Annotated in this window: 50 protein-coding genes, 1 tRNA gene and 1 pseudogene (1 of these 52 running past the window's edge); 23 read left to right on the top strand and 29 right to left on the bottom strand. The window is 66.2% G+C overall.

The window, feature by feature from the left end:
* The 3 genes in view from G474_RS0106405 to G474_RS23260 are tightly spaced (at most 11 nt apart) and all read right to left on the bottom strand, a layout consistent with a single transcriptional unit that may run on beyond the window.
* Positions 1-367, bottom strand: partial view of a PhoH family protein gene (locus G474_RS0106405; RefSeq protein ID WP_245589316.1) — the beginning only. The gene continues 629 nt to the left of window position 1, outside the view; the window shows 367 of its 996 coding nt (coding positions 1-367); the start codon lies at positions 365-367; the stop codon falls past the left edge of the window.
* Positions 357-1,694, bottom strand: coding sequence for a tRNA (N6-isopentenyl adenosine(37)-C2)-methylthiotransferase MiaB (gene miaB, locus G474_RS0106400; protein ID WP_026686245.1), 1,338 nt, complete (start codon positions 1,692-1,694; stop codon positions 357-359). The genes G474_RS0106405 and miaB overlap by 11 nt, the downstream gene beginning before the upstream one ends.
* A gap of 11 nt (positions 1,695-1,705) precedes the next feature.
* Positions 1,706-2,056: a hypothetical protein gene (locus G474_RS23260; RefSeq protein WP_156919181.1), complete on the bottom strand. Its 351-nt coding sequence runs from the start codon at positions 2,054-2,056 to the stop codon at positions 1,706-1,708.
* Between the two features lie 73 nt (positions 2,057-2,129).
* On the opposite strand from G474_RS23260, the gene G474_RS0106390 reads away from it, so the two are divergent.
* Positions 2,130-2,206 (top strand) — tRNA-Met (locus tag G474_RS0106390).
* Positions 2,207-2,282: 76 nt separating this feature from the next.
* On the opposite strand, the gene ylqF is transcribed toward G474_RS0106390, so the two are convergent.
* Genes ylqF through G474_RS0106375 form a run of 3 tightly spaced genes read right to left on the bottom strand, consistent with a single transcriptional unit; the run spans position 2,283 to position 4,348 of the window.
* Positions 2,283-3,182, bottom strand: a complete 900-nt coding sequence (gene ylqF, locus G474_RS0106385; RefSeq protein WP_026686243.1) for a ribosome biogenesis GTPase YlqF — start codon at positions 3,180-3,182, stop codon at positions 2,283-2,285.
* Between the two features lie 60 nt (positions 3,183-3,242).
* The gene (locus tag G474_RS0106380; protein WP_026686242.1) at positions 3,243-3,446 is read right to left on the bottom strand and encodes a tautomerase family protein; all 204 of its coding nucleotides are present in this window, start codon (positions 3,444-3,446) and stop codon (positions 3,243-3,245) included.
* On the bottom strand, positions 3,434-4,348 hold the full coding sequence (locus tag G474_RS0106375) for a DMT family transporter (protein WP_026686241.1): 915 nt from the start codon (positions 4,346-4,348) through the stop codon (positions 3,434-3,436). Before G474_RS0106375 ends, G474_RS0106380 begins: the two co-directional genes overlap by 13 nt.
* A 97-nt stretch (positions 4,349-4,445) precedes the next feature.
* On the opposite strand from G474_RS0106375, the gene G474_RS0106370 reads away from it, so the two are divergent.
* Both G474_RS0106370 and G474_RS21925 read left to right on the top strand, forming a co-directional pair.
* A complete protein-coding gene (locus G474_RS0106370; RefSeq protein WP_026686240.1) occupies positions 4,446-5,354 on the top strand; it encodes a LysR family transcriptional regulator in 909 nt (302 codons plus the stop codon).
* Positions 5,355-5,441: 87 nt separating this feature from the next.
* Entirely contained in the window at positions 5,442-8,261 is a 2,820-nt protein-coding gene (locus G474_RS21925; RefSeq protein WP_051281993.1) for a bifunctional diguanylate cyclase/phosphodiesterase, read from the top strand.
* Between the two features lie 6 nt (positions 8,262-8,267).
* Here G474_RS21925 and G474_RS19830 read toward each other — a convergent pair whose 3' ends face one another.
* Positions 8,268-10,604, bottom strand: coding sequence for a sensor domain-containing protein (locus G474_RS19830; RefSeq protein WP_169729503.1), 2,337 nt, complete (start codon positions 10,602-10,604; stop codon positions 8,268-8,270).
* 311 nt (positions 10,605-10,915) lie between these two features.
* On the opposite strand from G474_RS19830, the gene G474_RS0106355 reads away from it, so the two are divergent.
* From G474_RS0106355 to G474_RS19825, 3 genes are all read left to right on the top strand, one after another.
* Positions 10,916-11,464, top strand: coding sequence for a YaeQ family protein (locus G474_RS0106355; RefSeq protein ID WP_026686239.1), 549 nt, complete (start codon positions 10,916-10,918; stop codon positions 11,462-11,464).
* A 109-nt stretch (positions 11,465-11,573) separates the two neighbouring features.
* Positions 11,574-12,119 carry a hypothetical protein gene (locus G474_RS0106350; protein ID WP_043463475.1) on the top strand — a complete coding sequence of 182 codons (546 nt, stop codon included), beginning with the start codon at positions 11,574-11,576 and terminating at the stop codon, positions 12,117-12,119.
* 54 nt (positions 12,120-12,173) lie between these two features.
* The gene (locus G474_RS19825) at positions 12,174-13,802 is read left to right on the top strand and encodes a methyl-accepting chemotaxis protein (RefSeq protein ID WP_043463472.1); all 1,629 of its coding nucleotides are present in this window, start codon (positions 12,174-12,176) and stop codon (positions 13,800-13,802) included.
* Positions 13,803-13,838: 36 nt separating this feature from the next.
* Here G474_RS19825 and modD read toward each other — a convergent pair whose 3' ends face one another.
* The 8 genes from modD to G474_RS0106305 all read right to left on the bottom strand — a co-directional run bounded on the left by modD (position 13,839) and on the right by G474_RS0106305 (position 19,797).
* Positions 13,839-14,693: a ModD protein gene (modD, locus tag G474_RS0106340; RefSeq protein WP_026686237.1), complete on the bottom strand. Its 855-nt coding sequence runs from the start codon at positions 14,691-14,693 to the stop codon at positions 13,839-13,841.
* Between the two features lie 11 nt (positions 14,694-14,704).
* Positions 14,705-15,103 (bottom strand): hypothetical protein, encoded by a 399-nt coding sequence (locus G474_RS0106335; protein ID WP_051281990.1) that lies wholly within the window; start codon positions 15,101-15,103, stop codon positions 14,705-14,707.
* 20 nt (positions 15,104-15,123) lie between these two features.
* Entirely contained in the window at positions 15,124-15,516 is a 393-nt protein-coding gene (locus G474_RS0106330) for a NifB/NifX family molybdenum-iron cluster-binding protein (RefSeq protein ID WP_026686235.1), read from the bottom strand.
* 81 nt (positions 15,517-15,597) lie between these two features.
* A complete protein-coding gene (gene modC, locus G474_RS0106325; protein WP_026686234.1) occupies positions 15,598-16,674 on the bottom strand; it encodes a molybdenum ABC transporter ATP-binding protein in 1,077 nt (358 codons plus the stop codon).
* 9 nt (positions 16,675-16,683) lie between these two features.
* Entirely contained in the window at positions 16,684-17,355 is a 672-nt protein-coding gene (gene modB / locus G474_RS0106320) for a molybdate ABC transporter permease subunit (protein ID WP_026686233.1), read from the bottom strand.
* A 15-nt stretch (positions 17,356-17,370) separates the two neighbouring features.
* The gene (locus tag G474_RS0106315; RefSeq protein ID WP_211228070.1) at positions 17,371-18,153 is read right to left on the bottom strand and encodes a TSUP family transporter; all 783 of its coding nucleotides are present in this window, start codon (positions 18,151-18,153) and stop codon (positions 17,371-17,373) included.
* Positions 18,154-18,195: 42 nt separating this feature from the next.
* Positions 18,196-18,954, bottom strand: coding sequence for a molybdate ABC transporter substrate-binding protein (gene modA, locus G474_RS0106310; protein WP_026686231.1), 759 nt, complete (start codon positions 18,952-18,954; stop codon positions 18,196-18,198).
* Between the two features lie 24 nt (positions 18,955-18,978).
* The gene (locus tag G474_RS0106305; protein ID WP_026686230.1) at positions 18,979-19,797 is read right to left on the bottom strand and encodes a TOBE domain-containing protein; all 819 of its coding nucleotides are present in this window, start codon (positions 19,795-19,797) and stop codon (positions 18,979-18,981) included.
* 231 nt (positions 19,798-20,028) lie between these two features.
* On the opposite strand from G474_RS0106305, the gene G474_RS0106300 reads away from it, so the two are divergent.
* Positions 20,029-20,457, top strand: a complete 429-nt coding sequence (locus G474_RS0106300) for a TOBE domain-containing protein (RefSeq protein WP_026686229.1) — start codon at positions 20,029-20,031, stop codon at positions 20,455-20,457.
* Positions 20,458-20,476: 19 nt separating this feature from the next.
* Here the strand turns inward: G474_RS0106300 and G474_RS0106295 are convergent, their stop codons facing one another.
* Entirely contained in the window at positions 20,477-23,758 is a 3,282-nt protein-coding gene (locus tag G474_RS0106295; RefSeq protein ID WP_051281988.1) for an EAL domain-containing protein, read from the bottom strand.
* Positions 23,759-23,847: 89 nt separating this feature from the next.
* Positions 23,848-25,281 (bottom strand): short-chain fatty acyl-CoA regulator family protein, encoded by a 1,434-nt coding sequence (locus G474_RS0106290; RefSeq protein WP_026686227.1) that lies wholly within the window; start codon positions 25,279-25,281, stop codon positions 23,848-23,850.
* Positions 25,282-25,466: 185 nt separating this feature from the next.
* Between G474_RS0106290 and prpC the strand changes: the two genes are divergently transcribed.
* The 7 genes from prpC (at position 25,467) to G474_RS21920 (ending at position 36,320) form a co-directional block, all read left to right on the top strand.
* Positions 25,467-26,621: a bifunctional 2-methylcitrate synthase/citrate synthase gene (prpC, locus tag G474_RS0106285; RefSeq protein ID WP_026686226.1), complete on the top strand. Its 1,155-nt coding sequence runs from the start codon at positions 25,467-25,469 to the stop codon at positions 26,619-26,621.
* Between the two features lie 13 nt (positions 26,622-26,634).
* On the top strand, positions 26,635-29,298 hold the full coding sequence (gene acnD / locus G474_RS0106280; protein ID WP_026686225.1) for a Fe/S-dependent 2-methylisocitrate dehydratase AcnD: 2,664 nt from the start codon (positions 26,635-26,637) through the stop codon (positions 29,296-29,298).
* Positions 29,298-30,503 (top strand): 2-methylaconitate cis-trans isomerase PrpF, encoded by a 1,206-nt coding sequence (prpF, locus tag G474_RS0106275; protein WP_026686224.1) that lies wholly within the window; start codon positions 29,298-29,300, stop codon positions 30,501-30,503. The genes acnD and prpF overlap by 1 nt, the downstream gene beginning before the upstream one ends.
* 17 nt (positions 30,504-30,520) lie before the next feature.
* Entirely contained in the window at positions 30,521-30,892 is a 372-nt protein-coding gene (locus G474_RS0106270; RefSeq protein ID WP_026686223.1) for an acyl-CoA thioesterase, read from the top strand.
* A 205-nt stretch (positions 30,893-31,097) separates the two neighbouring features.
* On the top strand, positions 31,098-31,958 hold the full coding sequence (locus G474_RS0106265; protein WP_026686222.1) for an isocitrate lyase/PEP mutase family protein: 861 nt from the start codon (positions 31,098-31,100) through the stop codon (positions 31,956-31,958).
* Positions 31,959-32,193: 235 nt separating this feature from the next.
* The gene (locus tag G474_RS0106260) at positions 32,194-35,631 is read left to right on the top strand and encodes a pyruvate carboxylase (protein ID WP_043463468.1); all 3,438 of its coding nucleotides are present in this window, start codon (positions 32,194-32,196) and stop codon (positions 35,629-35,631) included.
* Positions 35,628-36,320: a GntR family transcriptional regulator gene (locus tag G474_RS21920; protein WP_051281986.1), complete on the top strand. Its 693-nt coding sequence runs from the start codon at positions 35,628-35,630 to the stop codon at positions 36,318-36,320. The genes G474_RS0106260 and G474_RS21920 overlap by 4 nt, the downstream gene beginning before the upstream one ends.
* Positions 36,321-36,429: 109 nt before the next feature.
* Here G474_RS21920 and G474_RS23255 read toward each other — a convergent pair whose 3' ends face one another.
* The 5 genes and pseudogenes from G474_RS23255 to G474_RS23250 form a co-directional block, all read right to left on the bottom strand.
* Positions 36,430-36,942 carry a hypothetical protein gene (locus G474_RS23255; RefSeq protein WP_156919180.1) on the bottom strand — a complete coding sequence of 171 codons (513 nt, stop codon included), beginning with the start codon at positions 36,940-36,942 and terminating at the stop codon, positions 36,430-36,432.
* A gap of 85 nt (positions 36,943-37,027) precedes the next feature.
* On the bottom strand, positions 37,028-37,573 hold the full coding sequence (locus tag G474_RS0106245; RefSeq protein ID WP_026686219.1) for a riboflavin biosynthesis intermediates N-glycosidase: 546 nt from the start codon (positions 37,571-37,573) through the stop codon (positions 37,028-37,030).
* A 297-nt stretch (positions 37,574-37,870) separates the two neighbouring features.
* The gene (locus G474_RS0106240; RefSeq protein ID WP_026686218.1) at positions 37,871-38,311 is read right to left on the bottom strand and encodes a hypothetical protein; all 441 of its coding nucleotides are present in this window, start codon (positions 38,309-38,311) and stop codon (positions 37,871-37,873) included.
* 855 nt (positions 38,312-39,166) lie between these two features.
* Positions 39,167-39,385, bottom strand: a pseudogene (locus G474_RS22660) (T6SS effector amidase Tae4 family protein); the annotation flags it as partial.
* A gap of 47 nt (positions 39,386-39,432) precedes the next feature.
* Complete coding sequence (locus G474_RS23250) at positions 39,433-40,221, bottom strand: hypothetical protein (protein WP_156919179.1); 789 nt, start codon at positions 40,219-40,221, stop codon at positions 39,433-39,435.
* 682 nt (positions 40,222-40,903) lie between these two features.
* On the opposite strand from G474_RS23250, the gene G474_RS0106235 reads away from it, so the two are divergent.
* Positions 40,904-41,992: an IS5 family transposase gene (locus tag G474_RS0106235; RefSeq protein ID WP_026686217.1), complete on the top strand. Its 1,089-nt coding sequence runs from the start codon at positions 40,904-40,906 to the stop codon at positions 41,990-41,992.
* 640 nt (positions 41,993-42,632) lie between these two features.
* On the opposite strand, the gene G474_RS22655 is transcribed toward G474_RS0106235, so the two are convergent.
* Positions 42,633-43,055: a hypothetical protein gene (locus G474_RS22655; RefSeq protein WP_211228069.1), complete on the bottom strand. Its 423-nt coding sequence runs from the start codon at positions 43,053-43,055 to the stop codon at positions 42,633-42,635.
* A 148-nt stretch (positions 43,056-43,203) separates the two neighbouring features.
* Complete coding sequence (locus G474_RS0106225; RefSeq protein ID WP_026686215.1) at positions 43,204-44,154, bottom strand: LysR family transcriptional regulator; 951 nt, start codon at positions 44,152-44,154, stop codon at positions 43,204-43,206.
* A gap of 97 nt (positions 44,155-44,251) precedes the next feature.
* Here G474_RS0106225 and metE point away from each other — a divergent pair, with 97 nt between their 5' ends.
* From metE to G474_RS0106205, 4 genes are all read left to right on the top strand, one after another.
* Entirely contained in the window at positions 44,252-46,537 is a 2,286-nt protein-coding gene (gene metE / locus G474_RS0106220; protein WP_026686214.1) for a 5-methyltetrahydropteroyltriglutamate--homocysteine S-methyltransferase, read from the top strand.
* Positions 46,538-46,704: 167 nt separating this feature from the next.
* Positions 46,705-49,125: a VIT domain-containing protein gene (locus G474_RS0106215; RefSeq protein ID WP_026686213.1), complete on the top strand. Its 2,421-nt coding sequence runs from the start codon at positions 46,705-46,707 to the stop codon at positions 49,123-49,125.
* Positions 49,126-49,135: 10 nt separating this feature from the next.
* Positions 49,136-50,119 carry an archaeosortase/exosortase family protein gene (locus tag G474_RS19805; RefSeq protein WP_051281983.1) on the top strand — a complete coding sequence of 328 codons (984 nt, stop codon included), beginning with the start codon at positions 49,136-49,138 and terminating at the stop codon, positions 50,117-50,119.
* Complete coding sequence (locus G474_RS0106205) at positions 50,113-50,619, top strand: hypothetical protein (protein WP_026686212.1); 507 nt, start codon at positions 50,113-50,115, stop codon at positions 50,617-50,619. The genes G474_RS19805 and G474_RS0106205 overlap by 7 nt, the downstream gene beginning before the upstream one ends.
* Before the next feature lie 170 nt (positions 50,620-50,789).
* Here G474_RS0106205 and G474_RS0106195 read toward each other — a convergent pair whose 3' ends face one another.
* Entirely contained in the window at positions 50,790-51,410 is a 621-nt protein-coding gene (locus G474_RS0106195) for a LysE family translocator (protein ID WP_026686211.1), read from the bottom strand.
* A gap of 124 nt (positions 51,411-51,534) precedes the next feature.
* Here G474_RS0106195 and G474_RS0106190 point away from each other — a divergent pair, with 124 nt between their 5' ends.
* The 4 genes from G474_RS0106190 to G474_RS0106175 all read left to right on the top strand — a co-directional run bounded on the left by G474_RS0106190 (position 51,535) and on the right by G474_RS0106175 (position 53,701).
* On the top strand, positions 51,535-52,008 hold the full coding sequence (locus tag G474_RS0106190) for an Lrp/AsnC family transcriptional regulator (RefSeq protein ID WP_211228068.1): 474 nt from the start codon (positions 51,535-51,537) through the stop codon (positions 52,006-52,008).
* A gap of 38 nt (positions 52,009-52,046) precedes the next feature.
* A complete protein-coding gene (locus G474_RS0106185; RefSeq protein WP_026686209.1) occupies positions 52,047-52,445 on the top strand; it encodes a hypothetical protein in 399 nt (132 codons plus the stop codon).
* Positions 52,446-52,464: 19 nt separating this feature from the next.
* Entirely contained in the window at positions 52,465-52,647 is a 183-nt protein-coding gene (locus G474_RS0106180) for a hypothetical protein (RefSeq protein ID WP_169729502.1), read from the top strand.
* A gap of 178 nt (positions 52,648-52,825) precedes the next feature.
* Positions 52,826-53,701 carry an MBL fold metallo-hydrolase gene (locus tag G474_RS0106175; RefSeq protein WP_026686207.1) on the top strand — a complete coding sequence of 292 codons (876 nt, stop codon included), beginning with the start codon at positions 52,826-52,828 and terminating at the stop codon, positions 53,699-53,701.
* A gap of 119 nt (positions 53,702-53,820) precedes the next feature.
* On the opposite strand, the gene G474_RS0106170 is transcribed toward G474_RS0106175, so the two are convergent.
* The 4 genes from G474_RS0106170 to G474_RS24565 form a co-directional block, all read right to left on the bottom strand.
* Positions 53,821-54,780 carry a ribonuclease Z gene (locus tag G474_RS0106170; RefSeq protein ID WP_026686206.1) on the bottom strand — a complete coding sequence of 320 codons (960 nt, stop codon included), beginning with the start codon at positions 54,778-54,780 and terminating at the stop codon, positions 53,821-53,823.
* Complete coding sequence (locus G474_RS19800; RefSeq protein ID WP_051281981.1) at positions 54,777-55,589, bottom strand: alpha/beta hydrolase; 813 nt, start codon at positions 55,587-55,589, stop codon at positions 54,777-54,779. The genes G474_RS0106170 and G474_RS19800 overlap by 4 nt, the downstream gene beginning before the upstream one ends.
* Positions 55,590-55,639: 50 nt before the next feature.
* On the bottom strand, positions 55,640-56,647 hold the full coding sequence (locus tag G474_RS0106160; protein WP_084513607.1) for a M28 family peptidase: 1,008 nt from the start codon (positions 56,645-56,647) through the stop codon (positions 55,640-55,642).
* Between the two features lie 438 nt (positions 56,648-57,085).
* Positions 57,086-57,233 (bottom strand): CPCC family cysteine-rich protein (locus G474_RS24565; RefSeq protein WP_211228075.1); only part of this gene is annotated, 148 nt, incomplete at its 5' end.

Genomic DNA, 57,233 nt, shown 5'->3' with positions numbered 1-57,233 from the left:
TGCGGCCGTGCAGCTCGGCCTTGCGGGTCACCAGCTGGGGGCCATCCACCGGGCTATCCGGGGTGGAGATGCGGCGCAGGGGGGCGTTGCGGATCTCGATCAGACCCAGCTGGATGTCATCCACGCTCAGGCTAGCCTCTGCCCGGGCATAAAAATGTTCGAGAATCTGCACGGCCTGGGGCGCCGCCTCGCCGCGCACGGTGAAGCGCTCACCCCGGCGGGATACGGTCACATCCAACGCCGTTTCGATCTGGCGCAGGTTTTCGTCCAAGGGGCCGCACAGATTGGCCAGACGGAAGTTGTCCAGGGGCGAGAGCACCAGGTCCAGGGGACTGTTCTTCACCAGGGAGGCTGACTTAGTCTTCACGGATCACCACTTCCCCCCGCAGGGAATGGGGCAGGGCCTCGGTGATCTTCACTTCGACGAAGTGATGGATCTGGCGGGGATTGCCGACGAAATTGACGATGCGGTTGTTGTCGGTGCGACCGGCCAGTTCACCTGGATTCTTCTTGGAAAGGCTCTCCACCAGCACCCGCTGGATGCTGCCCACCATGGCTCGGGAAATAGTCTGGGCGTGTTCCTCGATGCGCTTTTGCAGGCGGGTGAGGCGGGCCGACTTGAGCTCGGCCGGGGTGTCGTCGGCCATCTCCGCCGCCGGGGTGCCGGGACGGGGACTGAAGAGGAAGGAGAAGGATGTGTCGAAGCCCACCTCGTCGATGAGCTTCATGGTCTTCTCGAAATCCTCCTCGGTCTCGCCGGGAAAGCCGACGATGAAGTCGGAGGAAATGGCGATGTCCGGCCGGGCAGCCCGGAGCTTACGGATCACCGACTTGTATTCGAGGGTGGTGTAGCCCCGCTTCATGGCCGCCAGCACCCGGTCGGAACCGGCCTGGACGGGCAGGTGCAGGTGGGAGACCAGCTTCGGCACCCGGGCATAGACATCGATCAGCCGCTGGGTCATCTCCCGGGGATGGGAAGTGGTGTAACGGATGCGCTCGATGCCGGGCACCTCGGCGATGTACTCGATCAGCATGGCCAGGTCGGCCGTTTCGCCACTATCGCCGATCACGCCCTGGTAGGCGTTCACATTCTGGCCCAGCAGGGTCACTTCCCGGACACCGGAATCGGCGAGACCCGCCACTTCCGCCAGCACGTCGTCGAAGGGCCGGGAAATCTCTCCGCCCCGGGTGTAGGGAATGATGCAGAAAGTGCAGAACTTGGAGCAGCCCTCCATGGCGGAGACGAAGGCGCTGGCGCCCTTGACCTCGGCCGGAGGCATGGCATCGAACTTCTCGATCTCGGGGAAGGAGATGTCCACCGCCGGCTTGCCCTTCTCGCGCCGCTCGGCGATCAGCTGGGGCAGCCGGTGCAGGGTCTGGGGACCGAACACCAGGTCCACATAGGGAGCCCGGGACACGATGGCCTCCCCCTCCTGGCTGGCGACACAGCCACCCACGCCGATCAGCAGGTCGGGATTCAGCTTCTTCAGGTGCTTGATACGCCCCAGGTCATGGAAGACCTTTTCCTGGGCTTTCTCGCGCACCGAGCAGGTGTTGAACAGGATGATGTCCGCTTCTTCGGGATTGTCGGTCTTGACGACCTCTTCCTGGGCGGCGAGCACGTCGGCCATCTTGTCCGAATCGTACTCGTTCATCTGGCACCCGAAGGTGCGGATGAACAATTTCTTGGGCATAGGGAAAACTACTATTGAGAATCGAGGGCAGCCACTTCGGCCGGAGTCAGCAACCAGATCCGCCAGACATTGCCCATTCCGTCCATCTGGTAACGGACCTGGACATCGGTCCCGACCATGGTCGGGATGACGATCATGTTCATTTCATTGCGGATCTGCAGCGCCGGTGCCACAGGCAGGGTCTTGCCATTGATGACCACCTGTCCCATGGAGGGAGGGCCCGCCAGCTTCCCCGTGGCCGTACCGGAGGGGAAGGGACGTATCAGCGCGGTCTGCACGGGCTCGGTCGGAGTCGTGGGAGACTCCAGGATGGCCGTGACGATGCTGCTGACGATGGCGGAGGCGATTGAGGACGCAGGCATGTGCGGGATTATAGCCCAATGATTTTCAATGTTGACCAGATTCTTCCTCCCCCCTATAATCCGCCGCCTCGTTGGTGATGTAGCTCAGACGGTTAGAGCGATGGATTCATAACCCATAGGTCGGCAGTTCGATTCTGCCCATCACCACCAAAGAACCCATGACAAAGGCCAGCTCCCCGGAGCTGGCCTTTGTCATTTCATCCCTAACCAGGAAGCCCGGTCTGCATCAGGCCTCAGGGTCTGCCTCGGGCACCTCGGTCCTGGCTTGAGCTGCGGCCAGCATGGCAGCCCGGGTGGCCGGGGTTTCCAGGCTGATGCGGCCGATGGCGCCACTGCGGTAATCGGTGAGCAGGATCAGGGCGGCCTTTTCCAGGTCCAGCCCGCCCCCCTTGACGCGGCAGCCCCGACGTTCGGCAATGGTCTCCACCAGGCCGGCGCCATCCAGGCCGGCCACCGGGCATTTGTAGCGCGCGGTGAGCAGGTCCCCATAGCGGGCCAGCAGCAGGTCGCCGAGGAAGGCGGCCACTTCCTCCTCGATCACGGCATTGGTGCCGATGGCGTGGCTGGCCGCCAGCATGTAACCGTCCGAGTCGTGTTCGATCTTGGGCCACATCAGGCCGGGCGTGTCGGTCAGCACCATGCCCGGCCCCAGGTCCAGGGTCTGCTGGGACTTGGTGACGGCGGGCTCATCCCCCACCTTGGCCACCTTCTTCTTGAGCAGGGCATTCATGAGGGTGGATTTGCCCACGTTGGGGATGCCCATGATCATCATGCGCAGAGGCTTGGTGAGATCGTTGCGGTGCGGCGCCAGCGTGCGGCACAGGCCGGGGATGCGGCCCGGCTCGGCGGGATTCTTGCAGGACAGGGCCACGGCCTTGACCCCGGGCTGGCTGTTGTAGAACTCCAGCCAGGCCGCAGTGGCTTTCGGATCAGCCAGATCGGACTTGTTCAGCACCTTGAGGCAGGGCCGCTGCCGGAAATCCCGCAACTGGCGGATCATGGGGTTGCAGCTGGCCTCGGGAATGCGGGCATCGAGAACCTCGATGACCACATCGGCCTTGGCCAGGGTCTCGGCGGCCTTCTTGCGGGCCGAGGTCATGTGGCCGGGGAACCATTGGATGGGCATGGTGGGTGCGAAGAGAAAGACAGCGGGCCATTATCGCATCCTCCCCGGACTTTCCCCCATTCAGTTGCCGCGCTGGCGGCGCAGGGTAACTGTTTCCCCGCCTATGCCCCAGTTGTCGGTCTCCACCTCGTCGATCACCACCACGGTGGTGGCGGGATTCTTGCCCAGCACCTCCTGCAGCAGCCGGGTGACGCCGGCGATCAATTCGGCTTTCTGGGTCGCGGTGGCGCCTTCACGGGTGATCTTGATATTCACGTAGGGCATGGAACACTCCTTTTCAGTCGGGAAACGGGTCGGGCCGCCAGGCAGGCACCGGTGGATACGAGGAGCAGCCCGGCCAGCAGCCAGGGCGTCATGGGCTCACCCAGCAGGGGCACAGCTGCCACGCCGGCCAGGACGGGGACCAGGGCGATCATGGCGCCGGTGCGCTCGGCCCCGAGGATGGCAACCGCCTTGAGAAAGAGCAGCATGGCGACGATGGTGGGACCTATGCCCTGATACAGCCCCTGCACCAGCAGCACTTCCAGAGGCACCGCATCCAGGGCCCGGGGCAGGAACAGGAAATAGACGGGCAGGTACAGCAGGGCCGAAGCCAGGGCCACGAAGCGGGTCAGGAGCCAGGGGCTGTAGCCCCAGTGCCGGGCCAGGACGCTGTACAGAGCCCAGACCAGGGAAGAAGCCAGGATCAGGCCATCACCCTGGAGCAGCGCCGGGGACCAGTCCTGCCGCCCCGAGAGCAGGGGCCAGACCACGCAGGCCAGGCCCAGGGCGATGGCCCCCAGCCCCAGCAGACGCTCCCGGGCCAGGCGGGTGCCGAACAGGGCCCCGGCCACCCCCGCCACCAGGAAAGGCTGCAAACCTGGCAGCAGGATGGCCCCATGGGCTGCCGGGGCCCCCGTGAAGCCGGCATAGACCAGCAAACCGTAGAGCAGCCCGGCCGAGAGGGCCAGGGCCCACAGGCGCGGGTCCCGCCAGTGGCTCCACCCCAACCCCCGGCAGAAGGGCAGCAGGAACAGGCTGGCGGTGGCCAGACGCAGGGCCAGGATGTCGTAGGGAGTCAGCCCGGTCTTGCCGCCCCAGCGGGAGAGCAGGATGAAACCGCTCCAGATCGCCACGGTCCCGGCTCCCGCCAGATAACCCGTGATGCTGCCCTGTTCTTTTTCCATGAATTGCGCCTCGCCAACATCGAAAGCCGTACCTTAAGCTGGCGCAAGAATCCCGTAAAATGAATAATAAAGATCAAATTCATCACGGAAAGAGAACATGGATCTGGAAGACCTGCACATATTCCGCACCGTGGTCCAGTGCGGCGGCATCACGGCGGCAGCCGCCCAGCTGCACCGGGTCCAGTCCAACGTGACCACCCGCATCCGGCAGCTGGAGGCGGATCTGGGGGTAAGCCTGTTCGTGCGCGAGCAACGCCGCCTGCACCTGGCCCCCACCGGCCGCCTCCTGCTCGACTACGCGGAACAGCTGCTGACCCTGGCCGCCGAGGCCAGGCAGGCAGTCACCGATGACGCGCCCCGGGGCCGCCTGCGCCTGGGTTCCATGGAAAGCACGGCAGCGGCCCGCCTGCCCGGGGTGATGGCCAGCCTGCATCAGGCCCATCCGGCCGTGGAGCTGGAGCTGCAGACTGGCCCCACGGCCCGGATGACCGCCGCCGTGCTGCAGGGCCGGCTCGACTGCGCCCTGGTCAGCGCGCCCATCCACGATGAACGACTGGCGGTGCATCCGGTATTCACCGAGGAACTGGTGCTGGTGGCCCCCTTGCAGCATCCCCTGGTGACCTGCCCCCGGGATCTGGCCCCCCGCACCCTGCTCACCTTCGAAGCGGGCTGTGCCTACCGGCTGATTCTGGAATCCTGGCTGGCCTCCCAGGGGGTGGTGGCGGAAAAGGTGGTGGAACTCTCCTCCTACCACACCATGCTGGGCTGTGCCGCCGCCGGCATGGGCATTGCCCTGATCCCCGCCAGCCTGCTGGAACGGCTGCCCGAAGCCCGGCACGTGAGCCGGCACCCGCTGCCGGCCCCCATCGGCCAGGTGGATACGGTGCTGATCCACAAACGCCAGGGCAGCAGCGCTGCAACCCGGGCCCTGCTGCAGGCCTTGCGCCAGTCCGGCCCTGAAGTCTCCAGCCTTGAAACAACAGGGGAAAAGCCCCGGCCCGCCTGACGGCACATATTACTTTCAGTCTAGATAAGCACCCCGTACAATGGGCCGGATTTCTCCATCCTGCATTCCTAGAGGCGGCCAATCCACTTGACTACTTCGATCCGAAAAAACTCCCGCAGCCTCAAGGTCAAGATCGCCCTGGTCGTCGGTCTGGTGGCCCTGCTGCTTCTGGGGCTGCAGGCCCTGGCCCAGATCCTCCTGCTGCGCCCCGAGCACCAGCTGCTGGTGGAGTCCCAGATCGACACCCTGGCCCAGCAGACCGCCGCCAGTCTGGACGAAAAGATTTCCACCCGCCTGCTGGCCCTGGAACGGACCGCCCAGCACTTTCCCCAGGCCGCCCTGGCGAGCGAGGCCGCCCTGGAAGGCTACCTGCAGGACCGGAACGCCCTGCTCTCCCTCCTGGACGATGTTTACATCTTCAGCCCCGACGGCCATCTGCTGGCCGACTGGCCCCGGATTCCCGGGCGCCGGGGGCTGGACATGTCGGAACGGGAGTACATCCGCAAGGTCATCGAGCAGCGCCGCTCCTTCATCTCCGAACCCATCCTGGGGCGCATCACCAAGCAGCCCCTGATCATCCTGTCCACCCCCATCCTGAACGACAAGGGCGAGCTCACCGGCATCCTGGCCGGGGTCATCAACCTGTTCAAGACCAACATCCTGGGCAAGCTGCGGGAGCTGCGCATCGGCACCAGCGGCTACATCCTGCTCACCCACGCCGATGGCCAGGTGATCATGCACCCGGACCCGGAACGCATCCTGCAACCCCTGCCCGCCAGCGACGCCACCCTGCTGCCGGCCCCTGGGGAGCCGGCCGGCGGCGTCACCCGGGTCAGCTTCCCGGACCGGCCCGATGCCCTGGTGGCGCACCGCACCATGGCCAGCACCGGCTGGCTGCTCACCGCCATCTACCCGGCCGACGAGGCTTTCCGCCCGGTCGAACGCATGTCCCGGGAAACCCTGGTGATCGCCCTGATCCTGGGGCTGCTTACCGTTCCCCTGGTATGGCTGCTGGTGCAGCAGCTGCTGCGCCCCCTGCAGGAGCTGACCGGACAGATCCGCCGCCTGGCCCAGCAACACAAGCCGGGCCGGGTGGAGGAAGACGGCAGCGAGGAAATCCGCGAACTGGCCCAGAGTTTCAACGACTTCATGGACCGCATCGAAAAAGCCGAGCACCACATCCGCGTCCATGAACAGCGTCTCTCCCTGGTGCTGGAAACCGCCAGTGACGGTATCTGGGACTGGGACCTGGCCCGGAACGACTTCCTCGGCAACCAGGCCCTGGCCCAGATGCTGGGCCTGGCCGAAGATGGCCCGGTCGCCACCACCCCCCGGCAGATTTCCACCCACCTGCTGGACGAGGAACGGGCCTCGGTGCGCCGGGCCATCATCGACTGTCTCAAGGGCAAGACCGAGATGTACCGTTCCGAACACCGGCTGCGGCGTACCGACGGGCGGGTGATCTGGATCCTGGAACGGGGCCGGGTGGTGGAGCGGGCCCCGGACGGCCGGGCCCTGCGCCTGGTGGGTTCCTTCTCCGACATCACGGTGCAGAAGGACAACGAAGAGCGGATCCGGGAAATGGCCTTCTACGACGCCCTCACCGGCCTGCCCAACCGTAGCCTGCTGGGGGAACGCACCGAAGCCGCCATGCAGCAGGTGCGCGAACACCGGACCCAGCTGGCCCTGCTGTTCGTGGACCTGGACCACTTCAAGAACATCAACGACTCCCTCGGCCACTTCACCGGCGACCTGGTGCTCCAGGCCGTGGCCCAGCGCCTCTCCCGGCTGGTGGGGGACAAGGGCCTGGTGAGCCGCCTGGGGGGCGACGAATTCGTGGTGGTGCTGCCCCATGCCAACCCGGAACAAGCCGCCGACCTGGCCCGGCGCATCCTGCGCGAGGGCGGCAAGGCCTACCAAGTGGAAGAGCGCCTGCTCACCATCACCCCCAGCATCGGCATCAGCATCTTCCCCGACGACGCCACCGATTTCGAAACCCTGCTGCGCCATGCGGACATCGCCATGTACCGGGCCAAGGAAGAGGGCCGCAACGGCTTCCGCTTCTTCACCCCGGAAATGAACGAGATGGTGTGCCAGCGCCTGGAGCTGGAAAGCGCCATGCGCGAGGGCTTGGCCCGGGGCGAATTCCTGCTCCACTACCAGCCCCAGGTCTCCATCAACACCGGCCGGGTGATCGGGCTGGAAGCCCTGGCCCGCTGGAACAACCCGCTCCTGGGCCAGGTGCCCCCCGGGGTGTTCATCCCGGTGGCGGAAGACTCGGGCCTCATCGCCCCCCTCGGGGATTTCGTCCTCAAGGCCGCCTGCACCCAGGCCCGGGCCCTGCAGGACGCGGGCCTGCCCCCCATGGTGATGGCGGTAAACATTTCCGGCGCCCAGTTCCGCCACCCCACCCTGCCCAGCCTGGTGGCCAACACCCTGAAGGAGACGGGGCTGGCGCCGGAGTGGCTGGAGCTGGAGCTCACCGAAGGGGTGCTGATGGAAGACACGGCCGGGGCAGCCCAGATGCTGAACCGCCTCAAGGCCATGGGCGTGCGCCTCTCCATCGACGACTTCGGCACCGGCTACTCCTCCCTGGCCTACCTGAAGTCCTTCCCCATCGACAAGCTGAAGATCGACCGCTCCTTCGTGGCCGACCTGGAACGCAATCCCCAGGACCAGGCCATCATCCGCGCCATCATCGGCCTGGCCCACAGTCTGGGCATCGAAGTCATCGCCGAGGGGGTGGAAACCCTGGCCCAGCTGCAACAGCTGGACCTGGATGGCTGCGACGAATACCAGGGCTACCTCTGCGCCCGTCCCCTGCCCTGCGCCGAACTGCAGCCCTGGCTGGAGGCCGCTAGCTGCCCCAACCGCCCGGTGCTGCGCCAGCCCAGCCCGGTGTGCTGAGGCGCCTCAGCCCAGCTGGGCCAGGAAGGCCTCCATGGGCATGGGCCGCCCGAACAGGTAGCCCTGCAGGAGCATCTCGCCCCGGGCCGTGAGGAAAGCGGCCTGGGCGGGCGTCTCCACCCCTTCCGCCACCACCTTCAGCTTGAGGTGCCGGGCCACGGACAGGATCACATCCACCAGGGCCGCATCGCTGGGATTGGCCGGCGCATCCTGAACGAAGGACTTGTCTATCTTCAGCTCGTTCAGGGGCAGGCGCTTCAGGTAGGAGAGGGAGGAATAGCCGGTGCCGAAGTCGTCGATGGAAAAATGGATGCCCAGGGCCCGCAGTTCGCCCATGGTGGCCACCGTCTGGTGCACGTTGTCGATCACCAGCCCTTCGGTCACCTCCAGGGTCAGGTAGCCGGGATCAGCCCCGGTCAGGGACAGGATCTGCCGCACCCGGGCGACGAAATCGCTGCGGTGGAACTGGCGCGGACTGACGTTCACCGATATGCGCAGGTTCTGCTCCTGAACCCGGGGATCGTTGAGCAGCCGGCAGGCTTCCTCCAGCACCCAGTCCCCCAGGGCCAGGATCACCCCGGTCTCCTCGGCCACCGGAATGAAACTGGTGGGCGACACCTGGCCCCGCTCCGGATGCTGCCAGCGCAGCAAGGCCTCACCGCCCCGCACCTGGCCGCCCTGGTCCACCTGGGGCTGAATGTAGACCTGCATCTGGCTCCGGCCCAGGGCCAGGCGCAGGTCGCCCTCCATGGCGAAGCGGGCCTCGACCCGGGCCTGCATGTCCACCTCGAAGAAGCGCACCTGGTTGCGCCCGGCCATCTTGGCCTGATGCATGGCCGTGTCGGCGAACTTGATCAGGTCCTTGGCCCCGGCGGGCGTCGGCGTGGGGAACAGGGTGATGCCGACACTGGCCCCCAGGGAAATCTCCTGCTGCCCCAGCTGCAAAGGCTCGGCCATGGCCAGGCGGATGCGTTCCCCCATGGCCATGGCCTGATCCACGGCCACATGCTCCAGGGCAGAGAGCTCCGGTAGCAGAACCACGTACTCGTCGCTGGCAAAGCGGGCCACGGTGTCCATTTCTTCCAGCACGGAACGGATGCGCCGGGCCGCCTCCTGGAGCACCAGGTCCCCCACCTCATGGCCCTGGGCATCGTTCAGGGTGTTGAAATCATCCAGGTCCACGAACAACACGGCCCCGTAGCGGCGGCTATGCTGGGCGGCGCTCAGGGCGGTACCCAGCCGGTCCAGGAACAGGCGGCGGTTGGGCAGGCTGGTGAGGGAATCGAAATAGGCGAGCCGCTCGGCTTCCGCCTCCGCATGTTTACGCTCGGTGATGTCACGCCCCACCACCACCAGCCCCTTGCGGCTGCCATCGGGGTTGAAGAGGGGCACCTTGATGATGTCGAAAACCTTGGCCGATCCGCCCTGGATGGGAATCACCTCCTCGGCCCGGGACATGTATCCCGCCTGCCAGGCAGCCTCGTCCGAGGCCTCGCAGCCCATGAAGGCTTCCCGGTAGAAATCCTGATAACGGGCCAGCTCCATGTCCGTCTTGCCCCGGTAATCCACCCCCTCCAGGCCGAACAGGCGCAGGTCGAAGGTGTTGGCCCGCTGCCAGCGGCCCTGGCCGTCCTTGAAGCAGACGATGTCCGGCATGGCATCGATGAGGGTGGACAGCTGCTCCTCCCGGTGCGCCAGGGCCAGCTCGGCCCGGCTGCGGCGGAACACGGAGGCCGCCAGCACCAGGATCACCGCCACCGCCCCCACCAGGCTGGCGATGAAGAGGTTGCGCTCCCGCTGGCGCGCCTCCTCCATGTGGCCGGTGTGGGTGGACACCGCCTGTTCCAGGCGCTGCTGATAGAGCAGCTGCTCCTCGGAAGAAAGGGCCCGGTTGGTAACGTCGTGGATGATGGAAAACAGCACCTGCCGGCCGCTCTCCAGGGTCACCGGCGAGGAATAGACTTCCACGGTGCGCAGGGCGCCGCTGGCCAGGCGATGGGGAAAGATGAAGTAATTGCGCGCCTCGCTCAGGGCCTGGCGGCGCTCGGTGGCCACCGCCTCCGGCTCCAGGGCGTTGAGCTCCTGGATGTTCATGCGCCGCAGCACCGTCGGCGGATAACCGTAGAAATCGCTGGCGGCCTGATTGGCATCGACGATCTCGCCGGTATCGGCATCGACGAACAGCATCACCGCCGTGTGTCGGTGAAAGAGGGTGGACAGAAGATCATTCCTGGCCATGACCACGGCCATGGATGCCGGCACCAGCACCAGGAGCCCCAGGAGCAGCAGCAGGAAACGCGGCAAGCGCACCCGCCGGCGACCCAGCACAACCCTATGAAACATACCCTTCCCTTCCCGTGAGCCAGTCACTCCCGGACTGGCCCCGTCCTCGAAAATCCCGGCACGCCAGGGCGGCCGGAAGGCTCCGGGGGAACACCACGGACCCGCCATTACGCCCTCCCTCAGGGCACGGTCCGGATGCGTCCCCGGCAGCGTCGGGCAAGGGCCCCGCGCCGCCGGATGGACTTCCCCGGCTGTTTTTTTGTTGCGGGACTGTACTCCAGCCTATGACATTGCGCCACCCGTGCCTGCTGGGCTGGGGCCCTCACAGCCAGGGCGTTACAATCCCTCCCTTTTGTTTCCAGGGAATTTCCATGGCCCTCAAGGCAACCATCTTCAAGGCCGAACTCCAGCTATCCGACCTGGACCGGCAGCACTACGGCAACTACAGCCTGACCCTGGCCCGCCACCCCTCCGAAACCGATGAGCGGCTGATGGTCCGCCTGCTGGCCTTCGCCCTCTACGCCAGCGAGTACCTGAGCTTCTGCAAGGGCATCTCCGACGAGGACGAGCCCGACCTGTGGGAAATGGATCTGAGCGGCAACCTGGAGCGCTGGATCGAAGTCGGGCTGCCCGACGAAAAGCGCCTGCGCAAGGCCTGCGGCCGGGCCCGGCAGGTGGTGGTGCTGAGCTACGGGGGCCGGGCCGCCGACATCTGGTGGCAGCAGAACCAGAGCGCCCTGGCAAAGCAGGAGAAACTCACGGTCCTCAACCTGCCCGCCAGCCAGAGCCAGGCCCTGGCCGCCCTGGCAGAACGCACCATGAACCTCTCCTGCACCATCCAGGAAGGCCAGGTCTGGCTCTCCAGCAGTGGCGACGACCTGCAGCTGGAGCCGGTGCGCTGGCAGGCCGCCGGGGAATAGCCGCACACTCCGCCCCAGATAGTTTGGTAAGAAGCAATTAAGGATTGAGTCCCGGGCATGAACAGGGCATCATTTCGCCACACCAATTATCACTAATGGGAGGATCACCATGAAACTGCGTCTCTTGCTCTCGGCCCTCAGCCTCTGTTCCGGCCTGATGCTGGCTCCCCTGGCCGCCCACGCCGCCCTGCCCGCAGAAGTTCAGACCAAGGTGGACAGCTACAAGAAGAAGATGGTGGACTGGGCGGCCAATCCCATCGTGGTCAAGGCGGTCAAGGAAGCCAACGCCAAGGGGGCCGCCCCCGGCATGAACAACGCCAAGTGGGAAGAACTGCCCGACAACGATCCCCTGGTCCAGGCCACCCTCACCGCCCCCGTCAGCCAGCAGCTGAAGAAGTGGGAAGAGGACAAGGGCATCAACAAGCTCTACCTGCGTGACCAGAAGGGCAACGTGGTGGCCGGCGTGGCCCGCACCCTGCTCTTCAATGCCGCCAGCCGCGCCCACGTCGCCGCCGCCCTCAAGGGTGAAGTGGCCCAGTCCCAGGAGATCAAGCCCGATCCCTCCACCCAGGTGAAGAGCGTGCAGCTGGCTGTTCCCGTCCTGGACGGCGGCCAGGTGATCGGTGTCCTGCACACGGCCATCTCCGCCCAATAACGTCCCGCCGACGGCCTGCCCCCGGGCGGGCCGTCCCGTTCCGGAGTATCCGCGATGCACGTCCTCAACCGCGTACGGGTAGGCACGCGCCTGGCCTGGGGATTCGGGCTGGTGCTGCTGCTCATGGCCGTGATGATCTTCATCGGCCTGGGGCAGATGTCTCAGCAGCAATCCAGCCTCGAACAGCTGATCGAAGAATCCCAGGGCCGCATCGCCCTGGTGAACACCATGCGTGATGCGGTGCGCTTCCAGGCCACCGCCCTGCGCGACGTGGTGGCCCAGGAAGACCTTTCCTTCAAGAAGGCCGAGCTGAAGCTGATGCGCGAAGCCCGGAAACGCTACAAGGAGGCCAGCGAAGCCCTGGCAGCCCGGATGACGGACGCCGCCAGCCAGGAGCGTTTCGCCGCCATCCGCAACCAGGAGGAAGCCGCCGCCAACGCCGTGAGTCAGGTCATGGAAGCCACCCTGACCGAGGAACATGCCGCCGCCCAGGCCGGCATCCGGGACGGGGTCAGGCCGCGCCAGCTGGAACTGATCACGGCCCTGGACAAGCTCCAGACCGAACTGGAAAGCCAGAGTCTGGCTGCCGTGGAACAGGCCACCGGCTCCTACCACACAGCCCGGCTGCTGCTCTTCACCCTGGGCGCCAGCGCCCTGGTGGTGGGCACCGGCATCGGCTGGCTGATCACCCGCAGCATCATCACCCCCCTGAAGGAAGCCGTGCAGCTGGCCAGCCGCATCGCCGCCGGGGACCTGACGGCGCGCCTGGAGATCCGCGGCGACGACGAACTGGCCCGGCTCCAGGGCTCCCTGGACGACATGGTGGGCCACCTGGCCAGTCTGATCAGCCAGGCCGCCGATGCGGCCCGCCAGGTCACCGAGGCCGCCCAGGACCTGTCCGCCACCGCCAGCCATGGGGCCACTCAGGCCGAGCAGACCAACGACCAGGTGCTGGAAGTGGCCATGGCCATGGAGCTCATGAGCGTCTCCATCGACCGGGTCGCCCAGGGCGCCCGCAACGTGGTGGAAGCGGCCAGCCAGACCCACCAGGTGGCCGGGGAAGGCAACGACAACGTGCAGCGGGGAACCCAGGCCATCGACGGGGTGGTGCGCAGCATGAGCAGCTACGGGGAGGCCATCCAGGCCCTGAGCGGCCAGGTCCAGGAAATCTCCGACATCACCCGGGTGATCCGGGAGATCGCCGAACAGACCAATCTGCTGGCCCTCAACGCCGCCATCGAGGCCGCCCGGGCCGGCGAGGCGGGCCGGGGGTTTGCCGTGGTGGCCGACGAGGTGCGCAAGCTGGCGGAACGGACGGCTTCCAGCACCCAGTCCATCACCCAGACCGTAGACAGCATCGGCCAGAAAACCGGCTCGGTGGTCAGCGCCATGCGGGAAGTAGCTGCCGAAGTGGAGCGCAGCGTCACCCTGAGCCAGCAGACCCACGTCCTGCTGGGAGAAATCCTGGGCGCCGCCGAACAGGTGGTGGACGAAGCCCGCAGCATCGCCACCACCTCGGGGGAACAAAAGGAGGCCAGCGGCCGCACCACCCGGGCCGTGGAACGCATCACCGAGCTGGCGAGCCGGGAAGCCAGTTCCATGCAGGACATCAACCTGGCGGCAGAGCAGATGCGTAACGCCTCCAGCCTGCTGCAGCAGGTGGTCAGCCGCTTCAAGGTCTGAGTTCCGGGGCTGCTGAGGCAGAAGCCCCGGCAGCGTTCAGCTGCAGGGCTCCAGGCGTACCGCCACATCCCGGGGCGGGGCATTGTAGGGGGCGCTGGACACCAGCACCCGGGCCCCCGCTGCCGCGTAGGCTTCGGCATTGCCCTGATTGACGCCTCCCGCCGCCGCCACGATGGGCGAGCAGCGCAGGCAGGCGGTGCGCCCCACCACCCGGGCCACCACTTCCGGACTGCATTTTTCCAGCTGGATCACGTCGGCCCCCGCCTCCATCCACACCAGGGCTTCGGCCTCATCCGCCACTTCCACCACCACCTGCCGCTCCGGCCAGGTGCGGCGCAGACGGGCCACGGCCTCCGCCGCCGGCAGCTCCTCCAGGAAGGCCCGGTGTTCGGCAAACACCAGCAGGGTGTCGGACAGGCCCAGGCGATGGGGCGAGGCGCCCCCGGCCAGGACGGCCTTGACCCCCAGCTCCTTGGCTCCGGGCACATGCTTGCGGGTACAGGCCACGGCCACCTGGGGCTGGCCCCGGCGGGCAGCGGCCACCAGCTCGGCGGTGGCGCTGGCCACCCCGGCCGCGTACTCCATCAGGGTCTGGGCCGGTTTCCAGACCCGGTGCAGGTCGGCCGCCCGGCCCGTGCAGGCCAGCAGCAGGGTACCCGGCTCGGCCCAGGTGCCGCTGGGCAGCACCGGACCTTCCAGGCTCAGGCCCAGGAGCTGGGCCATGCGCGCCGCCTCTTCAGTACAGCAGGCCACCTGGGCGTGCCGCACCCGGAACTCCATGCGCCCCCGGACCTCGCCTATGCCCAGCCCCCAGGTGGTGGCATCACCCCAGGGCGCATCGTCCTGGAGCAGCTGCTCCAGCAGCAGATCGGAAAAGGTGAAGGGGTTCATGGGCGTTCTCCTCAGCGGGGCATGGCCTGGGCCAGGCTGTAGAAACTCCGGGCCTGGGCACACTCCTCCTCGGCCCGGATCTCCCGCCACACCAGCCAGCGCTCGTCCCGCAGGCGCCAGGCCGCCAGTTCCTCACCATAGGCCAGCACCGTGTAGAACTCCTCCCCATCGTCGGAGCGGGGTTCGGTCAGGCTGAAGCGATGGGCCGTGTAGCAGGGCTTGTCATCGGCATCGTAGCCCACCACCCGAGCCGCCGCCATTTCGTAGTCCCGGTAGCGGCGCAGCTCCAGGGGGGCCACCACCAGGGCACGCCATTCGGCGGGCAGGTGCTCCAGCCAGGATTGGTCGTCCCGCTCCTGGCGCGGGCTGGCTGACGAGGACAGGCGATGGGAATTCGGACAGATCTGCATGAAAGCCTCCTCGACCCGGCTCAATGGCGGGAAAACAGGTCCCGCAACTTGCACAGGCTGGTGGTGATGTCGAAGCGGGGCTGAGCCAGGGCCTCTCCCGCCAGTATCTTCTGCAGGGCAAGCCGGGGATCGGCCTCGCCGGTCACCAGGACATCGGTACCCCGCTGCTTCAGGTGCCGCACGAAACCCTCCCCGGCACTGGCCACCACCGCCAGGTCCACCCCGTCCAGGGGGTGGGGGGCGTCATCCTGGAAGTGGTGGAAGAACTGGGCTTTTTCCAGTTCCACCCGCAGCGGTTCCGGCGGCGCCTGGCCCGGCCGGTAGGCCGCCAGGTCATAGAGCAGCCAGTGGCGGGCCTGGCCCGCGTGTCCGGAAACCGTGTCGTAGTGCTTGGTGGCGATGGCGATCTTCATGGCAGCTTTGCGACAAAAAAGGGTGGCAGATGCGATTCACTCCACATAAAGCGAGTTCCGTGCCTTGTCACCGGCACCGCTTCAGGCCAGCAGGGCCACGGCCTTGACCTGGGCCACCACCGGCTGCCCGGGAGCCAGTCCCAGGGCCAGCCGGGAACGCTCGGTGATGCGCGCCAGCAGCACCGCCCCCTGGGGCAGGGCCAACTGCACCAGCACATGCCCCGGGGTGTCGGTAGCCACCACCGCCTGGACCGTGGCGGGCAGCACATTGAGGATGCTGCTGTCGGCGTGGGCGGCCAGGGCGATGCTCACATCCCGGGCATGAATGCGGCAACGAAGGCGCCGCCCCGGCGGCTCCTCCCGGCGGGAGACGTACAGGTGCCCCCCGGGGAAGTCCAGGCGGGTCAGCCCGTCGGCCTCGTGGGCGGCCACCACGGCTTCCAGCACCACCCCCGCGTCATCGGCGAAGGCGGGCGGCAGGTCAGCCCGGGCCAGGGTTTCCATGAGCGGTCCGCTGGCCACCACCCTGCCCCCGTCCATGAGCACCAGATGATCGGCCAGGCGGGCCACCTCGTCGGGCGCATGGCTCACATAGAGCACCGGAATGTCCAGCTCGTCATGGAGCTTTTCCAGGTAAGGCAGGATTTCCAGCTTGCGTTTCAGATCCAGAGCCGCCAGGGGCTCGTCCATGAGCAGCAGCCGGGGTCGGGTCAGCAGGGCCCGGGCAATCGCCACCCGCTGCCGCTCGCCCCCGGAAAGCCGCTCCGGGGCCCGGTCCAGCAAAGGGCGGATGCCAAGCAGATCGACGCAGGCATCAAAGCCTTCGCCGCGCTTGTTACCGGCCCGCTTCATGCCATATTCCAGGTTCTTGCGCACCGAGAGGTGGGGAAACAGGCTGGCTTCCTGGAACACCAGCCCCAGGGGCCGCGCATGGGTGGGCAGGAAAATCCCCTGGGCCTCGTCCTGCCAGACCTGGCCTTCCACCACCAGTCGTCCCCGGGGAGCCCGGTTGAGGCCGGCAAAACAACGCAGCACCGTGGTCTTGCCAGAACCGGAATGGCCGAACAGGGCGGTCACGCCCCGGGCAGGCAGGTTCAGGTCCACGTCCAGGCTGAAACCCGGGTATTCCATGCGGAAAGCCGCTGCAATCGAAGACATCTCGCACCCTTACTTTCTGGCATTGGGGCGCCAGGCATAGAGCGCCAGCAGCACCGCGAAGGAGAAAATCAGCATCACCGCGGCCAGGCGGTGGGCATCCCCATACTCCATGGCTTCCACATGATCGTAAATCTGCACCGAGGCCACCCGGGTCACGCCGGGAATGTTGCCCCCTATCATCAGCACCACCCCGAACTCGCCCACCGTGTGGGCAAAGGTCAGGATGCCGGCCGTGAGGAAGCCGGGCCTGGCCAGCGGCAGCACCACCGAGAAGAAGGTATCCAGGGGCGAGGCCCGCAGGGTGGCCGCCACTTCCAGGGGCCGGTCGCCGATGGCCTCGAAGGCGTTCTGCAGCGGTTGCACCATGAAGGGAAAGGAATAGAACACCGAGGCCACGACCAGGCCCCAGAAGGTGAAGGGCAGGGTCCCCAGACCCAGGGACTGGGTCAGCTGCCCCACCGGGCCATGGGGCCCCATGGCCAGCAGCAGGTAAAAGCCGAGCACCGAGGGCGGCAGCACCAGGGGCAGGGCGACCACGGCCCCCACCGGCCCTTTCCACCAGGACTGGCTGCGGGCCAGCCACCAGGCGACCGGGGTCCCGATCAACAACAGGATCAAGGTTGTGACGCCGGCAAGGCGCAGGGTAAGCCCTATGGCTTGCAGATCGGTATCTGTCAGCAAGGATGTTCTCCCGATTTATCTGCCATGACGAAAAATTTTCCAGGCTGAGCCCAGGAGCAGGAATCCCAGTACAGCAGTCAGAACTCCAGCGGGCACCAGGCCAAGCAGCAGTCCCCCGGTGATGGCGCCCAGCACCGACCCTGCAGTGAGAACCTGAAACAAGCCCTTCTCCCGGGACAGGACGGCAAAAGCACCGGATTGCCGATACCGCAGGAAACCCACCAGCATGGTGGGCAAGCTGACCAGCAGCGACAGACTGCCTGCCAGCTTGATCTCCACACCGTAGAGCAAGACGATGGTCGGAATCAGCAGCTCACCCCCCGCCACCCCCAGGACGGCAGCCACGGCACCAATCAACAAGCCCGCAAGCAGCCCCAGGGGAACCAGCACCCAGGTATCCGCAAATAGCGCCTGCCCGCCGGAGTCCATGTGCCATACACTCTCAGCCAACATCAACAGGCCCAGACCCAGCAACAGTCCCAGGATCAAGCGATCCAGGGCTCCCCTGGAAAGGGTCATGGCATGTCCGGCCGCCCACCAGGCCCCGAACAGACTACCGGCCAGCAGGTTAAGCGCGATCCAGCCATGGGGCCACAGTGCGCTTGGCGGCAACACCAGGCTGCGGGCGGCAAAAGCACAGATCACGACAACCAGACTGGTCGCCTTGTTGAGGATCACCGCCTGCAAACTGGGGAGACGAAACACTCCGACCAGCAGGGGGAGGCGGAATTCCGCCCCTCCCAACCCGATCATGCCCCCCAGGCTGGCAATGGTGAACCCACCCAGAAAACCCGTCACGGAAGCCCGATGAGATCGCGCCATCGCCATGGCATCAAGGCATCAGCGCAGGCCGTAGCCGAAGGCTCGGATCACCCCCCGGGCCGGCTCACTCTTCAGGTAGGCGAGCAGCGCCACGGCAGCCGGATTGCCCTTGCCCCGCGCGAGCAGGAGCGCATCCTGGTAGATCGGCTCGTGAAAGCTGTCCGGCACGATCCAGGCCGAACCTCCGCTCACCTTGCCGTCCTTGAACACCTGGGACAGGGCAACAAAACCCAGCTCCGCATTGCCGGTGGAGACGAACTGCAGGGTCTGGGAAATATTCTCCCCCTGGACGAATCTGGGCTGCACGGCGGCCAGCAGGTTCAGCTTGTTCAAGGTCTCGATGGCGGCGGCTCCGTAGGGTGCCGTTTTCGGATTGGCGATGGAAAGTTTCGCGAACTGACCGCTCCTGAGCACCTCACCCTGGGCATCCACGAATCCGGGCTTGGCGGACCACAGCACCAGCTTTCCTACCGCATAGGTGAAACGGCTGCCGGAAACGCCCTGCCCTTCCTTTTCCAGCTTCTCCGGGGTCGTGTCATCGGCCGCCAGGAAGACATCGAAGGGCGCCCCATTGACGATCTGGGCGTAGAACTTGCCCGTGGCCCCAAAGGCCAGGACAGCCTTATGCCCCGTGGCCTTCTCGAAATCGGCAGCGATCTGGTTCATGGGGGCCGTGAAGTTGGCGGCCACCGCCACCTGAACCTCATCGGCCAGGACCTGCCAGGAACAGAGGGTCAGGGCGGCCAGGGCGGCGAACTTGCTGAATGGGACCTTCATGATGCTTCTCCTTCGGGTGGTAAATCAGTTCTGGATGCAGAGGATGACGGCGGAAGCCTTGAACACGGCGCAGGCCTGTTCCCCCAGGGCCAGGCCCAGGTGGGCGATGCTGTCGTGGGTGACCACGGCGCAGACGCTCTTGCCCCCGGGCAGGGCCAGGGTGACCTCGGAATTCACCGGCCCTTCATGGATGCGGGTCACCTCGCCCCACAGATGGTTGCGGGCCGTGGTGCGCACTTCCCTGTCGGTAAGCAGGAGCACCGAGGAGGACTTCACCAGGGCATAGACCTCCATGCCCATGGCCAGCTCCAGGGTCTCGGCGGATTCCCGGGTGATCACCGCCACCAGCTCGTTGGTGTCGTCCAGCTTCAGGCGCACCTCGTAGTCCACGTCCCCGGCCTTCAAACCAACGATGGCCCCGGCGAACTGGTTGCGGGCGCTGGTTTTCATGGACATGCGCTTCAAGAGCTGGCGGAACTGGGCGAAGCTGCTCGCCTCCCCATCGTTCATGCTCGCCGCCAGGCGTTCCAGGGCCGCCTGGTACTCGGCCTCCAGGGCCCGGTACAGGGCCACCACCCGGCGTCCGTAATCGGTGAGCTGGGTGCCGCCCCCGTGCTTGCCCCCGGCGGAACGGATCACCAGAGGTTCGTCGGCCAGGTTGTTCATGGCATCCACGGCATCCCAGGCCGCCTTGTAGGACAGGGGCACGGCCTTGGCCGCCTGGGAGATGGAGCCCTGGGTGGCAATGGCCTCCAGGAGGCGGATGCGGGTGTCGCCCAGAAAGGTACCGAATTCGGTTTCCACTTCCAGACGCCCCTTCAGGCGATGTAGGTTTTGTTCCATTTTGTCGTGATGTTGTCAGATATATAACGATTACTATAAACCAGGAAAGCGACGCTTCTGGTCCCGGCCTTTCCCCCTGATCCGTAAAAAATCCAGGCGGCGCTATGGTTGCGGGCACCAGGCGGAGCGACTTAGCATGGCGTCGCGCTCACCGGCTACGCTATTCATGAACAGATATAGCGAAAACCAGGCCAGCCCACCATCCCGATCCCGAACAGCAAGGAGAACACCATGAACATCAGCGCCCGCAACAGCTTTCCCGGCACCATCACCGCCCTGGCCGAGGGCCCGGTCAACGCGGAAGTGGAGCTCAGCACCGCCGGCGGCGACCGGATCGTCGCCGTGGTCACCGAAGGCAGCGTCAGATCCCTGGGCCTGGCGGTGGGCAAGCCCGTCGTTGCCTACGTCAAGGCCCCCTGGGTGATGGTCATGGCCGGCCAGGAAAACGTCCGTTTTTCGGCCCGCAACCACCTGGCCGGAACCGTGCAGCAGGTGACCCGGGGGGCGGTGAATTCCGACGTGGTGGTGCAGCTGCCGGGCGGCAGCCTGGTGCATGCGGTGATCACCAACGAAGCGGTGCTGGAACTGGCCCTCAAGCCCGGGGCTCCGGCCTCGGTGCTGTTCAAGGCCAGCCACGTGATCCTGGGCGTGCCGGCCTGATGCCGGCAGGGGGCTGGGCTCAGCCCTCTGCCCGGCCCCGCTGCCAGGTCTCGAAGGCGGCGGCGGCCATGGGCCGGCCGAACAGGAAGCCCTGCAGCACCTGACAGCCGCGCCCGGACAGGAAATCCACCTGGGCCTGGGTTTCCACCCCCTCGGCCACCACCGCCAGGCCCAGGTCCGAGGCCATGGACAGGGTGGCGGTGGCGATGGCCAGATCCTCGGCATCCAGGGGGATGTCCATGACGAAGGAGCGGTCCAGTTTCAGGCGGCTGATGGGCAGACGCTTCAGGTAGGCCAGGCTGGAATAGCCGGTACCGAAATCGTCCAGGGCCAGGGTGATGCCCAGGCGGCGCAGCCGGTGCAGGCGCTCGAACAGCTCCTCGCTGGGCTGCATCAGGGCGCTCTCGGTGATTTCCAGCTCCAGGGCGGCAGGATCGGCCCCGGTTTCCTTCAGGGTGCGCTCCACCATTTCCACAAAGTCCCCCCGGCGGAACTGCAGGGCGGAAATGTTCACCGCCATCACCAGCCCCTGGCCGGCCCAGCGCACCTGCTGCCGGCAGGCCTCGGCCAGCACCCATTCCCCCAGGGGCACGATCAGGCCGGAATCCTCGGCCACGGGAATGAAGTGGGCCGGCGGTACCAGCCCCATTTCCGGGTGCTGCCAGCGCACCAGGGCCTCGCAGCCGATCAGCCGGCCGCTGCGGGCCTCCACCTGGGGCTGGTAATGGAGCACCAGCTCCTGGCGTTCCAGCCCCCGGCGCAGGGCGTTCTCCAGCATCATGCGTTCGAAGGCACGCACGTTCATTTCCGGCACGAAGAACTGGAAGTTGGCCCGCCCCGCCGCCTTGGCGCTGTACATGGCGATGTCCGCGTGCTTGAGCAGGGTGTCCACATCGTCCCCGTCAGCCGGGTAGAGGGCGATGCCGATGCTGGCGGATACCGACAGCTCATGGCCCCCCAGCAGCATCGGCGCTTCCAGGGCCTGCAACAGCTTGCGGGCCACTTCGCCGGCATCCTCGGCCCGGGCCAGGCGCGGCAGGAGCAGCACGAATTCGTCGCCCCCCTGGCGGGCCAGCACGTCGTCGCTGCGCAGGCAGGACTGCAGGCGGCGGGCCACTTCCGCCAGCAGCTGGTCCCCCACCCCATGGCCAAGGGAATCATTGACGGTCTTGAACTGGTCCAGGTCCAGGAACATCACCGCCAGCACGTCCCGGGGATGGCGCCGGGCGGCAAACAGGGCGGCCTGGGCCCGATCGGCCCACATGCTGCGGTTGGGCAGGTGGGTGAGGATGTCGTAATGGGCCAGGAACTGGATGTGGGCCTCGCTCTGGCGCACCACGGTCACATCCTGGAGGGTGCCCCGCAGGCGCAGGCCGTCCCCCGGCTGCACCTCGCTCTCGATGAGGAAATGGGCCACCCGCTCCTCCCGCCGGCCATCGGGCTGGATGCGGCAGTCCAGGGCAACGCTGGCGGGGGGCTCCTGGACCTGATCCAGGGCATTGCGCAGGGCGGCCCGGTCCTCCGGCACCACCAGCTCCTCCACCTGCTGCCAGCCCACCAGGGTACCGGGAAGCAAGCCCAGCATGCGGCACAGTTCGTCGGAGGCGTGGAAGGTCCCGTCCCCGGCCAGCTCCCAGCTTCCCAGCTGGGCAATGCGCTGGGCCCGGGCCAGCAGATCGGTCTGCTCCTGGAGCCGCAGGCCCACTTCGCCCAGCTGCGCCGTGCGCTCATCCACCAGCTCGCTCACCCGCCGGGCCCGGCCGGTGCTGACCAGCAGGAAAGCCCCCAGCACGCCCACCATGGCCAAGCCCACGGCCAGGGTCACCCAGGCTGCCCAGCCCCGCTGGCTGAGGGGGTAGGCGGAGGTGGCGCGCAACCGGAGTTCCCACTCGCGCCCGGCAAAGGCCAGGGGGTAGGTGGCGGCCAGGCGACCTGCGCCCCAGTCCGGAGCGTCGCAGCCCTCGGGACCCGAGAGGCGCTGGTTGCCCGGCCGCCCCTGGCGGTCCAGCAGGCAGATTTCCATCTGGGCCCGCAGCTCCGGCCCCACGGTGGCCTGGATCGCGTCATCCATGCGGAAGGCTCCGGATACCAGCCCCAGGGTCCGCCCTCCCTGACGTACCAACTGATAGATCACCACGCCCTGCTGGGCGCCCACCTCCTGAGCCAGGCGCACTGCCTGGGTAGCCCGGGGCAGACCGCTGGCCCCCGAAGCCTCCAGGATCTGACGCGCCACCGGCCAGGCGTACACACTCAGGCCCAGGATGCGCTGGTTGCCTCCCAGGGGCTCCACGAACAGGTAGGGCAGATAGGCTTCAGCGGCCGGGGCCACGTAGGTCATGCCCACATCGTCCCGGTCCCGGATGCGGAAATCCGGAAACCCCTGGCCCTGCACCCGGGCCTCGAAGCCGGCCCGCTGGCCATGCTCGATCCAGGGGGCCCAGGCGAAGTTCTGGGAGCCCGGATAGCGTTCCAGCCAGGGAGTGACGAACTCCCGCCAGCCCCGGGCGTCCAGGTCCGGGGCCACCACCATCAGCCGCTCCAGGGCCAGCAGCATGTCCTCCTGGACCGCGAAGCGCTTGTCGATCAGGCTGGCCACGTGGCTGCCGTCCCGGTTGAACTGCCCGCCGATGCGGGCGCTCTCCCAGTCCCGCACCTGGATGAACAGGATCACCATCAGCACCAGGGCCACGCACAAAGGCAGGGCCACCCCCAGGCGCCGGGGAGCCCAGTCGGAACGGGGGCGGCCGAAGAAGACGAACATCAGGGGCGCCATCACCAGCACCCCCAGGGTATCCCCGGCCCACCAGTTCCAGGCGCTGAACACCGCGTCGGCCGGGGCGATGACCCCGGTGGCCACCAGGATGGGCATGGCGAAGGCGACGCTGACCAGGCAGCCCAGGGGCGCCACCAGGGTGATGAAGCGGATGATGGGCCGGGCCTGGTCCAGGGGATTGGGAAAACCGATCAGGCGCCGGGCCAGCCAGTAGCCGGCCAGGGCCTGCAGGGTGGCGCCCACGGGAGCCACCCACGGCCCCCACCAGGAAGCGCCGGAAAGCCCCACCTGGGCGCCGGCCACCAGCTGTACCGCCAGGGCTCCGAGCCAGACCCCGGGCCACAGGCGGGCACCAAAAATCAGCAGGGCTGCCAGGGCCATGCCGGCAGGCGGGAAGATGGGGGCGGCATAACCGGGCGGTACCGCCAGCCCCAGGAACAGGATGCCCACTCCGGTATAGGCCAGGGCCAGCAGCAGGATGGACCTGAGCAGGGCGGGCAGCGTCACGGGCGGGGTGGAAACTGGCATGGAGCATGTCCCGTCAAGAAGGGCCCGCCGATTCTACTCCAGCCCCTGCCCCCCTGATCCAGCCATGGTCCAGGCGGACCATGGCTGGATCAGCGCACCGGATAGGGAGCAAACCGGCTGCTGTGCTCGTCCACCGCCAGAGCCCGGCCCACGGGGGGGAAGGCCCGCTGGGGACAGGCCTCCCGCTCGCACACCTTGCAGCCGGCGCCGATGGGGGTATAGGCCTCCGGGTCGCGCAGATTCAGGCCCTTGGAATAAATCAGGCGCTCCCCGTGACGCAGGTCGCAGCCCAGGCCCACGGCAAAGGTCTTGCCCGGGGCCCCGTAACCCCCGTAGCCCCGGGAAACGCTGCGTGCCACCCACAGGTAGGCCCGCCCGTCGGGCATGGCCGCCAGCTGGGTGAGCACCCGGCCAGGCTGGGCAAAGGCTTCGTACACGTTCCACAGGGGGCAGGTGCCGCCGATCCGGGAAAAGTGGAAGTCCGTGGCCGACTGGCGCTTGGAGATGTTGCCAGCCCTATCCACCCGCACGAAGAAGAAGGGCACCCCCCGGGCTTCCGGGCGCTGCAGGGTGGACAGCCGGTGGCAGACCGTTTCGAAGGCCACGCCGAAGGCCTGTCCCAGGCGCTCGATGTCGTAACGCAGCTGCTCGGCCGCTGCCAGGAAGCGCCGGTAAGGCAGCACCAGGGCCCCGGCAAAGTAGTTGGCCAGACCGATGCGGGCCAGGCGGCGGGCTTCCTCACTGCTCAGGGCCGCGCCCTCGGCCAGCTCCCGGATCAAGTCGCCGGCCTCCAGGAAGGCCAGCTCCGTGGCCATCTGGAAAGCCTGCTGTCCGGGGGCCAGATGGGCGGAAAGCCGCAGCAGCCGGCGGCCGGGATCGAACAGGCGCAGGGCCTCGGCCCCGGCCGGCCCGCCCTCCTCCAGCCCCAGATCCCGCAGCACCTGGACCCCGTGGGCCTGAAGCAGGCGCAATTCCAGCCCCGCCGCCACCGCGCCGGGGCTCAGGAGCCAGGCCTCGAACAGGCGCTCGGCCAGGCTGTCCAGCTCGTCGATATAGTTGTGCCGGGCGTAGAAGAAATCCCGCACCTCCTCGTAAGGCATGGGCTTGGCCGCGGCCACCTCGCCCCGGTCCAGGCCCAGGCGGGCGGCCCAGGCCTCTTCCCGCTCCAGGGCATCCCGCTGGCGCCGGCCCAGGGCCACCAGGACCCGGGCCACGGCGGGCATGCTGGCCGCCAGCTCGCGGATTTCCGCCTGGGCCACCGCCTCGCCCCCGGGCGCTTCGCCCAGCACCTCCCGCAGGTCGGCGATCAACCGCGCCTCATCATCCTCGGAAAAGCGCTGCACATCGACCCCGAACACGGCATTGAGCTTGAGCAGCACCGGCACGGTCAGAGGCCGCTGGTTCTGCTCCAGCTGGTTCAGGTAGCTGGGGGAAAGCTCCAGGGCCCGGGCCAGGGCCACTTGGGTCAGGCCCCGTTCCTCCCGCAGGCGCCGGAGGCGCACCCCCATGAAGGTCTTTTTCATTGGCACTCCGCATTCGAAATATTTGCAATATTCGCAAATTCACTGAACCGACTTCGCAAAATCACGCCAATTCAGGGCTTTATGTTCATTTATGGATGCGTATATTGCAAACAATCCTTGCAAAGCACAAGGACCCCCAGGGGCGGCGCCCCACCCCATCGACCACGAAAATCCAGGAGACCCGGATGAGCCAGACCCAGGAAGCCGTTTTCAAACCCAAGAAGTCCGTTGCCCTGTCGGGCGTCACCGCCGGCAACACGGCCCTGTGCACCGTCGGCAAATCGGGCAACGACCTGCATTACCGGGGCTACGATATTCTCGACATCGCCGAGCGCTGCGACTTCGAGGAGGTGGCCCACCTGCTGGTGCACGGCAAGCTGCCCACCGGAGCCGAGCTCAAGGCCTACAAGGCCAGACTGAAAGCCCTGCGCGGCCTGCCCACCAGCGTCAAGGAAGCGCTGGAAAGCCTGCCCGCCTCGGCCCACCCCATGGACGTGATGCGCACCGGCGTCTCGGCCCTGGGCTGCGCCCTGCCGGAAAAGGATGACCACAACATCCCCGGCGCCCGGGACATCGCCGACCGGCTGCTGGCTTCCCTGGGCTCCATGCTGCTCTACTGGTACCACTGGAGCACCAACGGCAAGCGCATCGAGGTGGAAACCGACGACGACTCCATCGGCGCCCATTTCCTGCACCTGCTCCATGGCCAGAAGCCCTCGGCCCTGTGGGAGCGGGCCATGCACACCTCGCTGATCCTCTACGCCGAGCATGAATTCAACGCCTCCACCTTCACCGGCCGCGTCATCGCCGGCACCGGTTCCGACATGTATTCCGCCATCACCGGCGCCATCGGCGCCCTGCGTGGTCCCAAACACGGGGGCGCCAACGAGGTGGCCTTCGAAATCCAGAAGCGCTATGACAACCCGGATGAGGCGGAAGCCGACATCCGCCGCCGGGTGGAAAACAAGGAAGTGGTGATCGGCTTCGGGCACCCGGTGTATACGGTTTCCGACCCCCGCAACCAGGTGATCAAGGGGGTCGCCCACCAGCTATCCGTGGATGCCGGCTCCACCAAGATGTTCGACATCGCCGCCCGCCTGGAAGCAGTGATGTGGGAGGTCAAGCAGATGTTCCCCAACCTGGACTGGTTCAGCGCCGTCAGCTACCACATGATGGGCGTGCCCACCGCCATGTTCACGCCCCTGTTCGTGATCGCCCGCACCTCCGGCTGGGCCGCCCACATCATCGAGCAGCGCATCGACAACAAGATCATCCGCCCCAGCGCCAACTACGTGGGACCGGAAGACCGTGCCTTCCTGCCCATCGATCAACGCCAGTAAGATGATGCGCGCCATGAACACCGCTTACCGCAAACCCCTGCCCGGCACGCCCCATGACTACTTCGACACCCGCGCCGCCGTCGAGGCCATCAGGCCCGGGGCCTACGCCGGCCTGCCCTACGTTTCCCGGGTGCTGGCCGAGCAGCTGGTGCGCCGCTGCGACCCGGCGCTGCTGAGCGCCGCCCTGACCCAGATCATCGAGCGCCGGCGCGACCTGGATTTCCCCTGGTATCCGGCCCGGGTGGTGTGCCACGACATCCTCGGTCAGACCGCCCTGGTGGACCTGGCCGGCCTGCGCGATGCCATCGCCGACCAGGGGGGCGACCCGGCCAAGGTGAACCCGGTGGTGCCGACCCAGCTGATCGTCGACCACTCCCTGGCCGTCGAATACGGCGGCTTCGACCCGGAGGCCTTCGAGAAGAACCGGGCCGTGGAGGAGCGCCGCAACGAGGACCGCTTCCACTTCATCGAGTGGACGAAACGGGCCTTCGAGAACGTGGACGTGATCCCGGCCGGGAACGGCATCATGCACCAGATCAACCTGGAAAAAATGTCGCCGGTGATCCAGGTGCGCCAGGATGGGAACGGCAAGAGCGTGGCCTTCCCCGACACCTGCGTCGGCACCGACAGCCACACGCCCCACGTGGACGCCCTGGGCGTGATCGCCATCGGCGTCGGCGGGCTGGAGGCCGAAACCGTGATGCTGGGCCGGGCCTCCATGATGCGCCTGCCCGACATCGTCGGGGTCCGCCTGAGCGGCCAGCGCCAGCCCGGCATCACCGCCACCGACATCGTGCTGGCCCTGACCGAGTTCCTGAGAAAGGAGAAGGTGGTGGGCGCCTGGGTGGAGTTCTTCGGAGAAGGCGCGGACAGCCTCTCCATCGGCGACCGGGCCACCATTTCCAACATGTGTCCGGAGTACGGCGCCACCGCCGCGATGTTCCACATCGACCAGCAGACCATCGCCTACCTGAAACTCACCGGCCGCGAACCGGAGCAGGTGGCCCTGGTGGAGCACTACGCGAAGACCACGGGCCTGTGGGCCGAGGCGCTCAGCTCCGCCGAGTACGAACGCACCCTGGCCTTCGACCTGTCTACCGTAGTGCGCAACATGGCCGGCCCCTCCAACCCCCACAAGCGGCTGCCCACCTCGGCCCTGAAGGAGCGCGGCATCGCCGCCCAGACCAGGAGCGAGCTGGACCGGGCCTGGCTCGACGAACGTTGCGGCCGCCTGCCCGACGGCGCCGTGATCATCGCCGCCATCACCAGCTGCACCAACACCTCGAACCCCCGCAACCTAGTTGCCGCCGGCCTGCTGGCGAAGAAGGCCAACGCCCTGGGGCTGGTGCGCAAGCCCTGGGTGAAAACCTCCTTCGCCCCCGGCTCCCAAGTGGCCCGGCTCTATCTGGAAGCCGCCGGCCTGCTGCCGGAACTGGAAAAGCTGGGGTTCGGCATCGTCGGCTACGCCTGCACCACCTGCAACGGCATGTCCGGCGCCCTGGATCCGAAGATTCAGCAGGAGATCATCGAGCGGGACGTCTACACCACCGCCGTGCTCTCCGGCAACCGCAACTTCGACGGCCGCATCCACCCCTACGCCAAGCAGGCCTTCCTGGCCTCGCCGCCCCTGGTGGTGGCCTACGCCATCGCCGGCACCATCCGCTTCGACATCGAGCAGGAGGTGCTGGCCGAGGTCAAGGGCAAGGAAATCCGCCTCCAGGACCTGTGGCCCAGCGACGCGGAAATCGACGCCATCGTCGCCCGCTGCGTCCAGCCGGAAATGTTCCATCAGGTCTATGCACCGATGTTCGCCCTCCACCGGGAGCAGACGGCACAGACCCGCCCCCTCTACGACTGGCGCCCCCAATCCACCTACATCCGCCGGCCGCCCTACTGGGACACCGAAGGGGTCGGCGCCCTGGCCGCCAACCCGCGCACCCTGAAGGGCATGCGCCCGCTCGCCGTGCTGCCCGACAACATCACCACCGATCACCTGTCGCCGTCGAACGCCATCCTGGCCAGCTCCGCCGCCGGGGAATACCTGGCGAAGATGGGCCTGCCGGAGGAGGACTTCAACTCCTACGCCACCCACCGGGGCGACCACCTGACCGCCATGCGCGCCACCTTCGCCAATCCCCAGCTGGTCAATGAAATGGCCGTGGTCGATGGGGTGGTGCAGAAGGGTTCCCTGACCCGGGTGGAGCCCGAGGGCCAGGTCATGCGCATGTGGGAGGCCATCGAAACCTACCTGGCCCGCCGGCAGCCCCTGATCATCATCGCCGGGGCCGACTACGGCCAGGGTTCGAGCCGCGACTGGGCCGCCAAGGGGGTGCGCCTGGCCGGGGTGGAAGCCATCGTCGCCGAAGGCTTCGAGCGCATCCATCGCACCAACCTGATCGGTATGGGGGTGCTGCCCCTGGAGTTCAAGCCGGGCACCACGCGCCTGACGCTGGGCCTGGACGGCAGCGAGACCTACGACGTGGTCGGCGAGCGCAGGCCGCGCGCCGAACTGACATTGCTCATCCATCGCAAGAACGGGGAAACCCTGGAAGTGCCGGTCATCTGCCGCCTGGATACCGCCGAGGAAGTGTCGATCTACGCGGCCGGCGGCGTGCTGCAGCGCTTCGCGCAAGATTTTCTGGCCGCCGAGTCCACCCAAAGGAAGGAAATCGCCTGATGTCTCAAGTTCCGCAAATCCGCATCCCCGCCACCTACATGCGCGGCGGCACCAGCAAGGGGGTGTTCTTCCGCCTGGAAGACCTGCCCGAACCCTGCCGGGTGCCGGGCGCAGCGCGCAACCGGCTGTTCCAGCGGGTGATCGGCAGCCCCGACCCCTACGCCAAGCACATCGACGGCATGGGCGGCGCCACTTCCAGCACCAGCAAGTGCGTGATCCTGTCCAGGTCCGACCGGCCCGGCCACGACGTGGATTACCTTTACGGCCAGGTGGCCATCGACAGCGATTTCGTGGACTGGTCCGGCAACTGCGGCAACCTGTCTACGGCCGCCGGCGCCTTCGCCCTTCACGCCGGCTACGTGGCCCCGGAGCGCATCCCCCGGAACGGGGTGTGCACGGTGCGCATCTGGCAGGCCAACATCGGCAAGACCATCATCGCCCATGTGCCGGTCAGCAACGGCCAGGTGCAGGAAACCGGCGACTTCGAACTGGATGGGGTGACCTTCCCGGCCGCCGAGATCGTGCTGGAATTCCTCGACCCCGCCGATGCGGGCGAAGATGAGGGCGGCGGCTCCATGTTCCCCACCGGCCAGGTGGTAGACGAGCTGGAAGTGCCGGCATCCCTGGTGGTGGGCGGCCGGCTCCAGGCCACCCTGATCAACGCCGGCATCCCCACCATTTTCGTGAACGCCGCCGACATCGGCTACCGGGGCACCGAACTCCAGGAGGCCATCAACGGCGACCCCGAGGCCCTGGCCGGCTTCGAGACCCTGCGCGCCATCGGCGCCCTGAAGATGGGCCTGATCGACAGGCTGGAAGATGCCCCCAGGCGCCAGCACACGCCCAAGATCGCCTTCGTCGCGCCGCCCATGGACTACGTGTCGTCCAGCGGCAAGACCGTCAGGGCCAGCGAGGTGGACCTGCTGGTGCGAGCCCTGTCCATGGGCAAGCTGCACCACGCCATGATGGGCACGGCGGCGGTCGCCATCGGTGCTGCCGCCGCCGTGCCCGGCACCCTGGTCAACCTGGCAGCCGGCGGCGGCGAACGCCAGGCCGTCCGCTTCGGCCACCCCTCCGGCACCCTGCGCGTCGGCGCCGAAGCCAGGCAGATTGACGGCCAGTGGTCCGTCACCAAGGCGATCATGAGCCGCAGCGCCCGCATCCTGATGGAAGGCTGGGTGCGCGTACCCGGCGACGCCATCTGACAGCCGGGCAGCCCGCCATGACCCCTGCCGCCCCGCCCGTGGAGATCCGCGAACTGGTGCTGCCGATGCTGGCCAACCACCACGGCACCCTGTTCGCTGGCCAGGGCCTGCAGCTGATGGCCAAGGTGGCCTTCATGGCGGCGCGCAGCCTGGCCCGGCAGGAAGTGGTGATGGCGGCCGCCCGGGACATCAATTTTCTCTCGCCCATCCCCATCGGCCATGTGCTCACCCTGCGCGGCCAGGTCGTGCGCCTGGGACGCAGCTCCATGACGGTGCAGGTCACCGGCCTGGCGGAAAAGGCCGGCGCCCCGGCCGAGTCGGTCCTGGGCGGCGAGTTTGAACTGGTCGCCATCGATGCCGAGGGCCGCCCCAGCCCCATCGAACCTTAAAACCTCAGTTAAACCACAGAGGCACAGAGACGCCGAGGAAAAACAAAGACTTGTCCTGGAAGGCCAGGTCACTTTCTAGGTGAGTGGAGAAGATAATGCAAGCCATTGTTTTTTTTGAACTTCCATGTGTATTTGTGTCTCTGTGGTGAGGTTTTTAGGTTGAACGGCCTTGAACGGCCGGAACTTCACGAACAAAGGATTCCCCATGTCTACCCGCAAGAAACTCAAGGAACTGGTCGCCGCCAAACGCGGCGTCATCGTCCCCGGCGCCTTCAACGCGCTGTCCGCCCGCGTCATCGCCGATCTCGGCTTCGAAGCCATCTACGTCACCGGCGCCGGCGTCACCAACATGTGGTTCGGCATGCCCGACCAGGGCTTCATGGGCCTGGCCGAGATCGCCGAGCACACGGCGCGCATCCGCGACGCCGTCGAAGTGCCGCTCTTGGTGGATGCCGATACCGGCTTCGGCAACGCGCTGAACGTTTATCACACGGTGCGCACCCTGGAACGGGCCGGCGCCGATTGCATCCAGCTTGAAGACCAGGTGGCGCCCAAGCGCTGCGGCCATTTTGCCGGCAAGGACGTGATCAGCACCGAGGAAGCGGTGAGCAAGATCAAGGCAGCGGCGGACGCCCGCCGGGACCCGGACTTCCTGATCATGGCGCGTACCGACGCGGCCGCCGTGCATGGCTTCGAGGCCGCCGTCGAGCGCGCCCAGCAGTTCGCCGAAGCCGGCGCCGACATCCTCTTCGTCGAAGCCGTGACCAGCGCAGCGGAAATCCGCGCCCTGCCCCAGCGACTGGCGACGCCGCAACTGATGAACATGGTGATCGGCGGCAAGACCCCGATTTTCAACGCGGACGAACTGGGCCAGCTCGGCTTCGGCATCGTCCTCTACGCCAACGCTGCGCTGCAGGGCGCCGTGATGGGCATGCAGCAGGCCCTGACCGTGCTGCGCGACGAGAAACAGGTGCTCGAATCCAGCGGCCTGGTGACGCCCTTCGCCGAGCGCCAGCGCCTGGTCGGCAAACCCGAGTGGGATGCCCTGGAAAAGCGTTACGTCTGACTCCTGAGCACTGGCCGCCAGGGGCGGCCAGCCTCCCCCAAACACCGAACCATTCCGGGCGGCCTGCCCTCCCGGCAGGGATCGTTCGTCCCGAAAGCGAGGTCACGATGAAGAAAATCAAGAGTGTGCTGGTTGCCAACCGCAGCGACCAGCCGCCCACAGGCGGCGCAGCGACGCAGTCAAATCGCCAGGAGGCCGTCAGGCCCTGGGGCGATTTCGCTGCGGAGGCACGGCCATGATCAAGAAGCTCCTGGTCGCCAACCGCAGCGAAATCGCCATCCGCATCATGCGCGCCGCCGCCGAACTGGGGATGCGCACGGTGGCCATCTATGCCAACGAGGACCGCTTCGCCCTGCATCGTTTCAAGGCGGACGAAAGCTACCTGGTCGGCGAGGGCAGGAAGCCGATCGCCGCCTATCTGGACATCGCCGACATCATCCGCATCGCCCAACAGGCCAGGGTGGACGCCATTCATCCCGGCTACGGCTTCCTGTCCGAGAATCCGGATTTCGCCGAAGCCTGCGCCCGGGCCGGCATCGTCTTCATCGGTCCCCGGCCGGCGGTGATGCGCGAACTCGGCAACAAGGTCACGGCCCGGGCCCTGGCCGAGCAGGTCGGCGTGCCGGTGGTGCCGGCCACCGGCGCTCTGCCGGATGACCCGGAAAGCTGCCGCCAGCTGGCCGCCGGCATCGGCTACCCGCTCATGCTCAAGGCCAGCTGGGGCGGCGGCGGCCGGGGCATGCGGGCGATCCACGAGGAAAACGAACTGCTGCCCGCCATCCAGGTAGCCCGCCGCGAAGCCGCCGCCGCTTTCGGCAACGACGAGGTCTACCTGGAAAAAATGGTGGTCCGCGCCCGCCACGTGGAGGTGCAGATTCTCGGCGACACCCACGGCAACCGGGTGCACCTGTTCGAGCGGGACTGCTCGGTGCAGCGGCGCAACCAGAAGGTGGTCGAACGCGCCCCGGCTCCCTACCTGAATGCCGAACAGCGCGAGGCCCTGTGCGCCGCCGCCCTGAAGCTCGCCGCCGGGGTCGATTACACCCACGCCGGCACTGTGGAATTCCTGATGGACGCCGACACCGGCGCCTTCTATTTCATCGAGGTCAATCCACGCATCCAGGTTGAACACACGGTCACCGAGGAAATCACCGGCGTGGACCTGGTCAAGGCCCAGATCGTGGTCAGCGAAGGCGGCCGTATCGGCGCCAGCGATTTCCTGCCCGCCCAGAAAGACATCCGCCTGTCCGGTCACGCCCTGCAATGCCGCGTCACCACCGAAGACCCAGAAAAAGGCTTCACCCCCGACTACGGCAAGCTGGCCGCCTACCGCAGCGCCGCCGGTGCCGGCATCCGGCTCGACGCCGGCACCGCCTACACCGGCGCCATCATCACCCCCTATTACGATTCCCTGCTGGTCAAGGTCACGGCCCGCGGCCACGATGCCGACGAGGCGATCCGCCGCATGGACCGGGCGCTGCGCGAATTCCGTATCCGCGGCGTGGCGACCAACCTGGCCTTCCTGGAAAACGTCATCGGCCATCCGGCCTTCAGGAACGGCGAATGCACCACACGTTTCATCGACACCACGCCGGAACTGTTCACCTTCAAGCCGCGCCGTGATCGGGCCACGCGCCTGCTGCGCTTCGTCGGCGAGGTGACGGTCAATGGCAACCCGGAAATGAAGGGTCGGACCCGGCCCGCCCAGCCCCTGGGCAAGCCGCAACTGCCCCGGGCCGAACTCGGCATCGGGCCGCTGCCCGGCAGCCGCGACCGCCTGCGCGAACTGGGTGCTGAAGGTTTTGCCCGCTGGATGCGGGAACACCCGCGGGTGCTGCTCACCGACACGACCATGCGCGACGCCCACCAGTCCCTGTTCGCCACCCGCATGCGCACCGCCGACATGCTCGCCGTCGCCCCCCATTACGCCCGCCTGCTGCCCGATCTCTTTTCCCTGGAATGCTGGGGTGGCGCGACCTTCGACGTGGCCCTGCGCTTTCTCAAGGAAGACCCCTGGCAGCGCCTCGACAAACTGCGCGAGGCCGTGCCCAATGTCCTCTTCCAGATGCTGCTGCGCGCCTCCAACGCCGTCGGTTACACCAACTACGCCGACAACGTGGTGCGCTACTTCGTGCAGCAGGCCGCCGCCCACGGCATGGACCTGTTCCGCGTTTTCGACTCCCTCAACTGGGTGGACAACATGCGCGTGGCGATGGACGCGGTGATCGAGACCGGCGCCCTGTGCGAAGGCACGATCTGCTATACCGGCGATCTGCTCGATCCGGCACGCTCGAAGTACGACCTCAAGTACTACGTGGGAATGGCTAGGCAACTGGAAAAGGCCGGCGCCCACATCCTCGGCATCAAGGACATGGCCGGTGTCTGCCGGCCGGCGGCAGCGCGGGCGCTGGTCAGGGCCTTGAAGGATGAGACCGGCCTGCCCATCCACTTCCATACCCACGACACCAGCGGCGGTTCGGTAGCCACCGTGCTGGCTGCGGTGGAGGCCGGCGTCGACGCAGTCGATGGCGCCATGGACGCGATGAGCGGCCTGACGTCGCAGCCCAGCCTGGGCGCCATCGTCGCCGCGCTGGAACACACCGAGCGCGACAGCGGCCTGACGCCCGGCCGCATCGCGCCGTTCTCCCGCTACTGGGAAGGGGTGCGCCGCTACTACGCGCCCTTCGAGGCCGACATCCGCGCCGGCACCTCGGATGTGTACCGCCACGAAATGCCCGGCGGCCAATACACCAACCTGCGCGAACAGGCGCGTTCGATGGGGCTCGACCAGCGCTGGAACGAGGTGGCGCAGGCTTACGCCGACGCCAACCAGTTGTTCGGCGACATCGTCAAGGTGACGCCCTCGTCGAAGGTGGTCGGCGACCTGGCGCTGACCATGGTGGCCAACGAACTGACGCCGGCCGACATCGCCGATCCGGAGAAGGAAATCGCCTTCCCCGATTCGGTGGTTGCCATGATGCGCGGCGAACTGGGCTACCCGGCCGACGGCTTTCCCCCCGCCCTGCAGCAACGCATCCTCAAGGGTCAACAGGCCATCGCGGGGCGGGTCGGCGCCCATCTGCCGGCGGTGGACCTGGAAGCCGAGCGGGCCAAGGCCGAGAAGGCCGTCGGACACCAGGTGGACGATGCTGCCCTGGCCAGCTGGCTGATGTATCCCAAGGTATTCACCGAGTACGCCGGGCACCTGCGCAAGTACGGCGATGTCTCGGTCCTGCCGACCCCGGTGTTCTTCTACGGCCTGGGCGAGAAAGACGAGGCGGCCATCGAGATCGATCAGGGCAAGACCCTGGTGGTGCGCCTACTCGGGAAAACCGACGCCCCGGACGAGGGCGAGGTGAAGCTGTTCTTCGAACTGAACGGCCAGCCCCGCCCCATGCGTATTCCCCGGAGCGGTCAGCAGGGGAACAAGCGCAGCCGCCCCAAAGCCGAGGAAGGCAATGGCGCCCATGTGGCCGCCCCCATGCCCGGCATGATCGCCACCGTTGCCGTGAAATCCGGGCAGAAAGTGAGCAAGGGCAGCCCCCTGCTGTCAGTGGAGGCCATGAAGATGGAAACCGCCATCACCGCCGAACGCGACGCCACGGTCTTGCATGTTCATGTCGCCCCGGGTGACCGGGTCGATGCCAAGGATCTCTTGCTGGAGCTGTCATGAACCCGGAAAACCCCATCGAAACCCTGCGCCCGAAAATGCTCTACGAAGCCCTGGCCGACGCCATCCGCGAACAGATATTCCGCCACCAACTGATGCCGGGCGCCCCCCTGGACGAGTTCCAGCTGGCCAAAAACTACGTGGTCAGCCGCACCCCCATACGCGAAGCCTTGAAGGTGCTCGCCAGCGAAGGCATCGTGGAACTCCAGGCCCGGCGCGGCTGCTTCGTCGTCCGCCTGGACTGGGACGACATCCTCCAGCTGTTCGACCTGCTCGAACTGCTGGAAGACTTCGCCGTGCGTGAAGTGGCGCAAACCCGGGCAACCCTCAGCCCCGGCCCGGCCTTCTGGCGGGAACTGGCCAGCGCCTCGGGAAACAGCTTCCTCTCCGGCCTCATGGAACGCCTCGTCGCCAAGCTCCGCCTGGCCTTCGGCCCCCAGTTCGAGGGTCCGGAAATGCAGCCATCCCTCAGCAGCCAGAGTGCCCTCGCCCAGGCCCTGGCAGCCGGCGACACCGGGCTAGCCCGGAAACTACTCGCCGACCAGGGCAAGACCCGCCGCCACAACGGCCGGCAACTCTTCGCCCAGGTCAGCCAGCACCTCGCCGCCACCCAGGAAACCCAGCCCCGGCAAAGCACCGAACGCAGGCTGGCGGCCTACGCCAGGGAAACCTTCAGCGCCGCCGGGGTTTGAGAAAAGAGAAAGGGAACCGCCGGCCGGGGCACGAACCACAGCTGGAAAAGCCGTCCCAGCCAGACTTGCTGACCGAAGGCGCGAGGTGGAATGCCGGGTTGGGGGACGCCTATGGTTCCCGCTGATGTCTCAGCACAAGTACAGCAGCCATACCCACAAGCCCGCACACGAAACCGCCCGGAAACCAGACCTGTGCAATGGCGAGCACGCCGCAAATGTAGCCAACGCTGAGGTAAAGCGTTGGCTCTTTCCGATACTCAGCCCAGATGGCAACAAGCATTGCGGCCAGCGCAAGCGCAATGCTTGAGGCAAAGAGCAACAAGATGGCGTTTTCGTCGTTGATAGCGAAGTAGCCCGCATCGGACATTTCCGATACGCCCCCCATGCTTACCGTTCCGTCGGAAGCGGCACCGGATATTCCGCGCAAGGGAAGTTCAATAACGATGGCGTGAGGCGCTTCGCGGGCAGGTTGCTTGACCAAGCCGAGGCTGTCTAGCCAGCTGAGTATTTTGAAACTCCCAGGAATCCGGACTGATCGCAGGTAAACGGCAAGACTAGCCAGCGGAACCGCCAGCGCCCCACTCAGCAGGGATACCCATGCAATACGTTTAGAACGCAGCACCCTAAGCCCCCCGGCAACGTTGCAGAAAAAGTCGGTTCCGGGCCATCGGGCGACTCATCAACGCCCTATTTTTCATGTCAAAAGCCTAGGCATCACGGCGCACCTGCATGAGCGCGAAACCCAAAAGATTGAGCCCACGCCATTGATTAGGATTTGTAACCTTCTCGTCGTCTTGGGCGAGACCGATGCCCCAGACCCTGTCAACAGGACTCGCCTCAACAAGGATGCGCTCTCCCGTTTGCCGAAGAAACTGACCGAGTTCGGCGTTTTGCCCAAACTTGGCTTCATTGGCTCGAACGACTATTGCGAACCTGTGCTCAAGCCACACAGCCTCATCGAAGCCACGGACCTGCCGACCAAGAGCTTTGGCGGCCCCTGGACTGGAAGCCTGGAGCACTTGTTTCTTCATCTCGTGATCGCCGAACAGGGACGCCTTTTCGGCCATCATGAAGTGTTCCGCTGTCGGGTAGCAGCGGCCTCCGACGACAAACGGCGCGCTGTACCACTGGCTGAAGCATGAAGCCGTAACGCCACACTTTGCCGGCTGATGCCCCCAGAAAAAGAGGAACTTCATCTTCTCGCCCGAGTTGAAGCGGGATCGCAGGCTCTGAAGCAGCTGTGAGTCGTCCATGAGTGTCTTCCTGACGCCTGTCCAAGATAGGCAGAGGCCTCACGGCCCCTAGCACACCACCGGACGGACTGGTCACATCCGGCATTTCGTTCCCATGGCCCAAGGCCGGGGAGTCCCAAGTTGTTGTAAGCGTGCCATGGTAATGCAAAGATCCATGCCGATGTCTTGGGCAGCCACCACGGACCATGGGTCGATTTGCTGATGTGCCGAGCTGGTGCAGTTCCCGGTAGCCGGCCGGCCCCCTGTTTCCAGGAAAACCGGACCGGCTTGCTCCCCTAACAGGTTCAAGCTTAATCGTCAAGCCTCTGCGAGAAAGGCATCAGCATCTCCGGACTCACACTTCCAATCAGCGAAGACTCCGACGAGTTGGCATTGCGTGCAGCGGCACCCGATGTAGCACCAGCGAACATCATTGCTACCTTCATACAGTGCGACGCCAACAATCAGCTCAAACTGCTCGCCGTCGCACACGCACAGGTGGCTTTCGAACTCAGCACCGGCCTCGTACTCAGCGCTGTCCCCGATGAGATGTACTTGGTGGCAGGAGGTACAAGTTCGCCGGCCAACTCCTTCATCTTCATCGGATTCCAATTTGAACGTCGTGCTGCCGCAAACGCAGACGGGTTGAGCAAATTTTGTTGCACAGTAAGCATTGCTGGCGCTGTACCGAACGACTTCTTCCCGGATGTCGTCCGACGTATCTCCGTACCAGTATTTGCCTTTCTTCTTCAGCGCCATGCGCTTTCTCCTCCTCTAATCCCGCCCCCCTGTTCGTTGGAGCTTTTTAACGTTTGCAGTTTTGGGATGGGGCCTGGCACTCATGGAGCGGGTCGCGGGTAGGTGTAGTGAAGCGCGTTCGGCCCCACCAAAACTTTGGCTTGAGCCAAGCCCCGATGCAGAGCATTACGCAGCCGGCAATTAAGGGAACGAGCCAGGCGCTGATGGGTAGTGAGATAGGCTGGCATAAGCGGCGACAAGGAAGCGTGGCGAGAAAAAGGATGAACCCCACGATGATCAGCAGGAATCCCAAGAGGTCAAACGCAAACGCCGTCTTCCGTTTCCGCTCAAAATCCATGGTGCGTCCAGCCTCGGAGAGGCCCTACAGTGGGCTGCTGCATGATTATTTTGTACCTAAAAACGTTCTTAGAAGCGGGCAGGAGGCCATCGCGGCGATACAGGCAAGGGTTATTGGGATTGTATGGAGCGCCCTCCCGAAGTCAATCGCACGGCATGAGCACGTATTCTAGAGAAATAAAGCCCCCCGGACGCGGTTACCGTGGAATAGGGGCCTGGCCCCTATTTTATTATGTATTTTTTTGCCACTAACATTAGAACCACAATAACGACTGATGATGCCAAGTAACCCAGTAAAACACTGGAGAATATAATTGGAGCAATATCCATGCGCTGGGATTCTGTCAGATACGGGAATATTATTTTATTATACGATAACAAATAAATTCCAAAATTTATTACAAACGCAGAAATGACTAAAAAAACAGATAAAAGAAGTGACTTCACTTCACCTCCCAGAACCAGATTTGCTTGCTATGACTCAGGTCTGATAGAACACCAAAAAACCCATACATTGACCTAAAAAAACATACTGCCATCTGTAATCTTATCTTTACCCCATAGGTCGATATGATCTCCACTTCCAGTCTCTTCAGATTCATTTCCGCGAGGCCAGTAGCCTTTAAAGAAAATCACACCTGTTTTATCAGCAAGTTCCTTTTTGAACGTATCTGGATTTACTTGGATCATTTTCCCGAAGCCGGTCGGCGGAAAAGCCTTTAAGCCCTTTGCAAGATCTTCTGCTTTAACTTGGCCGGACCAATAACTTCAACCGTTAAATAGTTTTACGGAAGGCAAAACCACTCACGCTTCAAACCATCTGCCAGAAATGATCTGTCATCAACAATAGGGCCAAAAGGCAAGGCCCCCTGTTTCGACAAAAGCCCGTAGAGTTCTGATGCATAGCGATGCGCGTAATCTTCCTTCATGGACTTCGTCTTGACATACCACTCATCGTCAGAGGATTGGTTATAGTCAATGTGGTGGCCAATCTCATGAAGAAAAGTTCGGTACAGAACCGTATTGCGTAGCGAATTTGGAGTCGTACGGATTTGAATACCGCGTCGGATGTTACGAATTTCATGCCCATCCTTACGCAAACGCTCAAGCTCTCGGGCCCGCTCGGGCACTATCGGCCCACCCCACTCAATTGGCATAAGGTTTTGCGCTTCTATAACAATCGCAGCCCCCCTAAACTTGTCAATGTCGAATGAAAATATGGCCCGCCCCCAGACCGGACACAAAATATGTTGCTTTCTCGTTGGCTGACGCATAACAACAAAGTCAAACGAGTTGAGAGCATCAAAGTCGCAATGAGAAAGGACAACGCAGATATCATCTACCGTACACGGATAAAACCAGTCTGGTCGAGTTGGCTCAACGAAGAACTTGAGTTCACGTTCCCCAATCGATTTTGTGACAACAACGTAAGAGCTCAGCTTTTCGAAATAACACTGAAGCTCAAGCCCATACCACGACTCAGGGATGGTTAGCCTATTGTTGGCACCATGACCATGGGCCTTGGTACCAACATGCCTGTTACGACGAGCGGGATTCCAACCGGGACGCATCATTTAGCCTTCTAGTTGTGACAGGAAGAAGCCTCACAGCCCCACCCATACCACCGGACGAACGGGTCGCCTATCCAGCGACCTCACGATGAATTAATTCCTACCATAGCGTAAGGCTGGGCAGTAGCGCAATGGTAACGCTAAGGATAATGCCCCCATTGTTTCCAGAGATAAGCAGGGCAATAGCACCCGAATAAGAAAGGCCTGATCGCGGTTCGCTTCATGATCACGATCCAACCTTAATCGCTAGGAGCCTGGGGCATATTGCTTATGCTCTCTCCGGCGGTAACTGAAGCACAACTGAACTTCACGAAAGAGCGAACGCCAAACCAATAGAGGATGAAGCCCGACAAGGGGAACACATACCCATAGGCGTAAAACGTAACCAACAACGAGTCCGTTGCCTGATACAACAACCAAAAAATAATAGCTTCAGCAAGAACACACAGCGGGATTAACCAGGACAAAACCCTCCGGTAGTTAGAGTAAATGCCTTTGGCGCAAGCAGGGCAAGCAAAAGACGAACGAACAGAAGAAACGCGAATTGATTTTTGGCATAAAGGGCATAAGAGCGGCATACAGGCCTCACCTAACAGGATGGTGAGAAAGTCCGAGCCCTTGGCGTGATGCGGGAAAGTGGGCAGACTCGGGGCTGAAAGATAGAACCTAAATTTCGGGAGGGACGATGCGCGGTGCAGATGTGATGCAGGGGGCGATGTTCAGCTACGTAAGCCTGGAGGATCGGATTCCTGTGGAGCACCCGCTGCGCCGGCTGCGGGTTCTGGTAGACGCCATCCTGGCCAGCATGTCGGCGCTTTTCGATGCCCGTTATTCCCATACCGGTCGGCCCTCGGTGGCCCCGGAAAGGCTGTTGCGAGCGCTCCTGTTGCAGGTCCTCTACACGGTGCGCAGCGAGCGCCAGCTCATGGAGCAACTGGACTACAACCTCCTCTTCCGCTGGTTCGTTGGCCTGGGCATAGACGATCCCACCTGGGACCGCACGGTGTTCTGCATCAACCGGGACCGGCTGCTCTCGGAGGACATTGCCCGGGAATTCTTCCGCCGAGTCCTGATGCTGGCCGAGTGGCAGGGCTTCATCTCCGACGAGCACTTCAGTGTGGACGGCACCCTGATTGATGCCTGGGCGAGCCACAAGAGCTTCGTCCGGAAGGATGGCGGCGGCCCGGATCGCCCGTCGGGCCGCAATCCGAGCGTGGATTTCAGCGGCGAGAAGCGCAGCAACGCCACTCATCAGAGCTCCACCGATGGAGAAGCCCGCTTGTTCAAGAAGGGCGAATTCACCGAAGCCAAGCTGCGCTTCATGACCCATGCGCTTTCCGAGAACCGCAACGGCCTCGTCGTTGATGTGGAAACCACCCAGGCCAGCGGTACTGCCGAATGGGAAGCGGCCAAGCGCATGATCGGCCGCACCGTCCAGTCTGGGGCGACGGTGGGCGCGGACAAGGGCTACGACACGGCGGATTTCGTGAGCCATCTTCAGGGCCTGGGCATCAAGGCCCACGTGGCCAGGAAGACGAGCGGCAGCGCGGTCGATGGCCGTACGGCTCGGGGTAAGGGCTACGCCCTGAGCCTGAAGCGCCGCAAGATGATTGAAGAGGCATTCGGCTGGATCAAGACCGTCGGCGGCTTGCGGAAGACCCGCCACAAGGGCGTGGCCAAACTCGCCGGCCAAGCGCTTCTCTGCTTTGCCGCCTACAACCTGACCCGGCTGCAAACCTTGCTGGCGCCGAGGATGAAATTGCTGCCCACATAGGGCGAGGTGCGCCCGCCGCCGGCCCGGTAGCGGGAAAATGGGGCCACAAGCCCCACGACAAAGGGCAAAAAGGCCCGAAAAACCGGGCCGCCGGGGCTGCCGCCCCGTAAAAAATCTCGGCAGGGAAAGAAAATCGGAAAGCACGATGAGTTTCTCACCAGCCTGCTAACGGCTGACTCCACCGGACCTGCACGGGTTTTCGCTCAGATGCGGAGGAAGGATGGGAGGGCATCGCCTCATCGTGTATGTACCCACTCGACAGCGGTAGCCTCCTGGAGACTGCTGAATGTGAGCTGAAGCTCCGGGCCGCCACCAAGTGCGGGGATACGATAGAACGAATATCCCCAGGTTGGAGCAGACACGCAGGTTTGTTCGGACCACGGCATGAATTGCTCCTGAGCGGTACTGCACCAGTCGGGGCGCCCCAGTTTGGCAAGAAAGGTGACGCGCGCGATACCCAATAGCGACCGGACGTCCTTCTCGGCGCAGGGAGAAACAATGGTTGAGGCACTCCGCCGTGGCAAGGCGTCGAGACACGAGCGAAGTTCGCCGAGCAGGCGTTCTTGCCCGGAAGACAACGATGGGTCGGCCGTAGCGGTGAGCGGCAATAGGCAAAGGCCGAGAAGGAGTTGCTGAAGGCTCATGGTTTCGATGCCCGGCGTGTAGCTTGAGGCCCCCCCTGCGTCGAAGCCGACAGGGTACCGAGAGGCGATGGTTCGCCAGCAACGGTGAATGAACCACAAAGCACCTCAAATTGGCCGCATGCGTTGAAGTTGAAACGGTAATGATGAGCAGCCTGTTCTTCGGGAATTGCGCCCTGAGAGACATGAAGCGCAAGCCACTCCGAGTTAAGTACTTCGACAGCACCATCGTGGGGTTCACCAGGAAGCAGCAACTCTGCTTCCTGCCATCGAAACGCACAGACCTCGGAAAAGCACACTTCGATCTCTTGTGTCTTCCAGGTCCGGAACGTTAGCGTGAGCACACCGTTCTTCGCGGTGATATTCGGGTACTCGGCGTCGGCGGTACTGAATCCGGGAGTGATTGGTTCGAGGTGCGGCATAGGTTCGGGTGTGCGGGTAAGGTGCTAGCTCAGGGGAGACCGGAGGCTGCGGACCAGAGGGAACCGAGAAGCGCAGCTTCTCGGGCGTCCCCATGGTAACGCAAAGACCAATGCCCTTGTCCTGAACAACCACCCAGACCGGGCAAATTCATGCCCGTTCGGTAAGCACGGGTTCCAAAGCGTTCTGCAGCAGAGCCCCCTCCTCCGCCCCCCGCCCGTTCAGATGCCTGGCCTGCTCGATGAAGGCCCTGAGGTAGTCGATGCCGGTTTCGCTGTCGCGCACACCGAGGAAGATCTGTTTGGCGATGCCCCGGGGGCCGAGGCGTACCGGGGCGATGTCGAGCTGGCTGGCGTACTGCTCGACCAGCCAGCGCGGCAGGGCGCTGACGCCGCGGCCGCTGGCGACCATCTGCAGCAGGATGTCGGTGGTTTCGATGATCTTATGGCGCTTGGGGGACACGCCAGCCGGCAGCAGGAAGAGGTTGAAGATGTCCAGCCGCTCGATGCTGACCGGGTAGGTGATCAGCACCTCTGCGGATAGCTGCGCCGGTTCGACGAACTCCAGCCCGGCCAGGGGGTGCTGGCGGCTGACCACCAGCACCTGTTCGTAATCGAACACCGGCTCGAAGGCGAGGCCGGGTTTGTGGAGCGGGTCGGGGGTGACCAGCAGGTCGATTTCGTAGGCGAACAGGGCACCGATGCCGCCGAACTGGAATTTCTGCTTCACATCCACATCCACGTCCGGCCAACTGGCCAGGTAGGGGGCCACGACCTTGAGCAGCCACTGGTAGCAGGGGTGGCACTCCATGCCGATGCGCAGGGTGCCGCGTTCCCCCTGGGCGAACTGGGCCAGCCTTTCCTCGGCCAGACTCAGTTGCGGCAGGACCCGGTCGGCGACATGGAGCAGGTGGCGACCGGCCTGGGTCAGGCGCAGGCTGCGGCCTTCCCGCAGCCAGATGGCGGTACCCAGTTGCTGTTCCAGCTTCTTCATGCTGTGGCTCAGGGCGGACTGGGTCAGGCAGAGCACGTCGGCAGCGGCGGTCAGGGAGCCCTGCCGGTCCACTTCCCGGACGATGGCCAGGTGGATGCGCTCTATCATTTATGAAAAATCCTCATTAATTGTTGAGATAAGACCATTTTACTTCATGGGTTACCCCCCCTAGAGTGGCGCCACCGATTTTCCTGAGGTAATTCCCATGACCATCCTTCACACCCTCGGCTTTCCCCGCATCGGCGCCCATCGCGAACTGAAGTTCGCCCTCGAACGTCACTGGCGTGGCGAGATTTCCGCCGACGAACTGGAAAGTGTCGGCCGCGCGCTGCGGGCCCGGCACTGGGCCCTGCAGCGGAAAGCCGGCCTGGCTTTCGTCAGCGTCGGTGATTTCGCTTTCTACGACCACATGGCCAACCACATCCAGCTGCTCGGCTGCGAGCCGGCCCGCTTCGGCTTCAGCAGCCAGGAAGCGCCCCTGGCCCGCTATTTCACCCTGGCCCGGGGGGTGGCGGCGGAAAATGGGGCGCCGGATTCCGGCCGGCCGGCCCTGGAAATGACCAAGTGGTTCGATACCAACTACCACTACCTGGTCCCCGAGTTCGGGCCGGAAACGGAATTCCACCTGGGCTCGGAGCGCCTGTTCGCGGAGGTGGAGGAAGCCCGGGCCCTGGGGTATCCGGTCAAGGCGGTCCTGGTGGGGCCCCTCACCTTCCTCTGGCTGGGCAAGAGCCGGGTGCCCGGCCATGATCGTCTGGCACTGCTGGAGCGGCTGCTCCCGGTCTATGGCCAGATTCTCGCCCGCCTGGGCCAGCTGGGGGTGGAGTGGGTGCAGATCGACGAGCCCATCCTGGGTCTGGACCTGCCGGCCGACTGGCGGGTGGCCTGCGAAGGAGCCTACAACCGGCTCGCCGCCAGCCCGGTGAAACTGCTCCTGGCCACCTACTTCTCCCCCCTGGAGGACAACCTGCAACTGGCCTGCCAGCTGCCGGTGGCGGGTCTGCACGTGGATGGGGTGCGCGCCCCCCGGGAGCTGGCTGCCATCGCCGACTGGCTGCCGGCCCACAAGCAGCTTTCCGTGGGCATCATCGATGGCCGCAACATCTGGCGCACGGACCTGAACGCCGCCCTGGAAGTGCTGCGCCCCCTGGCGGCCCAGCGGCCACTGTGGATCGCCCCCTCCTGCTCCCTGCTGCACGTGCCCTTCAGCCTGGAGGAAGAAACGGCCCTGGCGCCGGACATCCGTTCCTGGCTGGCCTTTGCCACGGAAAAGCTGGAAGAGCTGGGACTCCTGCAGCAGGCCCTGGACGGCAATCCGGCCCAGGTGGCGGCGGCCCTGGAGGCCAACCGCCAGGCCATCGCCGGGCGCCGGGCCAGCCCCCGGGTGCACGATCCCCGGGTGGCCGCCCGCCTGGCCGGCCTGCCCGCCGACGCCGACCGGCGCGCCAGCCCCTACGCCCGGCGGCAGCACCTGCAGGGGCAGCGCTTCGCGCTGCCCCTGTTCCCCACCACCAGCATCGGTTCCTTTCCCCAGACGCCGGAAATCCGCGCAGCCCGGGCCGCCCTGCGGCGGGGCACCCTGGACCAGGGAGCCTACGCACAGCAGATGCGGGCGGAAATCACCCGGGTGATCCGCGTCCAGGAAGAACTGGACCTGGATGTGCTGGTGCATGGCGAAGCCGAACGCAACGACATGGTGGAGTACTTCGGCGAACAGCTGGCCGGTTTTGCCTTCACCGCCAACGGCTGGGTCCAGTCCTACGGTTCCCGCTGCGTCAAGCCGCCCATCATCTACGGTGACGTTTCCCGCCCCGGCCCCATGACCGTGACCTGGAGCCGCTACGCCCAGAGCCTTACGGACAGGCCGGTGAAGGGCATGCTCACCGGCCCCATCACTATCCTGCAGTGGTCCTTCGTGCGCGACGACCAGCCCCGCAGCGACACCGCCCTGCAGATCGCCCTGGCCATCCGGGACGAGGTGGCGGACCTGGAAGCCGCCGGCATCGCCATGATCCAGATTGACGAACCCGCCCTGCGGGAAGGCCTGCCCCTGCGCCGGCAAGCCTGGAAGCCCTACCTGGCCTGGGCGACCCGGGCCTTCCGGGTGGCCGCCTCGGGCGTCGCCGACCAGACTCAGATCCACACCCACATGTGCTATGCGGAATTCAACGACATCCTGCCGGAAATCGCCGCCCTGGATGCGGACGTGATCACCATCGAAACCAGCCGCTCGGGCATGGAACTGTTGCGGGGCTTCGGGGAATTCCGCTACCCCAACGAAATCGGCCCCGGGGTCTACGACATCCATTCCCCCCGGGTGCCGGCCGTGGCGGAAATGGTGCGGCTGCTGGAAAAGGCCGCCGCCGTGATTCCCCCCGAGCGGCTCTGGGTCAACCCCGACTGCGGCCTGAAAACCCGGGCCTGGCCGGAAACCACGGCGGCGCTGCGGCACATGGTGGCCGCCGCCAAGACCCTGCGGGCTGCGGCCTGAGCGTCGGCTGCCAGCGCTGCAGCGCTGGCAGCCTCCCCCACTTCACCTTCCCTTCACCGCCGCTCCCGGTTCTCCACATCCGGCGCCGTCATCATCGCCGGGCATGAGGCATTTCCGCCGCCCTGCGGGATAATGCCAAACAGTTAAACCCGAACCGGACCCTTACCATGAGCGACACCCCTGCCACCGCCCAGCCCCCTGCCGAAGCAGGCCCGCCCCGCGCCCCCCGCTTTCTGCTCATCTGGGGGGTGCTCCTGCCCCTGCTGGCCCTGGGCGCGGAACTCGGGCTGCATCTCCTGGGCGACCTTTTCATGGACCCCATCCCCACACCCATACACGCCCTGCTGATTGCCCTGGTGCCCCTGGCCAACGGCCTGCTCTACCGGGCCCTGGGCCAGGAACAGCTGCACCACCTGCAAGCCCTCAACTGGCTGAACGGGTTGGCCCTGGGTGTTGCCAGCTATTACGCTCTGGTGTTCCTGCCCCTGACCCCCTTCGGGCTACTGGCCATCGTGGCCTTCGGCATCGGGTTTCTGGTGCTCTCCCCCGTGCTTTCCCTGATCGCCGCCATCCGCGGCCGACGCCTGCTCAAGCAGCGCCTGGCCCGGGAGGAAAGATCACTGCCCTTGCCCGTGGGCGGAGTGCTGCTGGCCTTGATCGCCCTGACCCTGGTAGACCTGAGCCCTGGTCTGACCCGCGTCGCCCTGCAGATGACCATGGCGCAATCCCCCGCCACCCGCCAGGCCGGGGTGGACCTGCTGCGGCGCGTGGGGCATGAAGACACCATGCTGTCCCAGGCCTACGGTTACTTCACCCCCTTCTCCGGCCCCCTGGGCCTGCTGGCCTCCTGGTTCCCGGGCACGGAACAGGTCAGCCAGAACCAGGCCCAGGACATCTATTACCGGGTCACAGGCAAGACCGCCCTGGAACAGATGCCGCCCCTCCACGGCCCCTACAACCGTTACCGGGACCGCAGCATGGAATTCCAGCTCCGGGGCGGCAGCGCCGTGGGCCGCGCCATCCCCGAGGTGAGCCTGGTGGGCTCCCGCCTGGAGGGTTCCCTGGACGCCCAGGCCAGCACGGCCTACCTGGAATGGACCCAGGTGTATCGCAATGACGCCAGCACGACCCATGAAGCCCGCAGCAAGATTCTGCTGCCGCCGGGCGCCGTGGTGTCCCGCCTCACCCTGTGGATCAACGGCGAGGAACAGGAGGCCGCCTTCGGCACCCGTTCGGCCACCCGGGGCGCCTACGAAAAAGTGGTCCAGGCCCGCCGGGACCCGGTGCTGGTGACCACGGCCGGGCGGGACCGGATCATGGTGCAGCTGTTTCCCATCCCCGCCCGTGGGGGCGAAATGAAGGTCCGCATCGGCATCACCGTGCCCCTGGTCATGGACAATCTGCGCCAGGCCCGCCTGCAGCTGCCCGCCTTCCGGGAACGCAACTTCGGCATGGCCGAGGATTTCCGCCACGCGGTCTGGCTGGAAGCCAACGGCCCCCTGACCGGCACGCCCCTGCTGCGCACCGAGCCGGCCCCGTCCCGGACCTACGCCCTGCGCGGCGAAATTCCCGATGCCGAGCTGGGCCGCGGCCCCCTGGTGGGCCTGGAGCGGGACCCGGGCATGAGTACGGTCTGGGGCCCCCTGGGCGCCGAAGAGAAGGGCATCCTGCTGCAGCACTATCAGGAAAGCCCCGTCCGGGCGCCGCGCCGCCTGGCCCTGGTGGTGGACGGCTCCCGCTTCCTCGCTCCCCATGCCCAGGCCCTGAGCCAGGCCCTGGCGGCACTGCCGGCTACAGTGGAACTGGGCCTCTTCATCGCCAGCGACGACAACCCGCCTCAGGGAGGCCATCGCACGCCTCAGGAGGCCGCCCAGGCCCTGGCCAGCCAGCACTTCACCGGCGGTCAGGACAACAGCGCCGCCCTGCTGGCCGCCTGGAACTGGGCCGCCGCCGCACCGGAGGGAGAAGCCGCCACCCTGCTCTGGGTGCATGGTCCCCAGGCCCAGCTGCTGGGCAGCATGGAACCCCTGCTGCAGGGCCTGCAGCAGCGCCGCAACCGGGTGCAACTGCTGACCCTGGAAGCCGAGCCCGGCCCCAACCGGGTGCTGGAGGCCCTGGAACCCCTGGCCGCCCTGCGGGTGCTGCCGGTCACCGGCGACCTGCGCCAGGACCTGGAGCGACAGCTGGCCGCCTGGCAGCCCGGCGCCAAGGAAATCCGCATCCTGCGCCAGCCCCAGGCGCCGGGCGCCCGGCCCCAGGGGCCCCGGACCTCGGACCACCCGGCCCGGCTCTGGGCCGCCGGGGAGATCGAACGCCTCCTGGACCAGCCCAAGCCGGACCAGAAAGCCGCCACCGCCCTGGCCCTGAGCTACCGGCTGGTGACCCCGGTGAGCGGCGCCGTGGTCCTGGAAAAAGCGGAGGATTACGACGAGGCAGGCCTGGACCGGCCCGACAACGCCCGGGTGCCGACCATCCCCGAGCCCGAGGAATGGGCCCTGATGCTGGCCGTCCTGGCCCTGCTGCTCTGGCAGTTCCGGCGCCGGCGGCAGGCCGGCTCCAGGTCGGCCCCGACGGCCCTGCCGGCCTGAGGACGGCAAGGTGCATCCACCTTCCGCCAGCACCGCCGCGCCCGCCGGGGAGCCCGGCGGCCCGACCCCTGCCGCCGCCCTGGCGGAGACCACCGGTTCCGGCAAGCCTGGGTTGGGCGGCGTATCTGGCCTGATAGCCGACCGCGCATCCGACCACCGCCAGGGTTCCAGCCTCGGGACAGGGGCGCAGCAAGCCCGAGCTTCCAGCCCGGCGCCCCTTTCCCCCCTGCTGCTCCTGGCCCTGCTGGCGGCCTTCTGGCCGGTGCTGCTCTGGTACCTGCGCGGCAGCTTCGATGGCTCCAACGATCCCTGGGGCCTCCTGGCGCTACTGGCAGCGGCCCTGGCCCTGGGCCGGGAACCGGCCCGGCAGCCCCCGCCCCAGCCCCTGCTGCTGCCGCTGCTGGGACTGGGCCTGTACGGCGCCGCCAGCCTGGCGGGTCTGCCCCTCTCCCTGCGCGCCGGCCTGGCCGCCCTCACCCTGGGGGCCCTGCTCAGCGCCTGGCGCCTGGGGCGGCGCCTGGACCTGCCGCTCACCGGCCTGCTCCTGCTCGCCCTGCCCCTGGCCGCCTCCCTGCAGTTCTACCTGGGCTATCCCCTGCGCGTCCTGGCCGGCCATCTGACCCTGCTGCTCCTGGACCTGCACGGCCTGCCGGTACAGCTCGAAGGGGCCACCCTGCTCTGGAACGGCCAGGAAATCGCCATCGATGCCCCCTGCAGCGGCGTGCGCATGCTCTGGTCCGGCCTGTTCCTGATGGCCGCCGCCGCGGCCTGGCACCGCTTCACCCCCCGCCAGACCCTGCTCGCCCTGGGTCTCACCCTGGTGGCGGTGGTGGCCGCCAACGGGCTGCGGGCCGCCGCCCTGTTCTACCTGGAAAGCGGCCTGCTGCAGCTGCCCCCCTGGGTCCACGACGCCACCGGCCTGGCCGTGTTCCTGGCCGCCGGGGCCGGCATCCTGGAAGCCATGCAGCGCATCGACAGGCGCCGCCCATGCTGAGCCGCCGCCTGTTCCTCCTGCTCTGCGCCCTGTGCGCCCTGCTGCCCCTGGTCCGGAGCGGCAGCGGCAGCGCCGCGCCGGAAACCCCCTTTCCCGGCTGGCCCAGCCATTTCGAAGGCCGCCCCCTCACGCCCCTGCCCCTGAGCGAACTGGAAGCCAGCTTCCAGCAGGGCTTTCCCGGCCAGGTGGGACGCTTCAGCGACGGCCGCCGGGAAATCATCCTGCGCTGGGTGACCCGGGAAACCCGCAAGCTGCACCCCAGCGCCGACTGCTTCAAGGCCAACGGCTACCACCTGGAAAACCGCCCCCTGCTGCGCCAGGGGGAACAGCGCTGGTCCAGCTACCTGGCCAGCCGCAACGGCAACCGCCTGCTGGTGCGGGAACGGATCAGCGATGCCGGCGGCGGGCAGTGGAGCGACGTCTCGGCCTGGTACTGGGCCGCCCAGCTGGGCCAGACCCAGGGGCCCTGGTGGGCGGTGACGGTGGCAGAGCAGGAATGAACCTTAAAACCTCAGTTAAACCACAGAGGCACAGAGACGCCGAGGAAAAACAAAGACTTGTCCTGGAAGGCCAGGTCACTTTCTAGGTGAGCGCAGAAGATAATGCAAGCCATTGTTTTTTTGAACTTCTCTGTGTCTTTGTGTCTCCGTGGTGAGGTTTTTAGGTTGAACTACTGGCCGCCCCAAGCCAGGCGCAGGGCGGCAAAACCGAACACCCCGGAAAACAGCAGCCGGGACAACCTGGGCACCGGCCCCGCCGCAAGCCGCCGGGCGAGTCGGGCGGCGGCCAGGGCGTAGAGCCCGTCGAACAGCAGCCCCAGGCTCACCAGGATGGCGCCGAGCAGCAGGTACTGCCCGGCCAGTTCATGGCGGGCAGAGATGAACTGGGGCAGCAGGAGGGCGCAGAACATCAGGGCCTTGGGATTGAGCAGATTGGTGAGGAAGCCCCGCTTCAGGGCCGCCCAGCCGGCGCCCGCCCCGGCCCCCGGGGCCGGACGTTCCCCGGCACCGGCGCGGCACAGCTTCCAGGCCAGGAACAACAGATAGGCCGCCCCCAGCCAGCGCACCAGGTCGAACAGCAGGGGATGGGCATGGAACAGGGCCGCCAGCCCCAGGGCGGACAGGGTCACATGCAGGGTGCGCGACAAGGCCAGCCCCAGGGCCGCCATCAAGCCATGGCGCACGCCCTGGAGGGAGGAACTGGCGATGACCAGGGCCATGTCGGGGCCGGGCAGCAGATAGACCGCCGTCAGGGCGGCCACGAACAGCAGCAGGTGGGATGGATCGGGCATGGGAACCCCGGCAGGGCGTCAAGGAGGACAGAGCTTCCCACAGGCAGCGGGAAATTTCCCCGCTTTATCCGCCCTGAAATCCGTAAAATCAGCAAGAATCCTCCAGAATCAGGCGAGCATGGAAATGAATCCACCCAACACCCCGCTGGACGACACGGACCGGGCCATCCTGCGCGAGCTGCAGGCCGATGGCCGGCTTTCCAACGCCCGCCTGTCGGAGAAGCTGGCCCTGAGCGAAACCCCCTGCTGGCGCCGCCTGAAACGGCTGGAGGCGGAGGGCTACATCGAAAGCTACCAGGCCAATCTGGACCGCCGGAAGCTCGGTTTCGGGGTCGTGGCTTTCGTCCAGGTGACCCTGGGCAACCATGCCGGCGAAACGCCCCTGCACTTCGAACAACAGGTGGCCCGGCTGCCGGAGGTGCTCTCCTGCCACAACGTCAGCGGCGACTGCGACTACCTGATGCAAGTGGTCGCCGCCGACCTGGACGCCTACGGGGCCTTCGTCCGGGACCAGCTGCGCCGCCTGCCCGGGGTGACCGCCATCCGCTCCAACCTCTCCCTGCGGCAGCTGAAATCCTCCAGCGCCCTGCCCCTCTGAGGCGGGCGCCCACCCTCCACCATCGCCCGACAGACGCCATGACCCTCCTTGCCGCCGCCCTGATCCTCCTCGCCGCCTGGATAGGCTGGGCCTACCTGGAGCAACGGGCCCGGCTGAAACGGGAGGTGGAAACCCTGCTCCGCACCGCCGAGGCGGTCCTGGACGAAACGGGAGCCTGCTTCCAGGGCAGCGCAGCCCAGGTCCTGCTGCGAGACTACCTGCCCTTCGGCACCGACGAAAGCGGCCCGGGCCTGAGCGCCAAGTTCCTGTGCAAGACCCCTGACGGAAAGATCTGCTCGGTCCTGGTGGAAACCGCCCGGCGCGAGACCCCCGCCTCGGTGACGGTCAAGCTGCTGGAACCCGAAGAGGTGGACGCCCTGCGCCGGGCCTACCCCTACCTGAAAGACCTGTGCGCCGCCCTGAAACAGGAGCCCTGAATTGTTGGGCCTGCCCCCCATGTCCAGACGGGAGAAAGCGGGCACGGCCCTGATCCTGTTCGTCGGCCTCGCCCTGCTGGGCCTGGCGTTCTGGCGGGGCTGGATGAACCTCCTGCAAATCGCTGCCCTGATCGGCATCGGCATCGGCTTTGTCGGCGGCACCCTGTACCTGTACCGCCAGCTGTGGGAGGAGGAGGACTGATCCTCCCGGACGGCCCCGAGCTGACGCACCCTGAATTTCTGCCTCCGGTTTTCATCGCTATACTTGCCCGTCCTGCCGGAACCCGGCAGCCGGAAACCCGTCACAACCTTATGGGCCGCGCCCCTGGAGGCCGCGCCCGGTGACCGGATACAGATCAACACAAGACCAGGAGACCCCCATGACCCCGCAACGTACCCTCAGCACCCTTTCCGGCAACAGCCAGCGCCTGGACGGCGGCTCCATGTTCGGCAACGCCCCCCGGGCCATGTGGGAACGCTGGCTGGCCCCCGACGACCTGCACCGGGTGCGCATCGCCTGCCGCTCCCTGCTGGTGGAAGAGCCGGGCCGGCGGGTGCTGGTGGAAGCCGGGGACTGCGCCTTCTTCAGCCCGGAGCTGAAGGCCCGCTTCGGGGTCGAGGGAGAAGGCCACGCCCTGCTGGCCGGCCTGGAAGCCCGGGGCCAGACGGATGCGGACATCGACTGCGTGGTGCTCACCCACCTGCATTTCGACCACGCCGGCGGCCTGCTGGCGGCCTGGGCGGAGGGGCAGCCGCCCCGCCTGCTGTTCCCCAAGGCCCGCTTCATCACCGGCCGCCGCCAGTGGGAGCGGGCCCGCCAGCCCCACGCCCGGGACCGGGCCTCCTACATTCCCGAACTGCTGGACCTGATCGAAGCCAGCGGCCGGCTGGAGCTGGTGGAGGACGGGGGCGGCTCACCCACCCTGGGCGCCGGCTGGCGCTTCCATTTCAGCGACGGCCACACCCCCGGCCAGCTGCTGCCGGAAATCGACATGCCCGAGGGTCCGGTGCTGTTCGCCGGCGACCTGGTGCCCGGAGCCCCCTGGGTGCATCTGCCCATCACCATGGGCTATGACCGCTACCCGGAAGTCCTGATCGACGAAAAGACCCGCATCCTCACGGACCTGGCCGCCCGGAACGGCCGCCTGGTGTTCACCCACGACCCGGAAATCGCCCTGGGCCGCCTGCAGCGGGACGCCAAGGGCCGCTACGGCGTGGGCGACAGCCTGGCCGATTTCACCGGGCTGGCCCGGTAAGTTATTCCCGGGCAATCGATCTCACTGCGGCGGCCCGGCGCAAGGACGGCTGGGCAAGCCGGGCAAAAACGGGACGGCGTTTGCACCGCGCTTACGGGGTTCCAACAGGGTTTCAGGGATCAAGCCAGAAGCTGCAGCAGGCCGGAGCGCTCGAGCCGGTAGCGGGCCAGGTCCTCGGCCAGGAACAGGCGGCCCCGGTAGCGGGCCGCGGCTTCGGCTTCCAGGTCGGCCACGGAGGGGGTGCGGCAACGGTCGGACTGGTAACGGGGGCTGAAGTGAGTGAGCAGCAGGTTGGGCAGCCCCGCCGCCTGGGCGAAAGCGGCAATGCTGCCGGCGGCGCAGTGCCCCACCTCCGGCCCCACCCGGGCGGCCTGCTCCAGGGTGTAGGTGGCCTCATGGACCAGTACCTGCACCCCGGCACAGTGGGGCGCCAGCAGCTCCGGCCGGTCGTTGTCGCCGCATACGATGAGCCGCCGGGGGGCGCCGGCCGCCACCAGGTAATCGGCGGCGCGCAGGAGGCGGCCCGCGTACTCCCCGTCCCGCCCTGCCTGCAGCTGGCCCCAGAGCGGGCCTTGGGGGATTCCTTCGGCTTCCAGCCGGGCCGTGTCCAGCCGGGTTTCCCGCCCCAGTTCGGTGAAGCGGAAGGCAAACGAGGGCAGCCGGTGGGAAAGGGCCAGGGTGCTCACCTGGACGGCGCCGTCGCTCCACTCCGGCAGGGCCTCCACGGCCACCAGAGGGGTGGCAAAGGGCAGGCTGGCGCCGCTGCAGCGCCAGGTCACGGCCAGCCAGTCCGCCAGGGCCGCCGGCCCGATGATGGGCAGGGGCACCGTGCGCCCGCCCATGGCAGCGCTGGCGAGCAGACCCGGCAGGCCGTAGCAGTGGTCCCCGTGGGCATGGGTGATGAACACCGCCTTCAGGCTGCGGGCGGAAAAGGGCGTCTGTAGCAGCCGGTGCTGGGTGCCCTCGCCGCAGTCGATCAGATACCAGCCCCGCTCGTTTTCCAGGCTCAGGGCCAGACCACTCAGGTTGCGTTCCCGGGTGGGCATGCCCGCCGAGGTGCCGAGGAACTGCAGGTTCATGGGGCCCCCGGCCGGCCCTCCCCGGCGGCCTGCTCGGCCAGGGCTTCCCGCAGCAGTTGCGGGTAGGCCGGGTCGTCCAGGATGCTCTGGTGGCCCACGCCCTGGAGCAGCCGGTAACGGACCCGCTCCGGGGCGAAGTCCCGGGCCAGGGCCTCGGCATTGGCGGGGGCGATCACCTGATCCTCCGCCGCCCCCAGAATCAGGGTCGGGGCCTGCACCCGGGGCGCGTAGCGCCAGGATTCGAAGCGGTCCTGCAGCAGCCAGTCCACGGGCACATAGGGGTAGCGGCTCCGGGCCTCTTCCACCAGGCTCCGGTAGGGGGTGACCAGCACCAGCCCCTGCACCGGCCGGGCAGCGGCCAGCTGCACCGCCACCCCGGTACCCAGGCTGCGCGCCAGCACCACCACCCGGGCATGCTGGCCCTGGATCTGGTCATAGAGCTTCAGGGCGTCGCCCACCAGGGCAGCCTCCGAAGGCGTGCCGCCGCTCTCTCCGTAGCCCCGGTAATGGAGCAGGTACAGGGTGTATTCGGGAAAGGTCCGGGCCAGGAGCGGCAGGCTGAGGTGGGGGTCGTCCGCATTGCCGCCGAAGAACAGCAGGGCCCCGCTCCCCCGGCCCGGCCAGACCGTGACCCGCACCTGGGTCTGCTCATCCCCGGGTAGGGTCAGCCGGCCGCTGCCTTCCGCCGTCACGAAGGGCCGGGGGAAGTAGATCAGGGCCCGCTGCTGCTGGTACAGCAGGGCGCAGCCCCCGAGGTAGATCAGGCCTGCCAGCAGGCCGAGGGAAAGGAACAGGCGGCGTAGTTTCATGGGGGCAGACCTTAGCATTGATCCGGGCAGCGGGGCCATGGCCCCGGCCCTCAATACCCATGCACCAGGGCGAACACTCCCTGCACCACCTGGGCCATGCGCCGGTAGTCCAGGGTTTCCGGGGTGTCGCCGGCCTGGTGGTAATGGGGATTCCGGTAGAAGGCGGTATCCGTCAGCATCAGGGCCGGATACTCCTCGTTCCAGTAGCTCTGGTGGTCGGAGAAATCCACGCCCGGCACCAGCCGGGGCGCGTTGATGGAATGCACGGGCAGGGTCCCGGCCCCGGCCAGCAGGGCCTTGGCCCGGCGCATGGCGCCGAAGTCGCCCCAGCGGCCCACCAAGGCGATGTAATTGCCCCGGTCGGGGTAAAGGGCGGTCATGCCTGGCAGGGGATAGGTCTGGCTCCCGGGCTCGTCCCGGAAGTAGCCGATCATCTCCAGGGCCAGCATCAGCCGCACTTCCTGACCGGCCTCACGCAGGGCCCGGGCATGGCGGGCGCTGCCCATGTTCCCGGTGCGGAAGTGGGGCGGCTCCTCGAGCACGTAAGCCACCAGCTCCACGGGCTGGGCCGGCGGGTGCTGCCCCAGGAGCCGGGCCAGTTCCAGGAGGCCGGCGACGCCGCTGGCGTTGTCATCCGCCCCCGGGGTATGGCTGGCCGGACTGGGGGCCCCGGCCGCGGCCACATCCCCATGGGAATCGTAGTGGGCCCCCACCACCAACCGGGGACCATAGCGGGGACCGAAGCGGGCCACGATGTTGCGGTAACGGCTTTCCTCCACGGAGAACTCCTGCAGCGCCACCCGGGCGCCGCTGGCGCGCAGCTCCGCCTCGATATAGCGGGCCGTCTGCTCCAGATGCAGGGACTGCTCGAAACTGCGCGGGTAGAAATCCACCGCCAGCCGCCGCACATGGGCTTCCAGCCGCTCCGGATCGGCGGGCGGCGGCGAGGACGGCCGGGGCTGGACAAAAGGCTGGCTGAGACAGCCCAGGCCCAGGGCCGCCACCCCCACCAAGCCCAGCACCCCCAGCCCCCACCCCTGCCATTGCTTGATTTTCATGGAGAGTCTTTCGCAAGGAAACGGGCGGGGATTATGCCATTAAGCTAGGCGAGTGGTGGGCGGGCGGAACAGGATCTGGGTGGAGAGCTTGCTTGCTGCTTGGCCGCAAGCTTGGATTTTTCTTCACGGCGCTACCACCTGAACAGCCAGGACAGTAAACTGAATCGCCCCGGGAATCGCGGAGGCCATTTGGTTTGAGACTGATCGCCCATCATGGCTAAACGGATCGCACCGACACGGATTGACGCCGATAACTCTCCCGGCAGCTTGCCTGCCGCTTGTACCGATTGGCGTACCGTGAGCAGATTCCATGTCGGCACGGGTCATAGAGAACCCACACCAGATGCCGGATATACGACTGCATGCGCTTTCCAGCTGCCAAACCTATCGTTCAGTTTCCTTGATTTCCGGGGGAGTCCATATACGTAGGGTTGGGCGTCATGTCAGCGTTGCCATTTCGCTTGGGTCTGGCGGTCGAACGTACGAGAGAGCCTGGCGGTCGCAGGCTCCGAACTGGGCGTAGTTCCTTATTGCCTCGGTGAGACTAACGCGGTTTGCACCACCACAAAACGCTGGGTCCTCGAAC

The organism is Azovibrio restrictus DSM 23866, from assembly GCF_000429665.1.
Classification (GTDB): domain Bacteria; phylum Pseudomonadota; class Gammaproteobacteria; order Burkholderiales; family Rhodocyclaceae; genus Azovibrio; species Azovibrio restrictus.
The sequence above is the reverse complement of the archived record's forward strand: the minus strand, read 5'-3'. Positions and strand labels throughout refer to the sequence as shown.

Bases quoted from the DNA above. Each gene is read 5' to 3' on its own strand.
- prpC (WP_026686226.1), top strand. From the start codon at position 25,467: ATGAGCCAGACCCAGGAAGCCGTTTTCAAACCCAAGAAGTCCGTTGCC.
- G474_RS0106330 (WP_026686235.1), bottom strand. From the start codon at position 15,516: ATGAAGATCGCCATCGCCACCAAGCACTACGACACGGTTTCCGGACAC.
- prpF (WP_026686224.1), top strand. From the start codon at position 29,298: ATGTCTCAAGTTCCGCAAATCCGCATCCCCGCCACCTACATGCGCGGC.
- G474_RS0106185 (WP_026686209.1), top strand. From the start codon at position 52,047: ATGACCCTCCTTGCCGCCGCCCTGATCCTCCTCGCCGCCTGGATAGGC.
- G474_RS0106260 (WP_043463468.1), top strand. From the start codon at position 32,194: ATGATCAAGAAGCTCCTGGTCGCCAACCGCAGCGAAATCGCCATCCGC.
- G474_RS0106240 (WP_026686218.1), bottom strand. From the start codon at position 38,311: ATGGCGCTGAAGAAGAAAGGCAAATACTGGTACGGAGATACGTCGGAC.
- G474_RS23260 (WP_156919181.1), bottom strand. From the start codon at position 2,056: ATGCCTGCGTCCTCAATCGCCTCCGCCATCGTCAGCAGCATCGTCACG.
- acnD (WP_026686225.1), top strand. From the start codon at position 26,635: ATGAACACCGCTTACCGCAAACCCCTGCCCGGCACGCCCCATGACTAC.
- G474_RS0106305 (WP_026686230.1), bottom strand. From the start codon at position 19,797: ATGGAACAAAACCTACATCGCCTGAAGGGGCGTCTGGAAGTGGAAACC.
- G474_RS0106205 (WP_026686212.1), top strand. From the start codon at position 50,113: ATGCTGAGCCGCCGCCTGTTCCTCCTGCTCTGCGCCCTGTGCGCCCTG.
- G474_RS22655 (WP_211228069.1), bottom strand. From the start codon at position 43,055: ATGCCGCACCTCGAACCAATCACTCCCGGATTCAGTACCGCCGACGCC.
- G474_RS19830 (WP_169729503.1), bottom strand. From the start codon at position 10,604: ATGTTTCATAGGGTTGTGCTGGGTCGCCGGCGGGTGCGCTTGCCGCGT.
- miaB (WP_026686245.1), bottom strand. From the start codon at position 1,694: ATGCCCAAGAAATTGTTCATCCGCACCTTCGGGTGCCAGATGAACGAG.
- G474_RS19800 (WP_051281981.1), bottom strand. From the start codon at position 55,589: ATGAAACTACGCCGCCTGTTCCTTTCCCTCGGCCTGCTGGCAGGCCTG.
- G474_RS0106350 (WP_043463475.1), top strand. From the start codon at position 11,574: ATGAAACTGCGTCTCTTGCTCTCGGCCCTCAGCCTCTGTTCCGGCCTG.
- modD (WP_026686237.1), bottom strand. From the start codon at position 14,693: ATGAACCCCTTCACCTTTTCCGATCTGCTGCTGGAGCAGCTGCTCCAG.
- G474_RS0106375 (WP_026686241.1), bottom strand. From the start codon at position 4,348: ATGGAAAAAGAACAGGGCAGCATCACGGGTTATCTGGCGGGAGCCGGG.
- G474_RS19825 (WP_043463472.1), top strand. From the start codon at position 12,174: ATGCACGTCCTCAACCGCGTACGGGTAGGCACGCGCCTGGCCTGGGGA.
- G474_RS0106170 (WP_026686206.1), bottom strand. From the start codon at position 54,780: ATGAACCTGCAGTTCCTCGGCACCTCGGCGGGCATGCCCACCCGGGAA.
- G474_RS0106160 (WP_084513607.1), bottom strand. From the start codon at position 56,647: ATGAAAATCAAGCAATGGCAGGGGTGGGGGCTGGGGGTGCTGGGCTTG.
- G474_RS0106370 (WP_026686240.1), top strand. From the start codon at position 4,446: ATGGATCTGGAAGACCTGCACATATTCCGCACCGTGGTCCAGTGCGGC.
- modA (WP_026686231.1), bottom strand. From the start codon at position 18,954: ATGAAGGTCCCATTCAGCAAGTTCGCCGCCCTGGCCGCCCTGACCCTC.
- G474_RS0106175 (WP_026686207.1), top strand. From the start codon at position 52,826: ATGACCCCGCAACGTACCCTCAGCACCCTTTCCGGCAACAGCCAGCGC.
- G474_RS0106295 (WP_051281988.1), bottom strand. From the start codon at position 23,758: ATGCCAGTTTCCACCCCGCCCGTGACGCTGCCCGCCCTGCTCAGGTCC.
- G474_RS0106270 (WP_026686223.1), top strand. From the start codon at position 30,521: ATGACCCCTGCCGCCCCGCCCGTGGAGATCCGCGAACTGGTGCTGCCG.
- G474_RS0106225 (WP_026686215.1), bottom strand. From the start codon at position 44,154: ATGATAGAGCGCATCCACCTGGCCATCGTCCGGGAAGTGGACCGGCAG.
- G474_RS23250 (WP_156919179.1), bottom strand. From the start codon at position 40,221: ATGATGCGTCCCGGTTGGAATCCCGCTCGTCGTAACAGGCATGTTGGT.
- G474_RS21920 (WP_051281986.1), top strand. From the start codon at position 35,628: ATGAACCCGGAAAACCCCATCGAAACCCTGCGCCCGAAAATGCTCTAC.
- G474_RS0106215 (WP_026686213.1), top strand. From the start codon at position 46,705: ATGAGCGACACCCCTGCCACCGCCCAGCCCCCTGCCGAAGCAGGCCCG.
- G474_RS0106235 (WP_026686217.1), top strand. From the start codon at position 40,904: ATGCGCGGTGCAGATGTGATGCAGGGGGCGATGTTCAGCTACGTAAGC.
- metE (WP_026686214.1), top strand. From the start codon at position 44,252: ATGACCATCCTTCACACCCTCGGCTTTCCCCGCATCGGCGCCCATCGC.
- G474_RS0106300 (WP_026686229.1), top strand. From the start codon at position 20,029: ATGAACATCAGCGCCCGCAACAGCTTTCCCGGCACCATCACCGCCCTG.
- G474_RS0106195 (WP_026686211.1), bottom strand. From the start codon at position 51,410: ATGCCCGATCCATCCCACCTGCTGCTGTTCGTGGCCGCCCTGACGGCG.
- ylqF (WP_026686243.1), bottom strand. From the start codon at position 3,182: ATGCCCATCCAATGGTTCCCCGGCCACATGACCTCGGCCCGCAAGAAG.
- G474_RS0106245 (WP_026686219.1), bottom strand. From the start codon at position 37,573: ATGGACGACTCACAGCTGCTTCAGAGCCTGCGATCCCGCTTCAACTCG.
- G474_RS0106180 (WP_169729502.1), top strand. From the start codon at position 52,465: ATGTCCAGACGGGAGAAAGCGGGCACGGCCCTGATCCTGTTCGTCGGC.
- G474_RS0106190 (WP_211228068.1), top strand. From the start codon at position 51,535: ATGAATCCACCCAACACCCCGCTGGACGACACGGACCGGGCCATCCTG.
- G474_RS0106335 (WP_051281990.1), bottom strand. From the start codon at position 15,103: ATGCAGATCTGTCCGAATTCCCATCGCCTGTCCTCGTCAGCCAGCCCG.
- G474_RS0106355 (WP_026686239.1), top strand. From the start codon at position 10,916: ATGGCCCTCAAGGCAACCATCTTCAAGGCCGAACTCCAGCTATCCGAC.
- G474_RS0106380 (WP_026686242.1), bottom strand. From the start codon at position 3,446: ATGCCCTACGTGAATATCAAGATCACCCGTGAAGGCGCCACCGCGACC.
- G474_RS0106290 (WP_026686227.1), bottom strand. From the start codon at position 25,281: ATGAAAAAGACCTTCATGGGGGTGCGCCTCCGGCGCCTGCGGGAGGAA.
- G474_RS0106265 (WP_026686222.1), top strand. From the start codon at position 31,098: ATGTCTACCCGCAAGAAACTCAAGGAACTGGTCGCCGCCAAACGCGGC.
- modC (WP_026686234.1), bottom strand. From the start codon at position 16,674: ATGTCTTCGATTGCAGCGGCTTTCCGCATGGAATACCCGGGTTTCAGC.